Annotated in this window: 48 protein-coding genes, 1 tRNA gene and 4 pseudogenes (1 of these 53 running past the window's edge); 24 read left to right on the top strand and 29 right to left on the bottom strand. The window is 64.3% G+C overall.

Annotation, left to right across the window (positions count from 1 at the left end):
- The 6 genes and pseudogenes from XH98_RS20750 to XH98_RS20725 all read left to right on the top strand — a co-directional run.
- Positions 1-589, top strand: partial view of a LemA family protein gene (locus tag XH98_RS20750; RefSeq protein ID WP_220006177.1) — the 3' portion only. It extends 20 nt beyond the left edge of the window; the window shows 589 of its 609 coding nt (coding positions 21-609); its start codon lies beyond the left edge, outside the window; it ends in the stop codon at positions 587-589.
- Between the two features lie 200 nt (positions 590-789).
- A complete protein-coding gene (locus tag XH98_RS20745; RefSeq protein ID WP_271619728.1) occupies positions 790-1677 on the top strand; it encodes a TPM domain-containing protein in 888 nt (295 codons plus the stop codon).
- Between the two features lie 2 nt (positions 1678-1679).
- The gene (locus XH98_RS20740) at positions 1680-2177 is read left to right on the top strand and encodes a TPM domain-containing protein (RefSeq protein WP_220006179.1); all 498 of its coding nucleotides are present in this window, start codon (positions 1680-1682) and stop codon (positions 2175-2177) included.
- Positions 2178-2587: 410 nt separating this feature from the next.
- A pseudogene (locus XH98_RS20735) lies at positions 2588-3611 on the top strand (hypothetical protein).
- Positions 3612-3704: 93 nt separating this feature from the next.
- The gene (locus XH98_RS20730) at positions 3705-5243 is read left to right on the top strand and encodes a hypothetical protein (protein WP_271619727.1); all 1539 of its coding nucleotides are present in this window, start codon (positions 3705-3707) and stop codon (positions 5241-5243) included.
- A 26-nt stretch (positions 5244-5269) separates the two neighbouring features.
- The gene (locus XH98_RS20725) at positions 5270-5434 is read left to right on the top strand and encodes a hypothetical protein (RefSeq protein WP_271619726.1); all 165 of its coding nucleotides are present in this window, start codon (positions 5270-5272) and stop codon (positions 5432-5434) included.
- Between the two features lie 157 nt (positions 5435-5591).
- On the opposite strand, the pseudogene XH98_RS20720 reads toward XH98_RS20725, so the two are convergent.
- Positions 5592-6796, bottom strand: a pseudogene (locus XH98_RS20720) (CaiB/BaiF CoA transferase family protein).
- A 329-nt stretch (positions 6797-7125) separates the two neighbouring features.
- Positions 7126-10125 carry a bifunctional proline dehydrogenase/L-glutamate gamma-semialdehyde dehydrogenase PutA gene (putA, locus tag XH98_RS20715; protein WP_271619725.1) on the bottom strand — a complete coding sequence of 1000 codons (3000 nt, stop codon included), beginning with the start codon at positions 10123-10125 and terminating at the stop codon, positions 7126-7128.
- A 114-nt stretch (positions 10126-10239) separates the two neighbouring features.
- On the opposite strand from putA, the gene XH98_RS20710 reads away from it, so the two are divergent.
- The gene (locus XH98_RS20710) at positions 10240-10701 is read left to right on the top strand and encodes an Lrp/AsnC ligand binding domain-containing protein (RefSeq protein WP_057744667.1); all 462 of its coding nucleotides are present in this window, start codon (positions 10240-10242) and stop codon (positions 10699-10701) included.
- A 168-nt stretch (positions 10702-10869) separates the two neighbouring features.
- On the opposite strand, the gene XH98_RS20705 is transcribed toward XH98_RS20710, so the two are convergent.
- From XH98_RS20705 to XH98_RS20690, 4 genes are all read right to left on the bottom strand, one after another.
- A complete protein-coding gene (locus XH98_RS20705) occupies positions 10870-11070 on the bottom strand; it encodes a cold-shock protein (RefSeq protein ID WP_008134691.1) in 201 nt (66 codons plus the stop codon).
- 196 nt (positions 11071-11266) lie between these two features.
- Positions 11267-11575 (bottom strand): SorB family sulfite dehydrogenase c-type cytochrome subunit, encoded by a 309-nt coding sequence (sorB, locus tag XH98_RS20700; protein ID WP_271619724.1) that lies wholly within the window; start codon positions 11573-11575, stop codon positions 11267-11269.
- Between the two features lie 12 nt (positions 11576-11587).
- Entirely contained in the window at positions 11588-12787 is a 1200-nt protein-coding gene (gene sorA / locus XH98_RS20695; RefSeq protein WP_271619723.1) for a SorA family sulfite dehydrogenase catalytic subunit, read from the bottom strand.
- A gap of 289 nt (positions 12788-13076) precedes the next feature.
- Positions 13077-14813 (bottom strand): adenylate/guanylate cyclase domain-containing protein, encoded by a 1737-nt coding sequence (locus tag XH98_RS20690; protein WP_271619722.1) that lies wholly within the window; start codon positions 14811-14813, stop codon positions 13077-13079.
- 352 nt (positions 14814-15165) lie between these two features.
- On the opposite strand from XH98_RS20690, the gene XH98_RS20685 reads away from it, so the two are divergent.
- Positions 15166-16740, top strand: coding sequence for a glycosyltransferase family 39 protein (locus XH98_RS20685; protein WP_271619770.1), 1575 nt, complete (start codon positions 15166-15168; stop codon positions 16738-16740).
- Here the strand turns inward: XH98_RS20685 and XH98_RS20680 are convergent.
- Positions 16649-17677 carry a YcjF family protein gene (locus XH98_RS20680; RefSeq protein ID WP_271598418.1) on the bottom strand — a complete coding sequence of 343 codons (1029 nt, stop codon included), beginning with the start codon at positions 17675-17677 and terminating at the stop codon, positions 16649-16651. The genes XH98_RS20685 and XH98_RS20680 overlap by 92 nt on opposite strands.
- A complete protein-coding gene (locus tag XH98_RS20675; RefSeq protein WP_271619721.1) occupies positions 17674-19143 on the bottom strand; it encodes a YcjX family protein in 1470 nt (489 codons plus the stop codon). The genes XH98_RS20680 and XH98_RS20675 overlap by 4 nt, the downstream gene beginning before the upstream one ends.
- 197 nt (positions 19144-19340) lie before the next feature.
- Here XH98_RS20675 and trhA point away from each other — a divergent pair, with 197 nt between their 5' ends.
- Together trhA and XH98_RS20665 are read left to right on the top strand one after the other, a co-directional pair.
- Entirely contained in the window at positions 19341-20036 is a 696-nt protein-coding gene (gene trhA, locus XH98_RS20670; protein WP_271598419.1) for a PAQR family membrane homeostasis protein TrhA, read from the top strand.
- 51 nt (positions 20037-20087) lie between these two features.
- Positions 20088-20882, top strand: coding sequence for an SDR family oxidoreductase (locus tag XH98_RS20665; RefSeq protein ID WP_057744682.1), 795 nt, complete (start codon positions 20088-20090; stop codon positions 20880-20882).
- A 140-nt stretch (positions 20883-21022) separates the two neighbouring features.
- Here XH98_RS20665 and mdlC read toward each other — a convergent pair whose 3' ends face one another.
- The 4 genes from mdlC to XH98_RS20645 all read right to left on the bottom strand — a co-directional run bounded on the left by mdlC (position 21023) and on the right by XH98_RS20645 (position 25921).
- Positions 21023-22645, bottom strand: a complete 1623-nt coding sequence (gene mdlC, locus XH98_RS20660) for a benzoylformate decarboxylase (RefSeq protein ID WP_271619720.1) — start codon at positions 22643-22645, stop codon at positions 21023-21025.
- A 132-nt stretch (positions 22646-22777) separates the two neighbouring features.
- Positions 22778-23629 carry an FAS1-like dehydratase domain-containing protein gene (locus tag XH98_RS20655; RefSeq protein WP_271598421.1) on the bottom strand — a complete coding sequence of 284 codons (852 nt, stop codon included), beginning with the start codon at positions 23627-23629 and terminating at the stop codon, positions 22778-22780.
- 15 nt (positions 23630-23644) lie between these two features.
- Positions 23645-24742, bottom strand: coding sequence for a CaiB/BaiF CoA transferase family protein (locus XH98_RS20650; protein ID WP_271619719.1), 1098 nt, complete (start codon positions 24740-24742; stop codon positions 23645-23647).
- 9 nt (positions 24743-24751) lie between these two features.
- On the bottom strand, positions 24752-25921 hold the full coding sequence (locus tag XH98_RS20645; RefSeq protein WP_271598423.1) for an acyl-CoA dehydrogenase family protein: 1170 nt from the start codon (positions 25919-25921) through the stop codon (positions 24752-24754).
- Between the two features lie 125 nt (positions 25922-26046).
- On the opposite strand from XH98_RS20645, the gene XH98_RS20640 reads away from it, so the two are divergent.
- Complete coding sequence (locus XH98_RS20640) at positions 26047-26967, top strand: LysR substrate-binding domain-containing protein (protein WP_271619718.1); 921 nt, start codon at positions 26047-26049, stop codon at positions 26965-26967.
- Positions 26968-27328: 361 nt separating this feature from the next.
- On the opposite strand, the gene XH98_RS20635 is transcribed toward XH98_RS20640, so the two are convergent.
- The gene (locus XH98_RS20635) at positions 27329-28603 is read right to left on the bottom strand and encodes a cytochrome P450 (protein ID WP_271619717.1); all 1275 of its coding nucleotides are present in this window, start codon (positions 28601-28603) and stop codon (positions 27329-27331) included.
- Between the two features lie 68 nt (positions 28604-28671).
- Positions 28672-29936, bottom strand: a pseudogene (locus XH98_RS20630) (cytochrome P450).
- A 372-nt stretch (positions 29937-30308) separates the two neighbouring features.
- Between XH98_RS20630 and XH98_RS20625 the strand changes: the two are divergent.
- Together XH98_RS20625 and XH98_RS20620 are read left to right on the top strand one after the other, a co-directional pair.
- Entirely contained in the window at positions 30309-31457 is a 1149-nt protein-coding gene (locus XH98_RS20625; protein WP_271619769.1) for a YjgN family protein, read from the top strand.
- A gap of 3 nt (positions 31458-31460) precedes the next feature.
- A complete protein-coding gene (locus XH98_RS20620; RefSeq protein ID WP_271619716.1) occupies positions 31461-32594 on the top strand; it encodes a M48 family metallopeptidase in 1134 nt (377 codons plus the stop codon).
- Here XH98_RS20620 and XH98_RS20615 read toward each other — a convergent pair.
- Positions 32591-33268, bottom strand: a pseudogene (locus tag XH98_RS20615) (IS5 family transposase). The gene XH98_RS20620 and the pseudogene XH98_RS20615 overlap by 4 nt on opposite strands.
- Before the next feature lie 229 nt (positions 33269-33497).
- Entirely contained in the window at positions 33498-33776 is a 279-nt protein-coding gene (locus XH98_RS41170) for a cold-shock protein (protein WP_442868612.1), read from the bottom strand.
- 883 nt (positions 33777-34659) lie between these two features.
- On the opposite strand from XH98_RS41170, the gene XH98_RS20610 reads away from it, so the two are divergent.
- Positions 34660-34908, top strand: a complete 249-nt coding sequence (locus XH98_RS20610; protein ID WP_128968237.1) for a DUF6894 family protein — start codon at positions 34660-34662, stop codon at positions 34906-34908.
- An 823-nt stretch (positions 34909-35731) separates the two neighbouring features.
- On the opposite strand, the gene XH98_RS20605 is transcribed toward XH98_RS20610, so the two are convergent.
- From XH98_RS20605 to XH98_RS20580, 6 genes are all read right to left on the bottom strand, one after another.
- On the bottom strand, positions 35732-36448 hold the full coding sequence (locus XH98_RS20605; RefSeq protein ID WP_271619715.1) for a Crp/Fnr family transcriptional regulator: 717 nt from the start codon (positions 36446-36448) through the stop codon (positions 35732-35734).
- Between the two features lie 148 nt (positions 36449-36596).
- A complete protein-coding gene (locus XH98_RS20600) occupies positions 36597-36845 on the bottom strand; it encodes a DUF6894 family protein (RefSeq protein WP_220005119.1) in 249 nt (82 codons plus the stop codon).
- 185 nt (positions 36846-37030) lie between these two features.
- Positions 37031-37228 carry a hypothetical protein gene (locus tag XH98_RS20595; protein WP_271619714.1) on the bottom strand — a complete coding sequence of 66 codons (198 nt, stop codon included), beginning with the start codon at positions 37226-37228 and terminating at the stop codon, positions 37031-37033.
- A gap of 509 nt (positions 37229-37737) precedes the next feature.
- Positions 37738-38367 carry a uracil phosphoribosyltransferase gene (upp, locus tag XH98_RS20590; RefSeq protein ID WP_057744709.1) on the bottom strand — a complete coding sequence of 210 codons (630 nt, stop codon included), beginning with the start codon at positions 38365-38367 and terminating at the stop codon, positions 37738-37740.
- Between the two features lie 53 nt (positions 38368-38420).
- Positions 38421-39659 carry a URC4/urg3 family protein gene (locus tag XH98_RS20585; protein WP_271619713.1) on the bottom strand — a complete coding sequence of 413 codons (1239 nt, stop codon included), beginning with the start codon at positions 39657-39659 and terminating at the stop codon, positions 38421-38423.
- A gap of 7 nt (positions 39660-39666) precedes the next feature.
- Entirely contained in the window at positions 39667-40923 is a 1257-nt protein-coding gene (locus XH98_RS20580) for a GTP cyclohydrolase II (RefSeq protein ID WP_057744712.1), read from the bottom strand.
- A 302-nt stretch (positions 40924-41225) separates the two neighbouring features.
- Here XH98_RS20580 and XH98_RS20575 point away from each other — a divergent pair, with 302 nt between their 5' ends.
- Positions 41226-42353, top strand: a complete 1128-nt coding sequence (locus XH98_RS20575; protein WP_271619768.1) for a threonine synthase — start codon at positions 41226-41228, stop codon at positions 42351-42353.
- Positions 42354-42502: 149 nt separating this feature from the next.
- Here XH98_RS20575 and XH98_RS20570 read toward each other — a convergent pair whose 3' ends face one another.
- Together XH98_RS20570 and XH98_RS20565 are read right to left on the bottom strand one after the other, a co-directional pair.
- Entirely contained in the window at positions 42503-43312 is an 810-nt protein-coding gene (locus XH98_RS20570; RefSeq protein ID WP_271619712.1) for a DUF2927 domain-containing protein, read from the bottom strand.
- 341 nt (positions 43313-43653) lie between these two features.
- Positions 43654-44151: a L,D-transpeptidase gene (locus XH98_RS20565; protein ID WP_430648614.1), complete on the bottom strand. Its 498-nt coding sequence runs from the start codon at positions 44149-44151 to the stop codon at positions 43654-43656.
- Between the two features lie 327 nt (positions 44152-44478).
- Here XH98_RS20565 and XH98_RS20560 point away from each other — a divergent pair, with 327 nt between their 5' ends.
- Complete coding sequence (locus XH98_RS20560) at positions 44479-46026, top strand: acetolactate synthase large subunit (RefSeq protein WP_271619711.1); 1548 nt, start codon at positions 44479-44481, stop codon at positions 46024-46026.
- Between the two features lie 190 nt (positions 46027-46216).
- A complete protein-coding gene (locus XH98_RS20555; RefSeq protein WP_271619710.1) occupies positions 46217-46735 on the top strand; it encodes a hypothetical protein in 519 nt (172 codons plus the stop codon).
- Between the two features lie 132 nt (positions 46736-46867).
- Here XH98_RS20555 and XH98_RS20550 read toward each other — a convergent pair whose 3' ends face one another.
- Complete coding sequence (locus XH98_RS20550; protein ID WP_271619709.1) at positions 46868-48409, bottom strand: peroxidase family protein; 1542 nt, start codon at positions 48407-48409, stop codon at positions 46868-46870.
- Positions 48410-48902: 493 nt separating this feature from the next.
- On the opposite strand from XH98_RS20550, the gene XH98_RS20545 reads away from it, so the two are divergent.
- The 4 genes from XH98_RS20545 (at position 48903) to XH98_RS20530 (ending at position 51639) form a co-directional block, all read left to right on the top strand.
- Complete coding sequence (locus tag XH98_RS20545; RefSeq protein WP_057744729.1) at positions 48903-49274, top strand: hypothetical protein; 372 nt, start codon at positions 48903-48905, stop codon at positions 49272-49274.
- Between the two features lie 152 nt (positions 49275-49426).
- On the top strand, positions 49427-49933 hold the full coding sequence (locus tag XH98_RS20540; RefSeq protein ID WP_271598434.1) for a hypothetical protein: 507 nt from the start codon (positions 49427-49429) through the stop codon (positions 49931-49933).
- Between the two features lie 95 nt (positions 49934-50028).
- A complete protein-coding gene (gene greA, locus XH98_RS20535) occupies positions 50029-50511 on the top strand; it encodes a transcription elongation factor GreA (protein ID WP_271598435.1) in 483 nt (160 codons plus the stop codon).
- A gap of 90 nt (positions 50512-50601) precedes the next feature.
- The gene (locus XH98_RS20530) at positions 50602-51639 is read left to right on the top strand and encodes an alpha/beta hydrolase (protein WP_271598436.1); all 1038 of its coding nucleotides are present in this window, start codon (positions 50602-50604) and stop codon (positions 51637-51639) included.
- Between the two features lie 265 nt (positions 51640-51904).
- Here the strand turns inward: XH98_RS20530 and XH98_RS20525 are convergent.
- From XH98_RS20525 to XH98_RS20515, 3 genes are all read right to left on the bottom strand, one after another.
- Positions 51905-51979, bottom strand: a tRNA-Val gene (locus tag XH98_RS20525).
- A 160-nt stretch (positions 51980-52139) separates the two neighbouring features.
- The gene (locus XH98_RS20520) at positions 52140-53435 is read right to left on the bottom strand and encodes a hypothetical protein (protein WP_271598437.1); all 1296 of its coding nucleotides are present in this window, start codon (positions 53433-53435) and stop codon (positions 52140-52142) included.
- 120 nt (positions 53436-53555) lie between these two features.
- A complete protein-coding gene (locus XH98_RS20515; RefSeq protein WP_220006211.1) occupies positions 53556-54164 on the bottom strand; it encodes a DUF1134 domain-containing protein in 609 nt (202 codons plus the stop codon).
- A gap of 141 nt (positions 54165-54305) precedes the next feature.
- Between XH98_RS20515 and XH98_RS20510 the strand changes: the two genes are divergently transcribed.
- The gene (locus tag XH98_RS20510; protein ID WP_271598438.1) at positions 54306-54791 is read left to right on the top strand and encodes a YHS domain-containing (seleno)protein; all 486 of its coding nucleotides are present in this window, start codon (positions 54306-54308) and stop codon (positions 54789-54791) included.
- Here XH98_RS20510 and XH98_RS20505 read toward each other — a convergent pair.
- On the bottom strand, positions 54785-55612 hold the full coding sequence (locus XH98_RS20505; protein WP_271619708.1) for a 3'(2'),5'-bisphosphate nucleotidase CysQ family protein: 828 nt from the start codon (positions 55610-55612) through the stop codon (positions 54785-54787). The genes XH98_RS20510 and XH98_RS20505 overlap by 7 nt on opposite strands.
- Before the next feature lie 178 nt (positions 55613-55790).
- Here XH98_RS20505 and chpT point away from each other — a divergent pair, with 178 nt between their 5' ends.
- Positions 55791-56444, top strand: coding sequence for a histidine phosphotransferase ChpT (gene chpT, locus XH98_RS20500; RefSeq protein ID WP_271619707.1), 654 nt, complete (start codon positions 55791-55793; stop codon positions 56442-56444).
- A 193-nt stretch (positions 56445-56637) separates the two neighbouring features.
- The coding region (locus XH98_RS20495; RefSeq protein WP_271619706.1) for an Hpt domain-containing protein at positions 56638-57230 on the top strand (593 nt) is incomplete at its 3' end.

Here is a 57230-nt window from a genome sequence, read left to right as displayed (position 1 = left end):
GCTGGCGGCGCTGGCCTCGCTCAGCCTCACCAATTGCGGCTACAACGCGATCCAGAGCCAGGATGAGCAGATCAAGGCCAACTGGTCCGAGGTGGTGAACCAGTATCAGCGCCGCGCCGATCTCGTGCCCAACCTGGTGAACTCGGTGAAGGGGTTTGCGCAGCAGGAGAAGGACGTGCTGCTAGGCGTCACCAATGCCCGCGCCAAGGTCGGCAGCATCCAGGCGACGCCCGAGGTGCTGAACGATCCCGCCGCCTTGCAGAAATTCCAGGCCGCCCAGGGTGAGTTGTCCAGCGCGCTGTCGCGCCTCCTCGTGGTCACGGAAAACTATCCGCAGCTGAAGTCGGATGCGCTGTTCAAGGATCTGATGTCGCAGCTCGAGGGCACCGAAAACCGCATCACGGTCGCGCGCAACCGCTACATCAAGTCGGTGCAGGACTATAACGTCACCATTCGCTCATTCCCGAGCAACCTCACGGCGATGATGTTCGGCTACAAGGAAAAGCCGAACTTCACGGTCGAGAACGAGAAGGAAATCTCGACCGCGCCGAAGGTCGATTTCAACACCGCGCCCGCGCCGTCGAAGTAGGCGCGCTGTTACGCATGGGCTTCACCCCACCCACCGCCGTCATTCCCCGCGACCCGGCTACGCCAAGGCTTCGCCTAGGTTTCGGTCTTGGGCGCGCCGAAGCTTTAGTGCAGGCGGCAGGCGGGGAATCCAGTACGCCGCGGCTTCTCCGTATCTGCCCGGCGGATCTGGAATACTGGATCGCCCGGTCAAGCCGGGCGATGACAGCGAGGGTGTGGCAAACGATCATCGTAATCGCCCTGCTGCTTGGTTATTCATCCTCCGCCTTCGCCGACGTCGCTGTCCCCCAGCTCACCGGCCGCGTGGTCGACCGGACCGGCACGCTATCGAGCAGCGACATCGCCGCGCTGTCGCAGAGGCTGCGCGATTTCGAGACGCGCAAGGGCAGCCAGCTCGCGGTGCTGATCGTGCCGACGACGGACCCGGAGACGATCGAGCAGTTCTCGATCCGCGTCGCGGAGGCCTGGAAGATCGGCCGCAAGAAGGTCGACGACGGCGCGATCCTGGTGGTCGCCAAAAACGACCGGCACTTGCGCATCGAGGTCGGCTACGGCCTCGAAGGCGCGCTCACCGACGTCACGTCGCGTCGGATCATCGACGAGGTCATCACGCCGAAATTCCGGGAGGGCGATTTCGCCGGCGGCATCTCGGCCGGCGTCGACCGGATGATGCGTGTCGTCGACGGCGAGCCGCTGCCGGCTCCCTCGCGCAGCGTGAATTTTGCCAATCTGGACGACATCGGGCCGCTTGCTCCATTCGCCCTGTTTGCTTCACTCATCGTCGGCGGCATCCTGCGCTCGCTGCTGGGACGGCTGCTGGGCTCGGTCGCAACCGGCAGCGTGATCGGCCTCCTGGCACTGCTCATTCTGGGATCCGGTGCGCTGGCCCTGCTCGCCGGGATCATCGCCTTTGTGCTGTCCTTCATCGCCGATCTGTTTCCGGCATCGACAGGACCGTCGCGGGGCGGATCGTGGTCGAGCGGCTCCTCCTCCGGCGGCTGGAGCAGCGGGTCGTCGTCCAGCGACAGCGGCAGCTTCAGCGGGGGCGGCGGCAGCTTCGGTGGCGGCGGCGCCTCGGGGAGCTGGTAGTCATGGGCATCGGGCGTATCACCAGGCATCTGCTCCAGCACCATTGGCGCGCGAAGCGAGTGTTTCCGCAGGATGTGCTCGACCGTATCGAGCAGGCGATCAAGCAAAGCGAAACCACGCATTCCGGCCAGGTTCGTTTCGTCGTCGAAGGCGCGCTCGACGGCCGACCGCTATTCCGCAATCAGCACGCGCGCGAGCGCGCGCTCGATGTGTTCTCGCATTTGCGCGTCTGGGACACCGCGCATAACAACGGCGTGCTGATCTACCTGCTGCTCGCCGACCGCGACGTCGAGATCATCGCCGACCGCGGCATCGATGCGAAGGTGGGCGCCGCCGGCTGGGAAGCGATCTGCCGCGCGATGGAGGCCGAGTTCGCCGCGGGCCAGTTCGAGCGCGGCGTAATCGCCGGCATCGCGGCGGTGTCGCGCGAGCTGGCGAAGCATTTCCCGCCGGGAGGGGTGCATCCGAACGAGCTGCCGGATAAGCCGGTGGTGATGTGAGCTCCTAGGGAACGCGAACACTAACCCTTCACCGTCACCCTGAGGTGGCCGCCCCTTGGCGGCCCTCGAAGGGCGACAGCCCGGCTGTATCCTGGCCGTTCACCCTTCGAGGCTCGCCCCGCAATGCTTTGCATTGCAGGCCTCGCACCTCAGGATGACGGGTTGGCGGTTGCGCTCGGTGTTCCGCCTCAATCATCCAGCTTGTTCCAATCCCGCACCGCCTGCCGCGGGGCAGCATCGTCTGACGATTTGTTGCACGCCGCCACGCCGGTTCCATTTTCCCGACCCAATTCGGCCTCGGACGAGTTCCTAAAATTTCGGTAAGCGGGTCCCGAGGTAAGGAATTCGCAAGCAATGAAAGTTACCAAAAGGTCAACCTAGACTGGAGTATTTGAGCCGTGAGCGAACCTATGTCCGACCTGGCCGGCCAAGGGACCAATGACCGGGCGAACGACCGGACTGGCGCCGTTGACGCCGCCGCCGGCCTCGAGGCCCCCTCGATCGCCCCCGACCATGAGACGCCGCCCAAACCTGATCCGGTCAAGGCGGATGCCCCGAACGTCGAGCCGCCAATGATCGAGGTCCCGAAGTTCGAAGCTCAAGCCGAACCCAAGCCCGAGACCAGAACTGAGACCAAAGCAGAGGCAGATCCCGGCAGGCTGATCGTGATGGCGCCGGCGGCGCGGTCCTGGGACCGCGAAGAGTACGCCCCGCATGTCAAGGCCGAGGAGATCAGCGACACCGGCAGCAAGCGCCGCCTGTCGGCGATGGCCGCGGTCGTCGCGATTGCAGCTTGTGTCGGCGCCGTCAGCGGCGCGCTTGCAACCGTCGGCATGATGCATTTCGCAGCCAGCCCGGCGCCGGTCCAAGTTGCCGATACCAGCCCCCCCCGACGCCTCCGTCGCCCGGATCGATGCCGATATCGTGGCGCTCAAGGCCAATGTCGAGCACACCTCGAAGACCGGCCTCAGCCAGTTCAACCGCGCCAATGACCGTCTCGACAAGCTCGAGAAGGCGCAGGCCGAACCGCTGGCCAGGCTGGCGAAACTGTCGGAGACCGTCGACAAGCTCCGCGCCACGCCGCCGGCTGCCGCCCCCGTGCAGGCCGCCGCCGCGCCCGCGAAGGAGACCACTGGCACGATCGCGCCGACCCCGACCCAGGTCGCGACGGCCGCAGCTGCGCCGGCTCCCGTGCCGCCCGCGCCTGCCGCGCCCAAGACTGAGGTCAAGACGGAAGTCGGCCGCCTGCCGACGATCGACGGCTGGAGGCTCCGCGACGTCGCCAATGGCGGTGCGTTGATCGAAGGCCGAGGCGGCCTGTACGAGGTTTATGCCGGCGATCCCATCCCCGGTCTCGGCCGCGTCGATGCGATCCGGCGCCAGGACGGCCACTGGGTGGTGGTCACGCCCCGAGGTCTGATCGTCGCGCGCTAAACGTCCGATATGCGACTTTCGAAGAGGCGCTTCACCACCGTGTGAGGCGCCTTTTTGCTTGAATAGGCTGTCAGGCGCGGTGTTAGTGGAGGCATGAGCCGCGCGCTGCGAATTCTCCTAGCTGGCATATTGTTGTTGGGCAGCGTCATGTCGCTCTCGGCAGCGGAGAACGCGCCGCTCGTCCGCGGCACAGCCATCACCGATCCTGATGTGCTGAAGAGGCTCGATCAGGACGACGTGCTGACGATCTCGCGCCTGCTCTGGCCGGAACGCAATGCGAATTTTCCGCTGACGAACGATCAGCTGTTCGCCTGGCTGCCGCAGCTCAGGGACATTCCGCCGGCCATCGATGCCGAGTTCGATCGCTACATCGCGCGGCATAAGGCGGTTTCGCCGAGCGAGACCATCGGCGTCGGCGACGGCTTTGACGTCCAGCTGTTCGATCGCCTCAGTCTGAAATCCGCCGACACACGCTTCGTGCTGGCCGGCATTGTCAACCGCATGGACCGCGCCTACGTGTCTCAGGAGTCCTGCGGCGAGATCCGCCTGATCTATCGCCTGGCGCGGTTCGGGCCCGGGCCGGATGGTGGCAGCACCGCGACGCGCCTGCCGATGACGTTGAACCTGGTGATGAAGGCGCGCGATGCGCGCCAGACCGATGGAAGCGGCAAGCCCATCACCTGCGTCGAACTGGCGCGGCGCTGGCTCGAGAATGGCGACTGGCAGAGCCTGATCGGCAGCCGCACTGCGCCCTACGATGCGATGATCGATCGCATCGAGACCAATATCCAGATCTCGATCGCGCCAAAATCGGCGCTGCACGATTTCCGCTCCGACTATCTGCTCAAGGTGTTCAAATACGACGCCGCCACCAAGACCTTCGTGGAATCGACGCTGGAGAACCAGATCGACCGCGACCGTATCCTGGCCGATGATGCGCTCCGCCACGACTTCAAGGCCTGGCTGCTTGAGCTCGCGAATCTGCGCGAGTTCGATCGCGGCACGGTGCAGATCCCGGAGCAATATCTCGCCAAGGCGGCCGTGGCGCCGACGCCTGCCGGGCTCGATGGCTCAGCGTTGCAGCCGGAGTTCGGCTTGGTTGAAGGCGAGCGCAACAGCGATCCTGTCTTCACCGATGATGACATCGTCGGCGCGCTGAAACAGGCGGCCGCGCGCGGCATCAGCATGGAGAACATCCGCTCGGTCGCGGGCTTCCAGCGCCGTCTCAACGATGTCACCTGCTCCGGCTGCCATCAGACCCGCGGCATCGGCGGGTTTCACTTTCCGGGCGTGGATTGGCTGACGGAGGGGGCGTCGACCGCCACCATTGTGCCGGCCTCGCCGCATTTTGTCGGCGACCAGCTCCGCCGTCGCGACATCCTGACCGCCTTTGCGACCGGCAAACATCCTGATTTTTCACGCGGATTTGCCAGTCGTCCGCAGACACGCGGCAGCCGGGAGCTTGCCGGGACCGAATATCAGGACGGCTGGGGCGCGCATTGTTCCCTGCAAAATGCGGGATCGGGAACGGCCGACAAGAGTTTTACGTCATGGACCTGTGCCAAAGGTCTCACCTGTCAGGCTGCGGCGGCTTCAAACCGCATTGGCATGTGCTTCATCAAGACGCGTTAGGCCGCCCCAACCGATTTGGATGATCCATGACGGATACCAGCGACGCCAACAAGCAGCGCAATCGCCAGATCGCGCGCAATGAAGAAGCCAAGCAGGTGACCGGCAGCGTCCGCGTCAGCATCTGGGCCGTTGCGGTCTTCGTCATCGTCGGCGGCATCCTGTTCACGCTCGGCTGGCTGTCGCTGCGTTAGAGCTCTTTCGACTGAATCCCGGACCGAGCCGCAAGTTCGCCTCGCTCCGCTTGGGACCTCATGCGGCATTGGATTTTGTCGATGACCATACCGCGCGATTTCCACGTCGTCATTGCTGCGCTACGCTCGCAATGACGGGGTTAGAGAGGCCCGCCCCTTACCCCACAGCCCCCTTCGCTCGCAGCTGCTTGATCTCAGCCTCGTCGTATCCCGCGCCACGCAAGATTTCGTCACTGTGCTCGCCGACGCCGGGCGGCTTGCGCGGCTGCACCTTCTTGCTGCCGTCGATCCAGATCGGAGAGTTGATGGTGAGCATGGTGTCGTTCTCGAACGGCACCAGCACCTCGTTGTCGAGCATCTGCTTGTCATCGGGGATGTCGTCCAGGATGGCGACGATGCCGAACACCAGGCCATTGCCGTCGAGGATCTTGCGCCATTCGGCGAGATCCCTGGTCGCAAAGGTTTCGTCAAAGATCTTGATCAGCTCGACCGAGCGGGCGTGACGGTCGGGCTTGGTGGCAAAGCGCGGATCGTTGATCAGGTCCTCGCGTCCGAGGCATTGGCGAGCGTCGGCCACTGCTTCTCCTCGCTGAGCAGCGACAGGATCAGCCAGCGGCCGTCCTTGCACTGATAATGGTTGGCGACGGCATTGAGCGCGCGTTCGCGCGGGCGTCGCTCGCCGAACTTGGCGCCGCAGAGCTTTGCCTGCGCCAGCACGCTTGCCGCCCACACGCCGTTGGCCATCAGGTTGGAGGCGACATGCGAGCCCTTGCCGGTCTTCTCGCGCTGATAAAGCGCGGTGACGATGGCACTGTACAGTGCCATGGCGCAGGGATGATCGCCCATGCCGGCGACGGAGCGGGCCGGCGTCGTGTTGGGATCGGCGCGGACGAGGTCCATCAGGCCGGAACGCGCCCAATAGGCGTTGCTGTCGAAGCCGGGCTTGTTGGCTTCCTCGCCCTTTTCGCCATAGCCGGTGAAGGAGGCATAGATCAGCCGGTCGTTGAGATGGGCGAGATGGTCATAGGTGATGCCGAGCTTGGTCCGCACCGGCGGCGGCATGTTGGTGATGAAGACGTCGGCCTCTTCCACGAGTTTGTAGAGCACGGCCTGCGCCTCCGGCTTGGAGAGATCGAGCGCGAGGCTCTTCTTGTTGCGGGCCTCGAGCAGCCAGGCGAAATTGTGCTCGCCGGTGGGATAGCCGGGCAGATTGGGCAGATTGCGGTAGGGATCGCCAGCGCCGGGCGGCTCGATCTTGATGACATCGGCGCCGAAATCGGACAGCACGGTGGCCGCCGCGGGCGCCGCGATGAAGCTCGCGCAGTCGAGAACCTTGAGCCCTGCAAAAATGCCTTTTTCCATCGCGGCGCTGCTCCCTCGCTCTTGTTGTTTCCCGCCGGCTGGAATTTCTGCGGGTCGCTCGCGGAGGCATTAGACCGATGTTTCACGAGGATGCAACGGCACCAGGCGCAGGGCTTCGCTGCGGATGTGAGCGCGCCAAACCATCTCCCGTCACCCTGAGGTGCTCGTCCTGCGGTGTACGCAGGACGAGCCTCGAAGGGCGAGGGCCCGGCTGCATCTCGGCCGTTCATCCTTCGAGGCTCTCCATGGCGCGCTTCGCGCCCGATGGCTCGCACCTCAGGATGACGGGGCACGTGTTGCGCATGTTGTGAATCAATTCGAGGGCAGCCTCACTCCTCGCCTGCGAGCAGGGCGGCGTTGCCGCCGGCCGCGGCCGTGTTGATGGTCACGGTCTGCTCGGTAGCGAAGCGCGTCAGATAATGCGGGCCGCCGGCCTTCGGGCCGGTTCCGGACAGGCCATTGCCGCCGAACGGTTGCACCCCGACCACGGCGCCGATCATGTTGCGGTTGACGTAGATGTTGCCGATTTGGACGCGGTCGATGATGGCCTCGACCGTGTCGTCGATGCGGGAGTGGATGCCGAGCGTCAGCCCGTAGCCGGTGCGCTCAATCGCCTGCAGGACTAGCGCGAGGGTTTCGGCCCGGTAGCGCACCACATGCAGGATGGGGCCGAACACCTCCTCGGTGAGCTGGCTGGCATCGCGGAGCTCGAAGATGTGCGGCGCGACGAAGCAGCCTTCGGGCGCGATGCCCGCAAAGTGCAGCCGCGCCTCCGTCTTCATCCGCGCGATGTGGGCATCGAGGCGTTGCTTGGCTTCGGCATCGATGACAGGACCGACATGGGTCGCGACCTCCGCGGGATCGCCGATCCTGAGTTCGCGCGCTGCACCCGCGATCATCTCGATCATGCGGTCAGCAACGTCCTCCTGTACGAACAGCAGCCGCAGCGCCGAGCAGCGCTGGCCGGCGGAGCGAAACGCCGAGGTGACGACATCGTCGGCGACCTGCTCGGGCAGCGCGGTCGCATCGGCGATCATGGCATTGATGCCGCCGGTCTCGGCGATCAGCGGCACGATCGGTCCGTCCTTGGCGGCGAGCGTCCGGTTGATATGGCGCGCAACCTCGGTCGAGCCGGTGAAGACGACGCCGGCGATATCGGGGTGTGCAGTCAGCGCCGCGCCGATGCGGCCGTCGCCGGTGACGAGATGCAGCGCGGTTTTGGGAATGCCGGCCTCATGCAGCAGCGCGACAGCCTCGCGCGCGATGCGCGGCGTCTGTTCGGCGGGTTTTGCCACCACGCTGCTGCCGGCCATCAGCGCCGCCGTGACCTGTCCGAGAAAAATCGCCAGCGGAAAATTCCACGGCGAGATCGCGACGAACACGCCGCGGCCGCGCATGGCGAGCGCATTGCTCTCGCCGGTCGGGCCCGGCATCGCCGTCTCGCCGCCGAACAGTTTTCGCCCCTGCGCGGCGTAGTAGCGGCAGAAATCGGCGGCTTCGCGCAGCTCCGAGAGCGCGTCGTCGAGGGTCTTGCCGCCTTCCGCTTGCAGCAGCGCGATGAAATGCGCGCCGCGGCTCTCAAGCAGATGCGCGGCCTGCTCCAGCGCCGCCGCGCGGGTCCCTGCCGGCGTCCGGCTCCATCCGGCAAAGCCCGCGCTGGCCGCGGCGATCGCCGCCGCCGCCTGCTCGGGCGTTGCGTCAGCGATAGGCTTGAGATCAAGCTTCGCCGCCTTGACGTCCGCGAGCAGCCGATCGAGCGCTGCGCGTTCGCCGAATTCGATGCCGGCAGAATTATGCCGCTCCGGCGCGAACAGGTCGCCCGGCAGCGGGATTTTGGCGTGATGCGCGTGATCGGGCCGCACGATGAGATCGACCGGACGCTTCAACAGCGCCGTAACAGGCACGCGATAATCGGCTGCCTGCGCCACGAAGGAGGAATTGGCGCCGTTCTCCAAAAGACGCCGCACCAGATAGGCGAGCAAATCGCGGTGGCTTCCGACCGGCGCGTAGGTGCGGTAGGCGATCTCGGGGTGATCCTTGGCGAGCTGCTCGTAGAGCGCTTCGCCCATGCCGTGCAGGCGCTGGAACTCGAAGCCGCCGTTAGCGCCGGCGAGCTCCAGCACCGTTGCCACGGTGAGCGCGTTGTGGGTCGCAAATTGCGGAAAGATGCGCGGCCGCAAGGCGAGCAGCTTGGTGGCGCAGGCGACGTAGTTCAGATCCGTCATCGCCTTGCGCGTGAACACCGGATAGCCGTCGAGCCCGCGTTCCTGCGCGCGCTTGATCTCGGTGTCCCAATAGGCACCCTTGACCAGCCGCACCATCAGCTTGCGGTCATGCGCCCGCGCGAGGTCGTGAATGTAGTCGATCACCGCGCCGGCGCGCTTCTGATAGGCCTGGATCGCGAGCCCAAAGCCGTCCCAGCCCGCCAGCGAGGGATCGGCGAGCGTCGCCGCAATCACGTCGAGCGACAGCTCCAGCCGGTCAGCTTCCTCGGCATCGACGGTGAAGTTGAGGTCGTACGTCTTGGCGCGCCGGGCGAGATCCAGCAGTTGCGGCACGAGCTCAGCCATCACACGATCGCGGCTGATTGCCTCGAAGCGCGGATGCAGCGCCGAGAGTTTCACGGAGATGCCCGGCCGGTCGGGCAGGGCATGGTTGCCGGCGGCCTTGCCGATGGTCAGAATCGCGCTGGCATAAGCGTCGAAATAGCGCTTGGCGTCTTCAGCCGTGCGCGCGCCTTCGCCGAGCATGTCGAAGGAGTAGCGCGGCTTCTGGCCGGAGCGCGGCTTGCCCCGCTCCAGCGCCTGTTCGATGGTTTCGCCCAGCACGAAATGATTGCCCATCAGCCGCATCGCCTGGCGCGTCGCAGTGCGCACCGCCGGCGCGCCGAGCCGCTTCACCAAGCGGCCGATGGTGCCGTCGGGCGTCTCGCCGGGCTGGATCACCCGCGCCGACAGGCCGAGCGCCCAGGCCGAGGCGTTGACCAGGAACGCGGTGGACTTGGTCTCGTGATGGATGAAGTCACCCTCGCCGAGCTTGTCCTCGATGAACTGATCGGCGGTGCGGGCATCCGGCACGCGCAGCAGCGCTTCCGCCAGCACCATCAAAGCGAGGCCTTCCTTGGTCGAGAGCGCGAACTCGCGCAGCATGTCCTCGACGCCGCCGAGCCGGTCGTCGCGCTTGCGGATCGCCTCGATCAGCCCCCTCGCCGTGCGGTCGATCCGCGCTTCCTGCTGTGGGCTGAGATGCGCCGTCGGAAACAGCCGCGCCGCGATGTCGGCATCATCAGGGGCGTAGGGTGCGGAGAAGGGCGGCGGGATGGTCGGCATGGCGTGTCCTGTGGCTAAGATCCAGGATAAGGCCCGCGTGTCCGTAGTTCGATAGACAAGATAGCCATTTTGCCTTAAGAAATGAAGATGATAGGCACTCTGGCCAGATAAAATATGGAACTCGATCGTATCGACCGGAGAATCCTCTCGATTTTGCAGGAAGATGGGCGAATCGCCAATGTCGAACTCGCCGAGCGCATCGGCCTGTCGCCGACCTCGATCGGCGAGCGGCTGAAGCGCCTGCAGCGCGAGGGGTTTGTCGAAGGCTATGGGGCGCGGCTCAATCCGCACCGGCTTGGCCTCGGCCTGCTCGTGTTCGTCGAGGTGCTGCTCGACAAGACCACACCGGAGAATTTCGAGCGCTTTGCGCGCGCGGTCAAACTCGCGCCCGAAGTGCTGGAGTGTCACATGGTTGCAGGCGGCTTCGACTATCTGGTGAAGGCGCGGCTCGCCGACATGACCGCGTATCGGCGCTTCCTCGGCGAGACCTTGCTGTCGATGCCGGGCGTGCGCGAGACGCGCACTTATGCGGTGATGGAGGAGATCAAGCGCGACGCACCGTTGCCGGTGGGCTGACCACATGCGGTCGCGATTGTCGTTGCTGCGGCGTCGATCGGCGATCTCTCGAGGCCAATAGCCCTCTGCGCGCAATCGCAACGCCTGTCGTCGAATGCACGGATCGTCTTCTGAAATTTTCTTGGCCTCACTCCCGGACAGATCCGGGAGGCAGCAAAAGCTGGCGGCTTATACTTTGAGGTTCTCTGCGGAGGTCTTGCCCCGGTTTGCGATCTCTTCGTATTCCACCGTCTGTCCTTCGTTCAGGGACGACAGACCGGCTTTCTGCACTGCCGAGATATGCACGAACACATCTTTGCCGCCCGACGCAGGCTGGATAAATCCATAACCCTTGGTCGGGTTGAACCACTTGACCGTACCTTTAGCCATCACGACTTCTCCGCGGGTCTTCCTCCGAGATCACGAACCGCCAGTCCCCGCCAACCGGCCGGTTCGGTCCTACAGGATACGCGGAATGTGGCGGGCTTGGTAGATCAAACCACATCCGCATTTTGCCGAAATTCGCTCAACTTCGCGGCGTTTTTGCCTGATTTGCCCGTTTCGCGGTCAATTGAGCCCGAGGCCGTCAATAAGTCGCGGCCAGATAGTCCACGATCTTGCCGACGTCGGCATCGTCGATCGGCGCGCCATAGACCTTGATCATCTTGGTCACCTCGGCCTGCCAGAACGCTTTTTTGTCCTTCATCGGCGGCTGCGTGGCGATGTAGTCGGACGAGTGGCAGGCGGCGCAATTGCCCTGAACCACCTCGAGATTGGGCCCCGGCTTGAAGGTCGCGACCTCATCCGGCGTCTTGTAATTGACCGGCGCGGCAGGGGCCGAGCCCACCACAGTGACAAATGCAAGCATGGTGGCGAGGAGAACGGTGCGCTGCATGATCATTCTCCCTCAGGCGACGGTGACGCGGGTGGTTTCGACGACGTTGCGCAAATAACCCGCGGGGTTCCAGCGCGGTGTGTCCGGCTGCGTCTCGCCGGAATTGCTGGTGGCGCGCACCTTGAGCTCAAGCTGGCCGGCCGCGAGCTTCACCGGCAGCTTCCATTCGCGGAACGAGTAATTGCCGAGATCCTTGCCGAGCTTGGCGGAGGTCCATGTCTTGCCCCCATCGGTGGAGACCTGGACGTCCTTGATGCCCTTGCCGCTGTCGAAGGCGATGCCGCGCAGCGTTGTGCGTCCAGCCTTCAGCCTAGCGCCATCGGTCACGCTGGTGATGAAGGAGCGGATGGTGAAGCGGTTGATCGGGATCGTCGCCTTCGGTGTCGTGCCGGGCTCGACCGAATTGTCCGGGGTGTCGGGAATCCGGTAGGCCGACTTCATCCAGAAGCCGTCATAGACGCTGTCGATGACGGTGATCTCGTTGAGGTGCTTGACCCAATAGGTGCCGTAATAGCCGGGCACCACCAGGCGCAGCGGGAAGCCATTGAGGAACGGCAGATCCTCGCCATTCATGCCATAGGCCAGCATCACCTCGCCATCGGTGGCGTGCGCGAGATCGAGCGCCTTGACGAAATCAGGCGTCTTGTCGCTGACCGGGCCATCCATGCCGCCGAACACGACCTGCTTCGCACCGGCCTGCACGCCGGCCATGGCGAGCACGGTCTTGAGCGACACACCGCGCCAGCGCGCATTGCCCATTGCGCCATTGGCGAGCTGGCCGCCGGCGACGCGCGGCTCGGAGAAGCCGCGGCTGTTGCCGGAGCACTGGTTGACGGCGACGATCTCGGTCGCCTTCATCGTCCTGATGTCCTTCAGCGACAGTTTCAGCGGCTTGTCGACCTTGCCCTTGACCTCGAGCGTGAACTTGTCAGGGTCGAGATTGTAGGGCAGATCAGCCAGGTGATAACGCACGAAGAACGCGTTATTCGGCGTGATCGGGCCGTCATTGAAGATCGCAAACGGCGTCTCGAGCTGCGGCGGGCGGCCGGTGAGGCCGATCATCGGCCGCTTCTGCGGATATTTCACCAGCGGCCGCTCGCCATTGGCGAACGGCAGGGTGACGGTGTCGAGGGCCAGCGCCTTGGTGGAATTCAGTGTGGCCGCCATGGCGGCAAGGCCCGCTCCTTTGAGCAGGTCGCGTCGGTCGAACATTCAGGTCTCCTCCCGGAGCTTTCGTTGGCTCGCGGTCATCACCGCAACACCCGCGCCCATCTGTCGCAACCATCAGGTTGAAGTCAATTCGTGCTTTCGCAGCAAGCCCGTGCCGCTGCGCTGCAGCAGGGTGGTGTTGGGCGAGATGCTTCCTTCTTCACCTCTCCCGCTTGCGGGAGAGGCCGGGAGAGGGCTTTCTCCTCTGGGGGATTGCCCCGTCGCGGAGACACCCTCTCCCCAGCCCTCTCCCGCAAGCGGGAGAGGGAGCGCACCTTCCGCATGGCTCGCATCACGCCGCGACGCGTTCGCCGCCGGCGATGACCGCCGACAATGTCCTGCTGTCCACGACCACCCGCACCATCATCGGCTCGTCGCGACCGCGGATCGCAACCTCCTGGTTCGGCAGCGCATCCTCGTGAAGACCGGCGGTGCGGCGGACCTCGTCCGAGACGACCGCCTCGCACTGAAGCGTCTTCGTCATGTCCTGGAGCCGGGCGGCAACGTTCACGGCATCGCCGAGCGCGGTGAAGACGATGTGGTCGCGATAGCCGATGTCGCCGATGATGACCTCGCCGCCATGGACGCCGATGCCGAAGCGGATCGGCTGGCGCAGATCGTGGCTCAGGAGCTCGTTCAGCTCGTCCACATGGGTCGCAATGCCGGCGACGGCCTTGAGCGCCTGCCGGCAGGCGGTTTGCGGATCACAGGTCAAGCCGAACAGCGCCAGCATGCCGTCGCCGACGAACTGGTTCGGCTGGCCGCCATTCTCGATCACGGCCTGCGATACCGCGCCCAGGAAACGATTGACGATGAAGACGGTGTCGAATGGCAGCCGCTTCTCGGCCAGCTGCGTCGACCCGCGCATATCGACGAACAGGCTGACGAGATAGCGCTCCTGGCCAATTCGTGCGGGCGAGGACGCCTCGGCATTGGCCGCCAGCGTGTGCGGCATGAACAGCTGGAAGAAGGAGAGGTCGCAGTTCGGCCGCAGCTGGCAGGCAAGCCGGATCGAGGGATCGGCGGTGCCGACGCGGGCCAGCACGAAGGCCTCGCGCTGCGAGGGCTCGGGCAGCGCGCCGTGGTCGCCGATGATGCGGATGCGGCAGGTCGAGCAGCGGGCCCGGCCGCCACAGACGCTGGCATGCGGCACGTTGTGGCGCAGGCTCGCTTCCAGCACGGAGAGGCCCTTCGGGACTCGCACCGTCTTGCCGTTGCCGTAGGACAGCGAGATCATGCCGCCGCGCCGCTCGCGCCAGCCGCGCACCCCGCGTGCGAGCATCACCAGCCCGAGCAGGCCGAAATAACCGATCGTCAGTCCACCGGTGATGCGGTCGAGCGTATCGGCCTGTGCGAAAGTGCCGACCTCGCGCTGCGTGTAATTTTGCCGGCGCCAATCGCCGTCCTCGCTGTCGGCGGCGACACTACGGCCACCCTGGTAGATACCGAGCAGCGCCAGCGTCGGGATCAGCACGGCAGCCGCCAACAGGTACGGCGCCACACGAGCGAAGAACGGCTTCAGCCGCAGCCAGAAATAGATGCCGATACAGCCGTGGACCCAGGCGACGATCAGCAGGATCGTCATCGTCCAGAGCCGACCGGGCGCCGCGACGAAGAACAGATAGAGCTCCTGCGGATAGAGCTTCTCGTGGCCGTACAGCGCCTGGCCCAGCCGGATGCCGATCACATGCGCCATCACCAGCGCTGGGATGCTCAGTCCCAGCACCAGCTGCAGCGGCTCGATCGTCCGCCAGCGGAACTGGCGGCGCTGGTACAGCGCATAGACGCCGAGACCCATATGGGTGAGCGCCGCGCCATAGAACACGATCGTCACAGGGAGGAACTGCCAGAACGCGGTGTGGTAGTAGACCCCGAGCTGCATGGCATCGACCGAGATGTTGCCGAGCGCATGGTTGAGGAAATGGCTGACCACGTAAGCGAACAGGATGACGCCGCAGAGCAGCCGCACCTGCCGCGCGCTGGTCGAGCGGACGAGTTCGGGCAATCGTGAAAGCGCGGTCGTGGCCATGATTCGGTTGTACCAGTTCACCGATGAGAACAGCCAGCGGAGAGTTAAATTCCGGCTGCTACACGGCTTGTAGGATCACATAACCGACAAGGTTACGTAACGGTAAGTCTTGTAGGGTGGGCAAAGGCGCGCTTGCGCCGTGCCCACGCATCCTCGGGTGGTGGGCACGCTTCGCTTTGCCCACCCTACGAGACCGTCCGGAACGCTGACATCGAGCGCACCATCCCCCACATTGACTCCCCCTTCCAAGTCGGGGAAAAGCGCGGCCGTGACGCTTGCTTTCGACATCACCGCAAAACCCGATGGCGCATCGCGCCGGCCGCTCATCGTGGCCGCGCTAGTGATCGCTGCGATGACCGTGCTGCGCATGGTCTATGCCTCCGCCATCGAACTGCGCACCGACGAGGCCTATTACTGGACCTGGTCGAAGGAGGGAGCGCTGAGCTTCCTCGATCATCCGCCCGGCATCGCCTGGCTTATCCGTTTCGGGACCCTCATTTTCGGTGACACCGCGCTCGGCGTCCGCTTCGGTGGCATCGTCGCGATGCTGGTGACGCAATGCCTGCTTGCCGACATCGTCCGCCGCCTCACCCATGATGCGCGCGCGATCGCGATTGCGGTGCTGATGCCGGAGGCTGCGCTCTATTACGGCCTGCTGATGGCCAAGGTCGCGCCCGACGTCGCCATGATTCCGTTCGCGGTGGCGATGATGTGGTCGCTGGTGCGACTTGCACAAAGCGGCGACGGCCGCTGGTGGCTCGCGGCCGGCCTGTTCGCCGGCCTGGCGCTGCTGTCGAAATTCACCGTCGTCATGTTCGCGCCTGCGGTCGCCGCCTTTCTGCTCGTGCCGGAGTGGCGCTGGCGCTGGCTGCGCAGCCCGTATCCTTACCTTGCGCTGCTGATCGCAATCGCCGTGTTCTCGCCGGTCCTGATCTGGAACGCGCGGCACGACTGGGCCTCGTTCCGTTTCCAGGGCGTGCGCGCCACCGCCAATTACGGCATCTCGCTGCGCACCCTCGGCGATTATATCGGCCTGCAATTCGGCCTCGTCGGTTTCGTCATGCTGCCGGTGGTGCTGTCCGGTCTGGTGTTGACGGCGTGGCGCGGCTATCGCTCGCGCGAGCCGGTTGCGATCCTGCTGTCGACGGCGGTGCTGGTGCCGTTCGTCTATTTCTTCTTCAAGTCGCTGACGCTCAGGGTCGGCGACACCTGGCCGATGTTCATGTGGCCGGTTGGCTTCGCGGCCGCCGCGGTGAACCTTGCGATGATGCCTGGAGAAGGCTGGTCGACGCGGGCGATCCGCTTGGGCATGTTCTGGGTGAACACCGCGCTGGTGTCGGGGATCGCCTTCGTCGTGATCGTGTTCCTCTATTACGTCGCCGCGCCCTGGAATTTCATCGGCAGGATGGATCCGATCGGCGCCGAGGCCGGCTTTGAGCAGGTCGCCGCGCGTGCGCAGGCCGCGCTCGATGAGACCGGCGCGACCTGGATCGCGACCACGGACTACCGCACCTACGCCATGATGCGCTGGCTGTTCAGGGGGCGCGTTCCCGTGGTGGAAATCAACGAGCGCGGCCGCTTCCAGGATTTTCGCGATCCCGGGATGGACAGGATCGAAGGCCATACGGGACTCTATATCGGCCGCCAGCCCGATGATCGTTCATCGCTGTGGGCGACGATCCCCGCCAGGCGCGAGCCGCTTGGCCAGGTCGAGCGCCGCTGGCGCGGTGTCCTGACCGACGCCTATACCCTCGACAAGCTCACCGGATGGACGCCGGAGCTCAACCCGTCAAAGGACTCGCCGCTGTTTCAGTGGCGCGTGCTGGCTCTAAGAGCTAGTCCTCGTCCTCTTTCCTCCGCAACAAATCCGTCGCCAGATCCGACAGTTTCGGCGGCGGCAGCGCGGCGAACGGCAGCGGCCTCGTAACGTCGATCGCGGCCAAGCCCAGCCGCGCCGTCAGCAGGCCGTTGAGCATGCCTTCACCGAGCCGCTGCGACAGCTTTGCTGCGATCCCGTGGCCGAGCATCTGCTGCACCAGGCTGTCGCTGGCGGCGAGGCCGCCGGTGATGGCGAGATGGGCGATGACGTGGCGAAGCAGGCGGATCATGCCGAGCGCGCCGGGCCGGCCGCCATAGAGCCGGGCAAGCTGGCGGATCAGGCGCAGCGAGGCCACGAACACGAACAGCACGTCGAACAACGCGCGCGGCGACACCGCCGTGACGATCGACACGCGCTGCGCGGCCGACGATACCAGCCGCCGCGCCTCCGCATCGAGCGGCGACATCAATTCGCGCTCGGCGAGCCGGATCATGTCGGCGCCGTCGATGATCTCGCCGGCGTGGCTTTCCAGCGCGGCACGGGCGCGCGCGAGCTGCGGATTCTGGTGCGCGATCGCGATCAAATCCTTGACGATGGCGCGGCTCTCCTTGCGATCGTCGCTGATCAGCACTTCAGCGGCGCGTGCGTGCAGTTTTTCGATCGTCGCCAATCGCACCAGCCCAAACGCCTCGCGCCCGATGACAACAGCGAGTGCCAGCATGGTGACGAATGCGAGCGCAAGCCCGACAAAGCCGAGGCTCTCATTGCGCGCAAACAGATCCTCGATCAGACGCACCACGCCGAGCCCGGTGCCGAGCAGCGTCAGCCCTGCGACCCCGGACCAGAACAGCGCGCCCCAGCGGAAGCCGCGCCGCGCCGGAAGCGCGGTTTCGATCGGCACCGGCAGGGCCTGCGGATCGTGCTCCGGCGTGATCTGGATGGTGGCGCGGCCGAGCCGGCTGGTCTCGTCGGCTTCGGTGACGATGACATCGGGATCGTCGAGCCGGAACGTCGCCGGCCGCCGTGGCTTCGAGCGGTCGTTCATGCGAGCTTGTCTCCGATCAGGAACTGCAAGGCACGGTCGAGGCGGATGTGCGGCAGCGCCGGCTCGTCCGTCCCCTCGTGGTCGAGCTTGGGCGGGCGGAAGCGCAGGAAGCGGAAATCGCTCTTCTCGGCGGCTTCGGAGGCGAGGCCGCGGAACGCATCGGTGCCGTTGAACAGTGGTTCGGGATCATCAGGCAGATCGCCGGGAAAGGTCGCGACCTCGGTGTTGCCGTCGAAGAACTCGCCGTTGGCGCTCTCGCCAGCGGCCGGCGTGCCCAGGATCGAGGGCAATTTATCGCGGCCATGTGCAACCTGCGCCTCACGCGTGGCGCGGACGGCGGCGAGTGCCACCACATCGATCGCAGCGCCGGTGTCTTCGGCGCGCGCGACGGCGCGGGTGACCGCGCGGCGCAGCACGGCCTCGAGGCGGTCGTGGCTGGAATGATGCAGATGGTCCGCTTTCGTCGCCGCGAACAGGATGCGGTCGATGCGCGGCCTGAACAGGCTGGAGAGGAAGGTGCTGCGGCCGATATTGAAGCAATCGAGAATGCCTGCTAGCGCCGCTTCAAGGTCGTGCAGCGCTTCGGGCCCCGCGTTGAACGCGGCGAGCGCATCGGCCAGCACGATCTGGCGGTCGAGCCGGGCAAAATGATCGCGGAAGAACGGCCGCACCACGATGTCCTTGTAGGCTTCAAAGCGGCGCACCATCATCGCCCACAGCGATCCCTCGGGTGCTTGTCCGGCTGCGGGCACGTCGAGCGGCGCGAAGGTCAGCGCCGGCGTGTCGGCGAGACTGCCGGGCATCAAAAAACGGCCGGGCGGCAACAGGCTCATGGCGAAGCGCTCGTCGCGACAGGCACGCAGATATTTTGTGAAGAGCTTCGCAGCCGTGAGCGTTGCCTGCTCGTCCTCGCGGGCTTCGGGTTTCAGCGTCGCCAGATGCGCATGCCAATCGGCGGCGAGATGCGCGCGCGGCGTCTCGCGCGACAGCGCCAGGCTCTCCGACGACCATTGCTGGTAGCTTTTCTGCAGCAGTGGCAGGTCGAGCAGCCATTCACCGGGATAGTCGACAATGTCGAGCGTCAGCGTGCGATCCGCGCCGTTCTGGCGCTGGTAGTCGATGACGAGACGTAGCTCGCTGATGTCGACGGTCGAGCTCGGCCAGCGCCGCTCCTCGATCAGTGCGCGCAGATGGCTCTCGTAGGAGAAGCGCGGCACGGCATCATCAGGCTGCGGCGCCAGATGCGCCCGCGCGATCCGGCCCGATGAATAGGCCTCGAACACCGGAAACCGGCCGCCGCGCGTCAACCCGTGGATCAGCGCGGTGATGAATACGGTCTTACCGGCGCGCGACAGGCCGGTGACACCAAGACGCACCGTCGGATTGAAGAAGTGCTCGCCATAGTCGATCAGCGCCCGGGCCGACAGGCGCGCCTCCTCGACCATATCCTGGAAACTGAATGCCATCTTGACTTAACGCAGGGATATTGGAGGTGAGCGATCTCGGGCGGGCAGAACAGTGGAGCTGTTCACAAAAGTGGCAATTAAGTGGGGAAAATCAAGCTTCATACTTCCACCGCCTTTGTCGGCGATCAGCCTGTTGAACGACGCGCTGGTTCCGAAAGACCCATAGCACAGGGCACCACTTCACGTTGCGGATGGCCATGACCGTGTTCAGATTGAAACAGCTCGCATCCAGCTCCGTCCACGCCGCGGCCGACGTGATCGGCTGGAATTACGACCGCGCCGAGCTGATCGCCGACGGCATCATCCATGGAATCGGCGTGCTCGCAGGCATCATTGCTGCGACCGTGCTGGTGGTGCTGGCGGCGGTCTATGCCGATACCGCCGACATCGTCGGCGTCTCGATCTATGTCGCGGGTCTGCTCTCGATGCTGGTGCTGTCCGCGACCTATAATCTCTGGCCGGTCTCACCCGCCAAATGGCTGCTGCGCCGCCTCGATCATTCCGCGATCTATCTTCTGATCGCCGCGACCTACACGCCGTTCATTCTGGAGGTGAGGGACAGCGCGTTCGCGCTGGTGCTGCTCGCGGGCGTCTGGTGCGTCGCAATTCTCGGCATCGTGCTGAAACTGTTCTGCCCCGGGCGGTTTGATCGTGTCTCGGTCGGCATCTATCTCGTCATGGGCTGGAGCGGCGTGATGCTCTACAGACCCGTGGTGCAGGCGCTGCCCGCACTCGCGCTGGGCTTCATCCTAGCCGGCGGCCTGCTCTACAGTCTTGGCGTGATCTTCCACGCTTGGCGGCGGTTGCGTTTCCAGAACGCGATCTGGCATGGCTTTGTCTTGGCCGGCGCGGCATGCCATTATACGGCCGTGCTCGACCTCGTGCTGAACTGAGCACGTCCCGCGACGCGGGATAATACCAATAAAGACAAGAGGAGACGTCGCATGCAGGTGACCGGCAAGGTCGTGGTCGTCACGGGCGGCGCCAACGGCATCGGCAAGGCGCTGTGCGAGGCCTTTCACAAGGCGGGTGCTGCCAAGGTCGTGGTCGCGGACATGGATGCCGCCAACGCGCGCGCCGTCGCCGCTACGGTCGACGGCGCGGCGTTCAGATGCGACGTCGCGCAGGAAAAGGAGATCGCCCACGTCATCGAGGAGAGCGAGCGGCAGTTCGGGCCCATTGATCTCTTCTGCTCCAACGCCGGCATCGGCGGCGGCTTCGATCCGATGTCGGTCAACGCCGGCGGCGCCTCCGACGAGCCGTGGCAGCGCAGCTGGGCGATCCACGTCATGGCGCATGTCTATGCTGCCAGGCATCTGATCCCCCGCATGAAGGCGCGCGGCGGCGGCTATTTCCTCAACACCATCTCGGCCGCGGGCCTGCTGTCGCAGGTCGGCAGTCCGGCTTACTCGACGACCAAGCACGCCGCGGTGGGCTTTGCCGAGAACCTCGCGATCTCGCACAAGGCCGACAACATCAAGGTCTCGATCCTCTGCCCGCAAGGCGTCGACACCAACATGCTGCGCTCGATCCCGAAGGGCCCGCAATCCGGCGACGGCGACCTCACGCCCGAGCAGGTGGCGAAGGACGTGCTCGCCGGCCTCGAGCAGGAGACCTTCCTGATCCTGCCGCACCCGCAAGTGCTCGGCTACATGCGCAAGAAGACCGAGAATTACGACCGCTGGATCGGCGGCATGGCCAAGATCCAGGCCAAGATGCGGGAGGAGTTCGGGAAGTAGGCGTTCCTGTCGCCGCGTTTGACCCTGTCATGCCCCGCGCAGGCGGGGCATCCAGTGCGCATCTCGTCACCGTCTCTGGAATACTGGATCGCCCGGTGAAGGCCGGGCGATGACAGCTGAATGTCTGGCGGCGTGCGCCTCTAATGCTTCTGCCCGTACAGCACGGGCACCGCCGAATCCACGACGACCTCCACAAGGTTCGTGCCTTCAAACGTCATCCCGCGCTTCAGCGCCGCGCCGAGTTCCGCGGCCTTGCTCACCCGCACCGCATGGCAACCCATCCCCTCCGCGAGCCGGACGAAGTCGATGCCCGGCAGCTCCAGCCCCGGCACGTTGCGCACCTGCATCACCTGGCTGAACGAGCGCATTGCGCCGTAGCCGGAATTGTTGATGACGACGACGGTGAGCGGCAGCTTGCGCTGAGCGGCGGTCCACAGCGCCTGGATCGAATACATCGCCGAGCCATCGCCGATCAGGCAAACGGTGCGCAGCTTCGGCTTGCCGAGCGCCATGCCGACGGCGGCGGGCAGCGAATAGCCGAGGCCGCCGCTCGACATCGTGTAAAAACTATCCTGGCCGGGCATCGGCAGAAACTTTTGCATCGCCGGGCGGTGTGAGGGCACTTCCTCGACGAGTGACGCGCCCTCCGGCATCGCCTGGGACAGCGCGTGCAGCAGGAACTCGACCGGCAGCGGATCGGCGGCCTGTGGCGCCGGCGGCAGCGTGCGTCCCTTTGGCGCCGCGCGTTGGCTTTCGGGCAGCAGGTCGAGCAGCGCGGTGAGGGCGGGCTTCATCGTGGCGATGATGCTGGTGCCTGATGGTGTCACCGCGGCCGCATCCGGATCATCGGTGATCTGGAAGATGGTGGCGCCGCCATCGAAGATCGCGGCATGGCCCTCGACGTGAAAGGTGAAAACGGGCGCGCCGATCACGACGACGAGATCGTGCTCGCGCAGCGCATCGGAGAGCTGCGCCGGCGAGGCGTGCAGGAAGCCCGCGAATTGCGGATGCCGCTCGGGGAACGAGCAGCGCGCCGAGAACGGGCTGACCCAGACGCTCGCCTTGGCCTTCTCGGCAACCCGCACCATCAGGTCCACAGCGCCGGCGCGATCGACACCGGGGCCGACGACGAGGGCAGGGTGCTTTGCGATAGCTAGCGCGGCGACCAGCGCCTTCATCGCCCCGGGCTCCGGACCGATTTCGCGGCTGACCCTGCGCGCCTCGACCGGTGCGGTTGCGTGCGTCCAGTCGTCGATCGGGATCGACACGAAGGTCGGCCCGCAGGGCGGCTGCATCGCGGTGTAATAGGCCCGCGCGATCGCGGCCGGCACGTCCTCGGGCCGCGCCGGCTCGACGCTGTACTTCACATAGGGCCGCGGAAACTCCGAGGCGCGCTCGGCATAGAGGAAGGCCTGCAGCGGCAGGATCGAACGCGCCTGCTGGCCGGCGGTGATCACCAGCGGCGTCTGGTTGCGATGCGAGGTGTAGATGTTGCCGAGCGCGTTGCCGACGCCGGCAGCCGAATGCAGATTGACGAAGCCCGCATTGCGGGTTGCCTGCGCATAACCGTCGGCCATGCCCACGGCGGAGGCCTCCTGCAGCGCCAGCACATAGTCGATGTCGTCGGGCCAGTCGGAGAGGAACGGCAGCTCTGTCGAGCCGGGATTGCCGAACACTTTTGTGATGCCGAAGGCGCGCAGCAGGTCGAGCGTCGCCTGCTTGACGGTGACGGACTTGCTGCCGGTCTTGCCGTTTTTGGCCATTGGTTTCCCTGCTTATTCTTGGCCGTCATTCCGGGGCGATGCAAAGCATCGAACCCGGAATCTCGAGATTCCCCGGTGCGCAATTGCGCACCTGAGGTCCGGTCCTGCGGACCGTCCCGGAATGACGGAGCGTTACCACACCGCCGTCCCCTTCATCGTCGGCTGTCCCTCCGCATTCGCCGTCCACAACTCCATGCCCGCCTCGGTCTCGTTGGCGTTGATCGAGAATTCGCTGCCCTCGAACAGCGGCTGCACGCCGCGATAGGTGAATTTCTTCGGCGCCGTGCCGCCTCGAAGTTTCGCCGCCATCTCGATGATCAGCGCCGCCTGCAACGGTCCGTGGAAGATCAGGCCCGGATAGCCCTCGACCTTGGTGACGTAGTCGCGGTCGTAATGGATGCGATGGCCGTTGAAGGTCAGCGCCGAATAGCGAAACAGCAACACGGGATCGGAAACGTGCGTCTTCCGATGCTGCGCCTTCGGCGGCGGAGGCGGCGCCTTCGCAGCCGTCGGCGCGCTGCCCGTCACCTCGCGATAGACGATGTCCTGCCGCTCGCGAATGGCAATGCCGCGCGGGGACGTGACGATATGCTCGACCGAGACGAAGCAGAGCGTGCCGGTCGATCCTGTCTTCACCTGCACGTCGGCAATGCGTGAGGTCCGGGTCGATTCATCGCCGACGCGCAGCGGTTGCAGGAACTCGATCTCGCCGCCGGCCCACATCCGGCGCGGCAACGGCACCGGGGGCAGAAAGCCACCGCGGGTCGGGTGGCCGTCGGGCCCGAGCATCGACATTGGAAAGACCGGCTGCGCCAGGCACCAATGCACCGTGAACGGCGCCGCATCCCCCGCCTTTGGCTCGCCGATCTCCTGGAACAGCGTCGCGCGCAGCCCTTTGACGAGCTGCGCGGTGACGATGTCTGTGGCCTCGGAGCTGCGTCCGATCCATTGCCTGAGGTGATCGATGTCGAGCTTCTCGGTCATGATGCCTCGCTCTTGTTACTTCCTGGGATTTTCACCGATCGCGGGCACCGGGCCATAGTAGCGCGTCTCGCCGACGATAACAGGCGCCGGCGCGGGATAGCTGACGCGGCCGTTCGGCGTCTCCACCTCGATGCGGCGCAGATGCGGGTGGTTGGTGAGGTCGGCCATGGTGTTGACCTCGGCGAAGGCGATGTCGGCGTCCGACAATCGCTTCAACAACTCGTCGCGCGTCATCTTGCCGAAAATCTCCGCAACTTTTGCGTCGGTGAAATCGCGGTTGCGCACGCGCTCCACCATGTTGGCGACGCGGGGATCCGCAGGGAGATCAGGCTGATCCAGCACCTCGGCGCAGAGCGTCTTCCACTCGCGCTCGCTCTGGATCGAGATCAAAATGTCCTTGCCGTCCTTCGACGTGAACACGCCATAAGGCGCGATCGAGGGATGGCGCAGCCCCATGCGCTTCGGCGGATTGCCGGCCTCGGCATTGAGCAGCGGCACGGTGCACCAGTCCGCCATTACGTCGAACATGGAGATGCGAATGTCGCAGCCCTTGCCCGTGCGCCCGCGCGCGATCAGTGCCTCCAGGATCGCGGCGTGCGCGGTGGCGCCGGTCGCGACATCGACGATCGACATGCCGACGCGTGAAGCGCCATCAGGATTGCCGGTGATCGAGGCAAGGCCGCTCTCGGCCTGGATCAGGAGGTCATAGGCCTTGCGATGGGCGTAGGGGCCCTCGTCGCCATAGCCGGTGATGGTGCACGAGATCAGCTTCGGATAGTCCTTCAGCAGCCGCTCGCGCGAGAAGCCGAGCTTGTCCATCGAGCCTGGCTTGAGGTTCTGCACCAGCACGTCGGCGCTGGCGATCAGCTTTTCCAGTTCAGTGCGGCCCTCCTTGGTGGCAAGATCGACCACGACCGATTGCTTGCCGCGGTTGAGCCAGACGAAATAGCTGCTCTGGCCCTTGGCCGCCGCATCGTAGCCGCGGGCGAAATCGCCCTCCGGCCGTTCGATCTTGATCACTTCCGCGCCCGCATCCGCAAGGCGCGACGAACAGAACGGCGCCGCCACCGCCTGCTCGACCGCAATCACCCTGATCCCGTCCAATGCTCCCATGGTGCGACCTCAGTAGGAGCGGGGCATGCCGAGCACATGCTCGGCGACATAGGACAGCACGAGGTTGGTCGAGATCGGCGCGACCTGATAGAGCCGCGTCTCGCGGAATTTGCGCTCGACGTCATATTCCTCGGCAAAGCCAAAACCGCCATGGGTCTGGATGCAGGCATTCGCCGCTTCCCAGGACGCATCCGCCGCCAGCATTTTTGCCATGTTGGCCTCCGCGCCACAGTCGAGCCCTGCCTCGTATTTGCGCGTCGCGTCCTTCACCATCAGTTCGGCCGCGCGCATCGAGGCGTAGGCCTTGGCGATCGGAAACTGGATGCCCTGGTTCTGCCCGATCGGCCGGCCGAACACCGCGCGCTCCTTGGCGTAAGCAGTCGCCTTGGCGATGAACCACTTGGCGTCGCCGACGCATTCGGCGGCGATCAGGATGCGCTCGGCATTCATGCCGGAGAGGATGTAGCGAAAGCCCTTGCCTTCCTCGCCGATCAGATTCTCCGCCGGCACCTTCATGTCGGTAAAGAACACCTCGGTGGTGGCGTGATTCATCATGGTGCGGATCGGGCGGATCTCGAGGCCGTTGTTCTTGGCCTCGCGCATGTCGACGATGAACACGGACAGACCATCGGTGCGCTTCTTGACCTGCTCCTTCGGCGTGGTGCGCGCCAGCAGCACCATCAGGTCGGAGTGCTCGGCGCGGCTGGTCCAGATCTTCTGGCCGTTGACGATGTAGCTGTCGTTGCCTTCCTTGCGCGCGAAGGTCTTCAGCGACGAGGTGTCGGTGCCGCTGGTCGGCTCGGTGACGCCGAAAGCCTGCAGGCGCAGTTCGCCGCTGGCGATCTTCGGCAGGTATTTTGCCTTCTGCTCGGCATTGCCGTGCCGGAGCACGGTGCCCATCGTGTACATCTGGGCATGACAGCCGCCGCCGTTGCAGCCCGCGCGCTGGATCTCTTCGAGGATCGCCGCAGCCGCGGACAGCTTCAGGCCGGCACCGCCATACTCTTCCGGGATCAGCACCGAGAGATAGCCGGCCTCGGTCAGCGCGTCGACGAAGGCCTTCGGGTAGGCCATCTCGCGATCGAGCTTGCGCCAGTATTCGCCGGGAAACTGCGCACAGAGCTTTCCGACGGCTTCGCGGATGTCGGCGTAATCTTCGCTGTGGTGTTGTTCGCTCATGGCGTTTCCTGTTTGGTGCGGCAGTCAAGATAACGCCGGCCGATCCTCTGGCGTTGTGAAAACATCGCCAGCCCCCTATGCTCATTTGCTATAGCGTATGGAGCAGCCTTCCAGGATTGGCAAGTATGGATTTCCGGCAGCTCAGGACCTTCAGTTGCGTGGCGGAGCTCGGCAGCCTCTCCAAGGCCTCCGACACGTTGCGCGTGGCGCAGCCGGCGCTGTCGAGGCAAATCAAGCTCCTGGAGCACGAGCTGCGCGCGGAACTGTTCACCCGCAACGGCCGCGGCATGGTGCTGACCGAGGCCGGCCGGCTTCTGCTGGCGCGCACCTCCGGCATCGTGCGGCAGATCGACCAGATCCGCGACGACATCCAGTCGGCCAAGGGACCGCCCTCGGGACAGGTCGTGCTCGGGCTGGTTCCGACCGTGAGTTGCGTGCTGTCGGCCCGCTTTGCGCGGCGCTGCGTCGAGACGTTTCCCGGCATCTCGCTGCGCATCGTCGAGAGCTACAGCGGCCATCTGGTCGAATGGCTGCATCGCGGCGAGATGGATCTCGCCATCCTGTACGGCCGCTCCGCCGATCTGCATCTCAACGTGCAGAGCCTGGGACGCGACAACATCGTCGCGGTCGGCCCGCGCGGCTGCGGCCTTGCGCGCAAGAAGAGCGTCGATATCGGCTGGGTGCTGCGGCAGCGCCTGGTGCTGCCCAGTCACTCCCACGGCCTCCGCGCGCTGATCGAGCACGCCGCCGCGCAACGCAAGATCAAGCTCAACGTCCAGCTCGAGGCGGATTCGTTCCGCGTGCTGACGAGCCTCGTCGCGGAAGGCCTCGGCTTCGCGCTGCTGCCGCCCTCGTCGGTCCATGCCGAGGTCGCCGACGGGCGGCTGGAAACCGCCATCGTCTCCAAGCCGATGACACGCGAGCTCATTTTCGCCTCTCCGATCGAGCGCCCGGCCTCCACGGCGTCCCTCGCCATCACCGCACTCCTGCGCGACGAGGTCGCCGCCTGCCGCAAGGATGGCGTGTGGGACATCAAGCTGAGTTGACCCTGCGGTGAATGCTTAGGACACAAGCCTGCGGCCGGCCCATCGCATGTTGTGCGAGCTGTCATGCCGGAATTTTATAACGCGGGGTCCGCGAGCCGCCGCTGTGGGTGCATGCCGGACGCACAGCTATCGTAGGGTGGGCAAAGCGTAAGCGTGCCCACCACCTGTCGCGATTGGCGAGAGATCGTGGGCACGGCGCAAGGGCGCCTTAGCCCACCCTACGAGATTGCCCTTGTTGCGACCGCAACTGCATCAACATCGTCATTGCGAGCGCAGCGAAGCAATCCAGGAATCCCTCCGCGGAGATGGTCTGGATTGCTTCGCTGCGCTCGCAATGACGGAGTATGCCGCGACAGCGAGCTCAGCCCGGAATCCTCACCGGCAGCGTCTCATATCCCTTGATGAAGCTGGAATAGATCCGCTTGGGCTCACCGACCACCTCGATGCGGTCGAACCGCTTCAGCATCTCTTCCCAGACGATGCGCAGCTGCAGCTCGGCGAGCCGCATGCCGACGCAGCGGTGGATGCCGAACCCGAAGGAGAGATGGGTGCGCGGGCGGGCGCGGTCGATGATGAAATCGTTCGGCCGCTCGATCATCTCCTCGTCGCGGTTGCCCGAGACGTACCACATCACGACGCGGTCGCCCTTCTTGATCTGCTTGCCGCCGATCTCGGTGTCCTGCAGCGCCGTGCGGCGCATATGTGCCAGCGGCGTCTGCCAGCGGATCACCTCGGGCACCATGGTGTCGATCAGCGCGGGGTTGGCGCGCAGCTTGTCGTATTGCTCGGGATTCTCGTTCAGCGCCAGCACCGAGCCCGTCATGGTATTGCGCGTGGTGTCGTTGCCGCCGACGATGAGCAGGATGATGTTGCCCATCAGATTGTCGGGGTCCATGTAGCGTGTCGCCGGGTTGTGCGCCATCAGCGACAGCAAATCGTTGCGCGGCTCGGAATTGACGCGCTCGTTCCACAGCTTGGACATGTAGGCGTAGCACTCGTCCATCTCGCGGCGGCGCTCCTCGGCCGAGGCGACGATGCCGCTCTTGGGCAGCGCGGTCGAGACGTCGGACCAGCGCGTCAGCTTGCGCCGTTCCTCCCAGGGGAAGTCGAACAGGGTCGCCAGCATCTGCGTCGTCAGCTCGATCGAGACGCGCTCGACGAAATTGAAGGTCTCGTTGCGCGGCAGATTGTCCAGCACGGTCTGCGAACGCTGGCGGATCAGCTTGGCCAGCTCGTCCAGATGCTGAGGGGTGAACATCGGCGACACGGTCTTGCGCTGCGCCGAGTGCTTCGGCTGGTCCATCGCGATGAAGCTCGGATAGTCGTAGCCCTCAGGCACGTCGCGGATCGCGATGCCGCCGAGCGTCGAGTCCGAGGAGAAGATGCCGTGATTGGTGTCGACATGCATGATGTCGTTGTATTTCACCACCGACCAGTACGGCTCGATCGGCGCGTTGGTGCAGTAATGCACCGGCTCTTCCTTGCGCAGCCGCTCGAACCACGGCCACAGCGTGTCGTCCTGGAACAGCCTGGGAGCACCGGGGTGGAATTGCGAAAGCGGCGTCGTATAGGCCTCCTCACGCGCGCGCCGCATGCGTTCGGCTTTGTGCACTTTAACCGGCGCTTGGATGTTCATTGTGGTGCTCCAGGTTGGTTCCTTCTTCGCCTCTCCCCGTGGGAACGGGGAAAGGGAGACTTCTTCGTTCACGCCGCAATCTTGACCGGCAGCGTTTCCAAACCCTTCACGAAGCTCGAATACACCCGCTTCGGCTCGCCGACCACGTCGATATGGTCGAACCGCTTCAGGATCTCCTCCCAGATAATCTTGAGCTGGAGCTCGGCAAGCCGCAGGCCGACGCAGCGGTGGATGCCGAAGCCGAAGGACAGATGCGTGCGCGGGCGGGCGCGGTCGATGATGAAGTCGTAGGGCTTCTCGATCACCTCTTCGTCACGGTTGCCCGAGACGTACCACATCACGACCTTGTCGCCTTTCTTGATCTGCTTGCCGCGGAATTCAAAATCGGTGAGCGCGGTGCGGCGCATATGCGCGAGCGGCGTCTGCCAGCGGATCACCTCGGGCACGAAGCTGTCGAGCAGATCGGGGTTTTCGCGCAGCTTGCGGTATTGCTCCGGATGCTGGCTCAGCGCGAGAAGCGAGCCCGACATGGTGTTTCGCGTGGTGTCGTTGCCGCCGACGATCAAGAGGATGAGATTGCCGAGGAAGTTCTTCGCGTCCATATGGCGCGTCGCGTCGCTGTGCGCCATCATCGACAAGAGGTCGCTCTTCGGCGGCTGCTCGATGCGCTCTTTCCACAGCCGCGCGAAATACTGCGCGCATTCCGTCAGCTCGACCTGCCGTTCGTCCTCGGTCGCGACCAGTCCGTCAGGACCGGGGATCGTGGTGGCGATGTCAGACCAGCGCGTCAGCTTGCGGCGGTCCTCCCAGGGAAAATCGAACAACACGGCGAGCATCTGGGTGGTCAGCTCGATCGAGACCTGGTCGACCCAGTCGAACACTTCGCCCACAGGCAGATTGTCCAGGCACTCGGCCGAGCGCTGGCGGATGTTGATCGCGAGATTGTCCAGATGCGTCGGCGTGAACATCGGCGCCACGGTCTTGCGCTGCGCGGCGTGACGCGGCGGGTCCATCGAGATGAAGCTTTCGCGCCGGAGGTCCGGATCGATGTCGCGGATGGTGATGCCGCCCAGTGCCGACGCCGAGGAGAACACCGCATGATTGGTCTCGATCTCCATGATGTCGTTGTAGCGCGTCACCGACCAGTACGGTCCGAACATGGAGTCCTTGCAATAGTGCACGGGATCTTCGCGGCGCAGCCGGTCGAAATAGGGCCAGAACGTATCGGTCCTGAACAGCTCGGGGTCACCGGGATCGAATGCTCCAGCGGAAGCGATGACGCGCGCTCGCGCAATGCGTCGAGCTTTGCCGCGCTTTCCATGGTCCCGTGCATGACCGTTCTCCCTGACGTCGACCGCGATTTTTGTGAATTCTGCTCTGCGGTATTTGAACCACAATTACAACGCGTTACGTGCGTCGGAGCAAGGGACAGTTTTGCCGCAAGATGAGGTGCGTAGCCTGGATGGAGCGCAGGCGTTATCCGGGATTCGCGCGGTCATTGACACTGCCCCGGATTGCGCTTCGCTCCATCCCGGCTACGGGACATTCACGAACGTGATCTCCAGCACGCTCAGTCAGCGAAATCCTATCAGAAATCGCTCGAAACCGGGGTAAATCGAACCCGCCCATGTTGGGGATCGACTAATCTCTGATCTATAGATTGAGCGAGAACGCTCCGCATCCCGAGGTTGCCGCCGTGAACGACATGCAATGGGCCCCCATCGGCCCTTCCGAACCGGTCCCGCCGCCGTTGCCGCCCACACGGGTCGATTTCACCGGCAGTCGCACCGAGTTCCGCAAGATGGTGACCAAGGGTGCCATGCTGGAGCTCGTGACCTTCGGCTTCTATCGGTTCTGGCTCGTTACCGACATCCGCCGCCATTTGTGGTCGAACACGTCCATCGACGGCGACGCTGCCGAATACACCGGCCGCGCCAAGGAGCTGCTGGTCGGCTTTCTGTTCGCGCTCGCGATCCTGATGCCGATCTATCTCGCCTATTTCCTCGTCGGCATCGAGTTCGAGCGCTGGCAGGGCTTTGCCTCGACGCCGCTGTTCATCTCCTTCTACGCCTTCGGCCAGTTCGCGATCTTTCGCGCGCGCCGGTATCGGCTGACGCGCACGGTCTGGCGCGGGGTGCGCTTCTGGATGGACGGCTCCGGCTGGGCCTATTCGTTCCGCGCGATGCTGTGGGGCGTCCTGGTGTTCCTGACGCTCGGCCTGGCGCTGCCATGGCGCGAGGCGTCGCTGGAGCGCTACAAGATGCAGCACACGCATTTCGGCGACCTGCAAGGCGACTTCGAAGGTAGCGGCTGGGAGTTCTTCAAGCGCGGCTGGTGGATCTGGCTGCTCACTCCGATCGCGGTCTTGATCCTTCCGCTTGCGCCGTTCCTCTATGCCGAGTTCAAGGCGCGCGAATGGCGCTGGTGGCTGAACGGCATCCGCATCGGCGGCGTCAGCCTGTCCTCGGACCTGCCGCACAACGCCTTCTACGGCCTCTACTGGAAGATGGTCGGCTGGTGGGTGCTGCTCTCGATCCTGTTCGGTGCCTATCTCGGCGGAGCCACCGTGCTCACCGTCAAGCTGACCGGCGTGCCGGCCGAGCAGTTGTTCGGACCCGGCCATGCCGCCAAGAGCATTCCGATGCTGGTGGTGATGGTGATCGGCTATTTCGCGCTCGCGCTTGCGATGAACATCATCATGCGGGTCTATCTTCAGCGCGATCTCTGGGCCAAGGTGCTGGAGACCGTCGAGGTGCACGATATCGGAGCCGTGGCCGACGTCCGCGCCAGCGGCGAGCTCGCCAGCGCGCTCGGCGAGGGTTTTGCCGATGGTCTCGATGTCGCAGGATTTTGAGCCGTGAGCGATGTGACCGCTGGGCCCGGCGCCGAGTCCAGGCCTGGACAGAAGGCGATCTTCTTCGACGGCTTGTCGAGCCGCCGGCGCCAGGTCGTGCTGACGCTCGGTGACGCGCTCGAGATCGGCGAGCCCGGCGACGTCCAGGCAGGCCCGGCCGTCACGCGCTGGGCCTATGACGAGATCCGTCGCGCCGACAGTCCGGCCGGCATCCTGCGCCTGACCTCGACATCTGCGCCGCCGCTGGCGCGGCTCGAGATTCGCGACGCGGCGCTCGGTGCCGATCTCGTCGCACGCTGCCCTCGCATCGACGAGCACCAGACCACCGCGCGCGGTGTTGCAAAAATCGTGGGCTGGTCGGTTGCCGCCGCCGTGTCCATCGTCTGCGTCGTGCTGTTCGGCGTGCCGCTGGCCGCGGACCGCCTCGCGCCGCTGGTGCCGAAACCGATCGAGCGGCGCATCGGCGATGCCTCCGAGGTGCAGGTGAAAACGATCTTTCGCGGCGAGGCTTGCGGCGACGCAGCCGGTCAGGCGGCGTTCCGCAAGCTCGTCAACCGCCTGCGCGATGCCGCCGGCCTCGACGACGATGCCATGACGGCAGGTGTGCTGCGAACCTCGGTGCCGAATGCGTTCGCGCTGCCGGGCGGCAAGGTCTACGTGCTGAGTGCCTTGCTCGACAAGGCCGAAACTCCCGACGAGCTCGCCGGCATCCTCGCCCACGAGCTCGGCCATCTCAAGCATCACGACAACATGCGCGGCCTGATCTACAACGGCGGCACCTCGTTCCTGATCGGCCTGTTGTTCGGCGACGTCACCGGCTCCTCCGCCGTGATCTTCGCCTCGCGCAGCGTGGTCGAGGCCTCCTATTCGCGTGAGGCCGAGACCGGCGCCGATACCTTCGCGATCGAGCTCATGCACAAGCTCGGCCGCTCGCCGAAGCCCGCGGCCGAGCTGATGTTCCGCATCACCGGCAAGGAAGGCGGCTCGGGCCTTGCGAATATCCTGGCGAGCCATCCGCTCACCGAGGACCGCCTCGCCCGCATGACCAAGGAAGACCGTCCCGCCAGCGGCCCGCCGCTGCTGACGGACAAGGAATGGCAGGCGCTGAAGGGCATCTGCGGCAGCGGGAAGATCTAGGACGCGGACTCATTAAGGCGCAGCCATAGCCGGATTGACGCGAGTTGAACGAATGCGAGGTAGTTGGCGGCGAGCCTATCGTAGCGCGTCGCCACCCGACGACATTGTTTGATCCTGTTGAAGAACCGCTAGCCCTTCTTCATGGCAAGCTCCCTGATCCAGTCCGCATCATACCCACGGTCAGCAAGCAGCATCGACCCGGATTTCAGACGAGACAGCAGTTTTCCGACGAGTCGAACGTCATGGGCCTCACCCGGGCTCAGCGCCAGCCGTACCGGCAGACCATTGCCATCGACCACCGCATGGATTTTGCTCGTCAAGCCGCCGCGGGACCTTCCCATCGATTGGCGCTGGTTCCTTGTGATGTAGGCTCCATGCTGATGCACGCGGACAATGGAGGTGTCGATCATTTGGACAGCGGCATCATGGGCAGTGGCAAGCGCTTCTATGATGCGGCCCCAAACATTGGCCCGCCGCCACCTAACGAAACGGTTGTAGCAAGTGGTGTATGGGCCAAACGCCGTCGGCAGATCACGCCAAGGTGCTCCTGATCGGAGGACCCAGAAGATGCCATTCAGGACCCGTCTGTCGTTCACCCGAGGAACGCCACGCGGCTTGTTCGGCAGCATCGGCTTGATGGCGGTCCATTCATGGTCGGCGAGTTCGTAGCGCATGATTCGAGTCCCCAGTTCGGGAGCTTGAATCACGGCAGTCCGGCCAAACGCAACTCTCCTGGCCCGCTCTTGGTACGGCGCTTACGGACAGGAGCGGACATCAACCAGTCCTCAATCCCTGCCAAATGCATCGAAAATGACCCGCAGCGGACTCAGCGCGGATGTAGACTCGTACCAAAAGGTAGATCGCGTAAAGCCGCCAGCAGGAGCTAGGTGGTTGCGTTGACGTCTATCCCTCAGCGGTGGGCTCCCTTCCACGCTTTCGCATCACAGGCTGCGGCTCACCGCCATCAGCAGTGCTGGTATCCACCGATACAAGCTCGGCAATCCGGAGCTTAGACCCGTCCCTAGCGACCCTAACTTGCACAGTGGTCCCCGCCGGAAGCGTCACATACCCTGCGGTCTTTAGGACAGCTATATGCAGAAAGGCGTCTTCCCCCGAGTCCAGAGTTACAAAACCAAACTTCTTCTCCAATTTGAACCAAGTCACACGACCGGTCGCAATCATTTCCGACACCTCAATAGGCCCATGCTTTCGACCTATCCCGCAGTTACGATCTCAGGACACTTTATGCTGTCGGACCTCTCCTGGTCATCTTCAACGCTGCCGCGTCGTCGGCGCCCAGCTCCCGCTGAACTAAGGAGGCGGTCCAGCCTTCGGGAATGGCATCGAGCACACGGTCAACGGCTTCGTTGCGCCCCGTGGGCGCAAGCCATATCTGGCGCTCGCCGCTGATCACACAAATCGACGCGAATGACCATGCCTGCGGCTAACGGAGGGTGGTTTTCGCGGCTTCTGCAAAGTAGATAATGAGGTACATCATCAGGTCCGACAGCCTTCCAAGGGTGTCTAGCGGGAGAGAATCCTGAGCAGTCGGAGGCGACCAAAAAAGCGGAACCTTCCAAATGGTTCCGCAAATTAAAACAATGCGTGGCTATCTATCCGAAAAGGGCGCACTCTCTCGCCACCAGCGAGCGGCCCTTAGCATCTATCGGTGATGTGAACGCATTGTATTGCGCTCCCGCTCAACCCGCAGCGGAGCATAAGTATGTCGACTCAACGATCCCCGGCACACTCATCGACCTTCGAGTATCGTCTCGCGCAAGAGGCAAACAGTCTGCGCGCACAGGCCAAGGGAATGCCCCTTGGAGTCCGGCGGACGGAACTTTTACGGAAGGCCAAGCAGATCGACGTTGCTGGAGAGATGAACAAATGGCTGACCTCACCGGGACTGCAGCCGCCATCGTAAAGTCTGACCTCTGTGCACCTATATTCAGTTAGCTAGCAACCAACCGAGGCTCCCTGAATTGCATTCGCATCACCGACCGAGTCCGAGGCGTCGGTGGCTGAGAGACCGCGTGTGCTCCCGCCTAAAATTGGGAGCGCCAAGATGACAATTTACTTCTTCGACATGCGCGATGGCGCAGACCTCTATCCCGATGAGGAGGGGCTGGAACTATCCAATCTCAAAGCAGTGCAGATCGAGGCCGCACGGGCATTGGGAAGTATGACTAAGCAAACGATATGGACGAAAGCGAAATCTCAGCTAGGCCATCAGATGGCAGTAGAAGTCCGCGACGCGGTCGGACCAGTGCTAACAGCCGGTTTCTCGTTTGAGACCGAACGATACAAGCAATAAAGCCACCTATCGGCGAGACTTTCCACATCTATGCGGAGGAGCGCAAATGCCATCCATTGAACAATGCAGAGCGTATGCGGCTGACTTTAAAATCCAAGGAGCCGATCCGAAAAATTCAGCAAGGCGCTCTGCGGTACTCATGAGCATTTCAAGGAGCTGGGTAGCACTGGGGCACCAGCTTGAAAACCTTGCAGATATCGTGAAATCTGAAGGAAAGTAAAATCTGCATCGTTGGTCGGGCTGCTTGTACCTCCACGCGAATCCAGAGCTTAGCAACCAACTAGGATCGGCTCGGGTTAGGTACCACATCACCGGCCGAGGTTGCCCAGGCGTCGGTGACGAGAGAGACACGAGTGCTCCCGCCGCCTTCAGACTGGGAGAAGATCGTGGCTCCGATTCAACAGCCTCTGCGAGAACCACCCAGCCATTGTCCCCGCTGTGATGGGGTTCCGCGACTTTACCTGACGCTTCCCAACACTGCCAAAGGCACCATGACTTACGTCTATCGCTGCCAAGCATGCCACCAGCTGATATGGGACGAGTAATGCTCCTTCAGTTGGGGTCTCTCAACGCTGGCTTCCGCTTATGGCCCATCGCTGCCGCGATCCACGGCCGAGGATATGTCGGCTATCGACCTAACTTAACGGGGCTAAAGCATCGCGATTGACCCAGACTGACTCGTTATGCTGTTAGCGTTCGGGGGCCTGTAGGGGCCGAACGCCGTGTCGTCCAGACGTGTCTCGCGTCGAGCCGCATAGTACGCATGTGCTCGGAAGGGTTTCAGTTCAAGGTTCAATACCCCTAATTGCGCAGGTTTGGGCTGTCAAAGTTTTTCATCCCTGAGATGGAGATACTCTGGCGTGAAGTCCGCCAGCTCCTCCAGCTCCTTCCGTCGGAGCAGCTTCAACGTGCGTCTCTCCCACTCAATGAGTCGGAGTTGTCTTAGCTCCTGTATAGTCCGATTGATGTGCACGACGGACAAACCGCAGGCATCCGCGATGTTCTGCTGGGTGAATGGAAGATAAAAGCTGGCGTCCTCCAGCAATCCGACAACTTCGAGTCGCGCCGCAAGCTCGCAGATGAGGTGCCCTACTCGTGAGCGCGCGTCGCGGGCAAGGCTTGCAATCCATTCGCGGTATATCGCGGCATCGACAAGGGTCTCGCGCCAGAGCGCGTGAACCAGTCCGGGAGAGCCACTCAGGATATCATTGAGATAGGTGTGCGGCACAAAGCCAACGGTCGATGGACCCGCACTGCAAATATTGTGGTCCATGACGGGTAGCTGCAAAGTGTGCAGGTCGGGCATATCGCCAGCCAGGTAGATCGACAGGATCTGGGCTCGGGTGCCGACGACCTTCTGACGAAACACAAACCCCCTCATCACGATGGCGCACCGGGACGCTCTGTCTCCTTCACGCACGATGTACTCGCCGTCAGTGAATTCCTTCACCGTATGGGGCATGTTCGCGAGCTTGGTCCGGTCCTCGTCGGAGAGTCCAACAACGGCTTGCAGCCGTTTGATCAATATTTTGCTTGGCATTGCAGCACCCGAGTTCTGGGGCGGGAGCACAACGCTCTCAGTTGCCAGCTACCCTGCATTAACGCCAGCAATGCCGATACGCTAACACAAAACTCCGGGGGGAACATGACCTCGGAGCTGTTAGCATTCTCGGCAGCAAACCACGCCCTTAGGAGGGAGGCTCAGATTGAAGTGCGGTAAACCGCAGAACGAAGAGCGTCCGGCCGTGTGGTAATGGACCGTCGGTTACCTTCATCTCCCACGGAATGTTCTTCCACAGATTTCCCATTGAGCCTTGTTTGATGATTTGGCCACTCATTTGCACGGCTTCAGCTTGTGCGGCTGCAATGTCGGGGAGCTCAGTGCCGGCATCATCCCGCGAAGAGCTATCAGAGATATGGAAGAAGTAGCGCGGCATGCTGGCTCCGTCGCAGATTGGATCGGCCTCTAACGATGGTCCCAAGGTTCCAAAATCAGCACAGCTATTCTGTCACCGCTTTGGCTGGTCTGCATTAGCGCAAGTAAATTTCCAGCCTACCCCGCTTCATGAAACACGCAATCTCGGTGTCCGTCGCGCCGGCAGCAACTCAAACAGAGCGGACCTCAGCCGCGTTGTTGCCCATCCTCGTCAGCGGGAACAATTGCTGGTGACCGTTCCTCCAATTCCCGCAGCCGTTCGATTTGGCCTCTAAAGCTTTCCGGTTGTTCCGGCTCAAGCTTCAACGACGCACGCAGTTGCTGGCCGATCACTTTCATAATTGCTCGACTGTGGCTGCGGTCTATGTCCTTGGGTTGGGGCATAGCGAAGCCTCCTTCGGCCAATGCGGCGCCGAGATTCAGAAATAGCGCCTGCTCCTCCGCAGCTTTCCGTGTGCGGGCACGGCTGCCCAATCTATGGAACTGGAGACCGCCACTGTTGGCTGTCTGCGCGAGCGCTCGGAGAACGGCAGGCCCGGTGGTGGACCTTTGGCTATCCGCGACATGCGCCGTTTGGTTGGCGGCGAGCGACGGTCTCACCGAGCCAAGTCGCCCCGAGGCACTTCGTTCCGAAATCACTTGGCGGAGATACGTCCAGCTTGCGGCCCAGAGCCAGCAGCGGCGCACAGTTCGCCGAGCCGGGGGTCTCTCTACCCGACCCTTGCTCGGACTTCGTGTGCACGTGCGCTGGAGTTGTGGGCCGGTCACGTAGGTCCAGTTGGCCCATCGCGACATATGCGCTGCCGCCCGAAGTCGGTCGTTATAGGGACAAAGCAGACATTGCTTAGTCACCTCACGTCGCCGGGTTTATGGGTACACGGCCTAGCTTCGCGCTACCGCGTCCCGTAGGCGCGGTCGCCGGCGTCGCCGAGGCCCGGCAGGATAAAACCGTTCTCGTCGAGGCCTTCATCCACCGCCGCGGTCCAGATATGCACGTCGGGATGCAGGCCGCGCAGGCGCTCTAACCCTTCCGGCGCGGCGATCAGGCAGGCGAGGCGAATGTCCTTGGCGCCGCGCTCCTTCAGCCGGTCCACCGCGGCCACCGCCGTGTTGGCGGTCGCGACCACAGGCGTCACCACGATGGCGAGGCGCTCGCTGAGATCGGACGGCGATTTGAAGAAGTATTCGACCGCGGCAAAGCTCTCGGGTTCGCGATAGAGCCCGATATGGGCGACGCGCGCGGTCGGCACCAGATCCATCATGCCGTCGACGAAGGTGGTGCCGGCGCGCAGCATCGGCACGAATACCAGCTTCTTGCCGGCGATCTTGGCCGAATGCATCGTCGCCAGCGGCGTCTCGATCACAGTATCGGTGAGCGGCAGGTCGCGCGTCACCTCGTAGCAGAGCAGCATGCCGATCTCCTTGATCAGCTCGCGGAACGACTTTGTCGAGATCGATTTGTCCCGCACCAGGGTCAGCTTGTGCTGCACCAGCGGATGATCGACGATCGTGACGCCTTCCATGATCGGATGCTCCTGAAATTCATCAAGTCAGTGCGGCAGGCAACAATGGCGGGTTAGAAAACAGTACCGTCGCTGATCACCTTGAGCGGCGGCGAGCCGTCGGGGCGGCGCGCAAAGGCAATGGCGCGGCCCGCGGCCCAGGTGCCGCCTTCCAGGATGCTGGCGAGCGGCAGCGACTGCGGCGTACGGCCGAGCTTGGCGCGAACAAGATCGGCAACACGATCCAGCAGCGCCACCGTCAGCGCGCGCCACTCGACGACAACAAGCGAATCCACCCCATGCGCGCGATCGGCCTCGGTGGCATCGCGCAGGCGCAGCACCCCGTGATCGACGAACAGTCCGCCATTGCGGTATTCGGCAAGCCCGGTCAGGCCGTCGATGTCGGTGACGTCGAAGCCGGCGCGCTGCAGCGGCTCGATCAGCGAATAGCTCAGCCATTGCGACAGCTTGTGCAGCGGCACGAGGCCGGCGGTCGCATCACCAGTCTTGATCGCGGGATGGCGCCAGCAATCGCCGAGCGGGACGCCGGCAAGCTCGAGCCGCGACGGCCAGATCGGTCCGAGCTGGTTCAGCACTGCGGACAGGATCACGGGCGCGGGGATGGCGCCATCAGTGGCTTGTGCTGCGATGTGGTCGAACAGGCCGCCCGGCCGCGGCGTGTCCTGCATGCCGAAAATGTCGGCGCGTGCAGACACCAGCCGGCCCAGTCGCTGCAGCAGATCGGTGCGTCCCTCCAGGCCAAGCAGCGGATTGGCATCGCTTGCCTGGAAGGCCGACGTCAAAGCTGAAAGCGGCAGCTTTGCAAGCACATCGGCATCGACCCTGAACGGGGTGCGCGCATCGCGCGAAAACAGCCCGCCGGCAAACATCTCGAGGCTTGCGAGCGCCAGTCCCTCGGAGCGCCCGATGCCTTGTCCCGTCACCGCGTCACGATAGCGCCATGTCGCACCCGCGCCGGCGTCGAGCAGCACGCTGACGATGGCGAGGTCGAACTCCGCGCGCGCCCGTGCCGTGCGATCGGGCCACGGGGTCGCATCGGCCAATTGCGCCCAGCGGTCGACGCCGCCGAACACAAAATGCCGCCAGCGCGCGTGGAAGGGAATGTCGAGCGTCGGATAGGCTTTTCGCGTCACCGCGAGCACGGCCTCCGCAACGCCATCCATGCGATCGAGATCGATGGTGAAATGCGTGAGCCCGCCCTTCAGGCCGATCTCGAGCATCCGCTCGGCACGCGCGCGAACCGCCTTCGCGGTCAGCAGCGCGCGTGCCTCTTGTTCTGAAGCGTCCGCCATTACCAGATCAGTATTTTTCCAGCGAGCGCCCGACCACGCCACCCACGTCCTTCTCCGGCGCGATGTCGGTGGAGTAATAGCCGGCCGCCTTCTTGGCGGCGATCTCGACATAGGCGTCGGCCGGGATCAGCTCCGGCGGGATCGGCACGCGCTCGACGATGTCGATGCCCTGCGAGGTCAGCGCGTCGTATTTCATGTCGCTCATCGACAGGAAGCGGTCGATGCGCTTCAGGCCCAGCCAATGGATCGTATCCGGCATCAGCTGCTGGAAGCGCGCGTCCTGGACACCCGCGACGCATTCGGTGCGCTCGAAATAGGCGGCAGCCGCATCGCCGTCTTCCTGGCGCTTGCGCGCATTGTAGACCAGGAACTTTGTCACTTCGCCAAGCGCGCGGCCTTCCTTGCGGTTGTAGACGACGAGCCCGAGCCCGCCCTCCTGCGCGCCGCGCGCGGATTCCTCGATGCCGTGGATCAAATACGGCCGGCAGGTGCAGATGTCGGAGCCGAACACGTCGGAGCCGTTGCACTCATCGTGCACGCGGCAGGTGATCTTGGTGCGATGGTCCGGCAGCTTGGTCACATCGCCGAACATGTAGACCGTGGTGCCGCCGATCGGCGGCAGGAACACTTTCAGGTCGGGGCGCGTCACCAGCTCGGGGAACATGCCGGCGGTCTGTTCGAACAGCGTGCGGCGCAGCTCGGTCTCGTTGGTCTTGAAGCGCTCGGCAAGGCCGGGCAGGTACCAGACCGGATCGATCGCGATCTTCACCACCGAGACGCTGCCATTGGCATGCACGACCTCGCCATCGGCGCGCAGGCGCTTGGCCGCCAGCGCCTCGCGGATCTCGGGCAGGTCGAGCCGCGCCCGCGTCACCGCGATGCTCGGCCTGATATCGACGCCCTCGGCGATGTCCTTGCCGAAATTCTCGGCGACCAGATGACCCCAGGGATCGAGCGCAACGATCTTGGCGGGATCGCGCCATTGCTCGAACGGCCCGATGGTCGCGGCCGGGAAGGTGTTGGTGAGATCGGGCCTGCGAATCGGATCAAGCGCGCCGGCGGAGACCGCGAGCGCGCGGTACATCGCATAGGAGCCGCCATGGCTGCCGATCACGTTGCGATCCCCGGTGCGCGACACCGTGCCGATGATCGGCCCGCGGGCGCGCGCATCGGCGGCGCCCCAATGAATCGGGTAGGCGGCTTTCTTGCCCGGCTCCGGATGAGAGGTGAGGCGGATATGCTCAGTACGGTTCGCGCGGCTCATGGCCAAACTCCCAAAAAGCCAACGGCCCGCCGCTCGGACGGGCCTGGCTTATCAGCGTTGCCGGAGCGGAGCCCGGCGACGCAATCCACCATATTGTAACGGCCCTTGGCGACAGACAAGTTAATCGTGCGGGGCGGCCCGCCGCGCCGCCCGGTCCGGATCGGCGAAGGCGGCGGAATGTGCCCTATATCTATGTAATTGTTAAATTTTTTGAAGAGGCGCGTCGGCCGACTGGATAAAGCCGGCGTATTCGGACATACCGGGCGGATTGCCCCCGGAGTGCGCCAATGCCTTCAACCAACATGTCCACCGCCAGCTACATCGATCCCCGCAATGGAAAGCTCTATTCCCTGCATGAGCCGCGCTGGTGCTCCGACGAGCGCACACCGCTGCTGGTGACGCCGGGGTCGGGAATCTCGCGCGACGACATCGATCGCGGCACGCGCTCGCTGTGGCGCTACCGCGCGGCGCTGCCGGTCGAGATCAAGGATCCGATTTCGCTCGGCACCGGCTGCACGCCACTGGTAGCGCAGGATTGGGGCGATCTACGGCCGTTCTTCAAGCTCGAATGGTTCAATCCGACCGGCAGCTTCAAGGACCGCGGCTCCGCGGTGATGCTGTCGTTTCTCCGGCAGATCGGCGTCAACGCCATTCTGGAGGATTCCTCCGGCAATGGCGGCTCGTCGATGGCAGGCCTTGGCGCCGCCGGCGGCATCCGCGTGAAGATTTTGGCGCCGGCCTCGACCTCTCCCGCAAAAATCGCGCAGGTGCGCGCCTATGGCGCCGAAGTGCAGCTCGTCGAAGGGCCGCGCGAGGAATCGGAGGCCGAAGCCATCAGGCAATCGCGCCAGACCTTCTACGCCAGCCATAACTGGCAGCCGTTCTTTCTCGAGGGCACCAAATCGCTCGCCTATGAGATCTGGGAAGATCTCGGCTTTCGCGCGCCCGACAATGTCATCGTCCCGGTCGGCGCCGGCTCGAGCCTGCTCGGCTGCGCCTTCGGCTTCCGCGAGCTCTTGAAGGCGGGGCAGATTGCAAAGCTGCCGCGCCTGTTCGCGGCACAGCCGCTCAACTGCTCGCCGATCGACGCCAGCTTCAAGGCCGGCGTCGATACGCCTGTCGCGCGCGAGGTGAGCAAGACCATCGCCGAAGGCACCGCGATCAAGCATCCGCTGCGCCTGCGCGAGATCATAGGCGCCTTGCGCGAGAGCGGCGGCGGCACGGTGGCGCTCTCCGAGGACGAGATCGTCGCCGCCCTGCGCCGCCTTTCGCGGCAGGGCCTGTTCGCCGAGCCCACCAGCGCCAGCGCGGCCGCGGCGCTGGAGAAGCTCGCCGCCAGCGGTGCCATCAAGGCGAATGAGACCACAGTCGCAGTCCTCACCGGCACAGGGCTGAAGGCCGCGACCACGGTGGCCGATTTGGTGGGGTAGGGCCAATTCCTCACCGTCACCCTGAGGTGCTCGCCTCTTCGGCGAGCCTCGAAGGGCGACGGCCCGGCTGCATCTCGGCCGTACATCCTTCGAGGCTCCCGGCGCGATGCTTTGCATCCCGCCGCTCGCACCTCAGGATGACGGATCACCTAATCTCCGAGACCATTCACCTGCCTCACCCAGGCGCGCACATCCACGAGCACCTCGGGCAGCACCGCTCTCACCTCCGGCACGGTCATGCCGGCCTTGATGCGGGGATCGTAGAGCAGGTTGAGGATGTACTGGTCGTAGACGTCAAAATAGCCCATCGACACATTGTCGTTGAACATGGTCCACGGCACGCTCGCGGTGTCGTTGATCGGCCCGAGCGATTGCAGCACTTCTTCGTAGGCGCAGTCGAGGAAGGTGAAGTCGCTGACGTCGACAGTGAGGATGACGTCGGAATGCTCGATCTCGAATTGCTCGTTCTTGCGGAATCCTGAAAGGCACTGCGGATCGAGCGAGGTGCGGATCTCGCGCGCCTTCTCCGCGCCGTAGAAGCTAGTGATGGTGCGGTAGAGGTCGCGGTCGCGCACCAGCTTCACCCGCACATTGGCCGCTTCGCTCGTGTCGGTCATGGCGATGTCGAGATGCTGCACGCGCGTGGCAATGTCGGCCACGACTTTCCCGAGCTGCGCCTTGCGGTCGGCGCGGTCGGTCTCGGCGAACACGCGCACCGGGGCGTCGAACTTGCGGATGCGATCGACGCGGCCGGCGAGATGGTATTCGGCGCCGAACGCGGTCTTCAAAAAGCCGTCGACGATCTCGGCGTCGGTAAAGCTTTTTTTCTCAGTGCGCTGGCGCGAGGCGATCGCGGGCAATTCGCCGGCGGCGGCCGTGGTAGCGGTATCAGGCACAGATGTGAGCGCTGCAAACGCCAGCAGGGCGAAGCGTAGGGCAGGTGGGACCAATGCGCTCATCGTCGTGCAACGCTGCCGTATTCGCTGCGTGCACACAAGTCCGCAAATGCGCGCGTCGAGCAGATTCCGTCCGCTTCAGGCACGGTGCCGTAGGGTGGGTAAAGGCGCCCTTGCGCCGTGCCCACGATCTCAAAATGGTGGGCACGCCTGCGGACCGCGCATTCGCGCGATCCCCAGGCTTTGCCCACCCTACGAGAGCTTGCGTTTGGCTAGTGCCGTAGGGTGGGCAAAGCGAAGCGTGCCCACGCATTTTTCGCGATCGAGAGAGATGGTGGGCACGGCGCAAGTGCGCCTTTGCCCACCCTACGGCAGCTAACCCACCCGACGCACCGTCGATGCGGCTAGTTGTTCAGCACCACCACCGTCGTGCCGACATTGACGCGGCTGTAGAGGTCGGTGACGTCGTCATTGGTCATGCGGAAGCAGCCCGAGGAGACGGCCTGGCCGATCGTCTCCGGCTCGTTGGAGCCGTGAATGCGATAGAGCGTCGAGCCCAGATACATGGCGCGCGCGCCGAGCGGATTCTCGATGCCGCCCTTCATGTGGCGCGGCAGGTCCGGCCGCCGCGCCAGCATTTGCGACGGCGGCGTCCATTCCGGCCATTCCTTCTTGGCGGTGATCTTGTGCACCCCGCCCCAGCGGAAGCCGTCGCGGCCGACGCCGATGCCGTAGCGCAAAGCCTGGCCGTTCCCGAGCACCAGATAGAGCCGGCGCTCGGCCGTGTTCACCACGACCGTGCCGGGGGCATAATTGCCGTTATACATGACGGTGGCACGTGGGATCGGGCTCGCGCCGCCACCGAGATAGCCGGTGGAACTGGTGCCCGTGAAGTCGACCATCCCCGCGGCGGATGCGCTGCTCGCTCCGATCGTCGCGGCCACCATGGTGGCGACAGTTGCGGCAAGAAACCGGATCATTCATTCCCCCAGCAAAAAAATCGATTCAATGGCAAAACACAGGCCATATTTGCCGGCGTTTCGCAAGCCACGGCCGCGTGAGGCGTGGTGGTTGCCGTTACCAAATCGGAAACCGCCTCAAAACATGATTAGCCAAGCAAGCGCATCGCGGCGCGGGACAGGGCCGCAATGCCCGCACTTGCTTTGACGGGCCGCGCGAACAATGATTGATCCGATGGAACGTCGGAAATGGCCTTGCGGGAGTATGGGATGAACGGTGCGGAAAGCCTGGTGCGGACGATGGTCAAGGGCGGGGTGGACGTCTGCTTCACCAACCCGGGCACCTCAGAGATGCATTTTGTCGCGGCGCTCGACCGCGTGCCCGGCATGCGCTGCGTGCTCGGCCTGTTCGAAGGCGTGGTGACGGGTGCGGCCGATGGCTATTTCCGCATGAAGGGCACGCCTGCCTCCACCCTGCTGCATCTCGGCCCCGGTCTCGCCAATGGCCTTGCCAATCTGCACAACGCCAAGAAGGCCAATTCCGGCATCGTCAACATCGTCGGCCAGCATGCCGTCTACCACATCGACTACAATGCGCCGCTGACCTCCGACATCGAGGGCCTGGCCCGGCCGATGTCGTCCTGGGTCCGCACCTCGCCGAATTCCAAGGCGGTCGCCGCCGACGGCGCCGCCGCGATCGCCGCCGCCAAAAGCGCGCCGCCGCAGATCGCGACCCTGATCCTCCCCGCAGACACCGCCTGGAACGAGGCTGACGGCATTGCCGAGGTCCCGGCCGAGCAGCAGCGCGCCAGCTATTCGCCGCAGGCGGTCGAGAAGGCTGCAAGGATCCTGCACGGGGACGGCGAGGGGACATTGTTGCTGATGACCGGCAGCGCCTTGAGCGAGCACGGCCTGGCGCTGGCCGAGCGCATCGCCGGCAAGACCGGCTGCACCGTGATGGGCCCGACCTTCCGCCCGAAGATGGCGCGCGGCCGCGGCCGTTACTCGATCGACCGCATCCATTATGTGATCGAGAACGCGCTGCCGATGCTGGCAAGATTCCGTCACATCGTGCTGGTCGAGTCCGACGATCCCGTGGCGTTCTTCGCCTATCCGAACAAGCCGAGCATGCTCAAGCCCGAGGGTTGCGAGGTCCATCGCATGACCTCCTGGGGCGAGAATTCGGTGGCGGCGCTGGAAGCGCTCGCCGGCGCCGTCAAGGCCAGCGCCAGGGACGTCAAGCCGCAAGCTTTGCAGGAACTGGTCAAGCCGACCGGTGCGCTCAGCTTCGCCTCGATCGCGCAGGCGATCGCCTGTGCGATCCCCGAGAACGCCATCATGGTCGACGAGTCCCTCACCACCGGCCGCGGCTTCTTCCCGCCGACGGCCGCTGCCGCACCGCATGACTGGCTGCAGAACATGGGCGGCTCGATCGGCTTCTCGACGCCGCTGTCGATCGGCGCCGCGATCGCCTGTCCGGATCGCAAGGTCATCACCATGGTCGGCGACGGCAGCGCGATGTACACGATCCAGTCGCTGTGGACGCAGGCCCGCGAGAACCTCAACATCGTCACCATCGTGTTCGCCAACCGCATCTACCAGATCCTGCGCGGCGAGTTCGACAATGTCGGCGCCGGCGAGCCCGGCCAGCGCGCCAACGACATGCTGAGGCTCGACCGCCCGACGCTCGATTTCGTCGCGCTGGCCAAGGGCATGGGCGTCCCCGGCCGCGCGGTGACAAATGCCGACGAGTTCAACAAGGCGCTGGCCGAAGCCGTCGCCGAGCCGGGCCCGCGGCTGATCGAGGTGCAGATGTAAGTCTGGTGATCATGCTGCGAACTCCGGCCCTCCTGTAGCCCGGATGGAGCCAGCGGGTCGGCGCAAAGCGCCACCCGATGACAGGCTCCGCGTAATCCGGGACTTCGTGCGCCTTGCGAGAACCCCGGATTGCGCTACGCTCCATCCGGGCTACCAACTCCCTCGCGCGCGTGGTGAGCCCGGAGGCACGATGCAGACCGAGCTGAACAAGGTGATCGCGGCGCTCAGGGAGCTCTATGCCCACGAATCATTCCTGTTCGAGAAGGACGTCGGCGAACGCGCCATCACGCACCGCTTTGCCGTCTATCTCGAGCAGCAATTTTCGGGCTGGGCCGTCGACTGCAACTACGACCGCCTCGGCGAGCGCACGCTGCATCTGCCGCGCGGCAGCATCATCTCGACCGACGATCATCTCGGCAAGTCGATCTATCCTGACGTCGTCGTGCACCAGCGCGAGATCCCGAACAATCTGCTCACCGTCGAGATCCGCAAGGCCAGCAATCACACGCCGCTCGAGCACGACCAGCACAAGCTGATGGCGCTGACCGATCCGCATATCTGGTTCGCCTATTGGATCGGCGTGCTGCTGGTGCTGGACAAGCACGGCGTGACGATGTCGGAAGTCTATCTCAGCGGCGGCGTCGATCAGGCGCAGTCGCTCTGGCTCGCGGCGCGGCTTGCGGAGAGCGGCCTCGGGGCGGGGCGTTAAAAGCCAATTTCGTGCGCATCGCTTCAATCGCGTATGGTGTGTACGATGCTGCGGCATCGACAGCGGGCTCCCTCCCCCGCTTGCGGGGGAGGGTAGGGGAGAGGGTGTCTCCGCGTTGGGGCTGTCAGAACATCAATGCAGCGGAGCGCCCCCACCCAGCGCGTAGGTCACCAGATCCTTCAGCTTGAAATCGGGACCGGTCACCGGCGCCCAGTTCGGGTCGAGCGACAGCACGGAGGAGGCGTCGCCGAACATCATGCCGAGGAAGACTTCGGCGACGATGCGGCCGCCGACGGGCCCGAGCTGCGGCGTCGTGATTCCGGTCGCCGGCGCGCCGGTGGCGGCGACCGTGACCTTTGTCGCGTACTGACGCGCTTCCGCCAGGATGTAGGTCCAGAGCGGGCAATTGCCTTTGAACGCGCCGTTCGCGATCGACGCGATCGGCACCTGCGGGTCGCTGGCACCGGGATTGTCGACGGCCCGGCCGATTTTGATCTGCTCGTCGGTCAACGGCGTCTGGTGCATCGCCCTTGCGACCGCCTGGCCCGAGGGCAGGCCAAGCCGCCAGCCGCGCTCGAGATTGCGCAGCGCCAGCGACGACGGGTTGGAGGCGACTTCCGGCGGCAGCTGGCGTAGCGGATCGACCAGCGAGGTGTCGATGCGATAGGCGTACTGGAGCCGCCGCTTGTTGGCGGGATTGGTGCTGTCGTCCTCGACGCCATAGGCGCGTGTGTCGACGTCGATGAAGCGACCCCAATCGATGGCGCGGCCAGGACCCATAGATCGGAAGCCGGTCAGCGCGTTGGTGTCGGGATTGTTGGGGTCGGGGAAGATCTGCAGCAGCATGTTGTCGGCGTCGTTGAGCCGATAGCCGGGCCGGATCATGGAATGACCGAGCCGGTAGGCCGCGACCGAAAACTCGACCGGCATGTAGGGATAGGTCCTCCAGTGATAATAGGCGAGCTTGCTGCGATCGTAGCGGCCGCCGGTCTTGAGATCGTTCAGCACGGTGGCGTTGACGATGCGCGGCAGGAAATCGTTCAGCACGACATATTGGTAGTGGAAGCGGACACGCTGTTGCACGTCCTGGAACGAGAGGCCACCGTTGTCGTCGACCATGCGGTTGTGGAAGCGCAGCATCAGGCCCTGGAACTGCGAGACGATGCTGTTCTCGTCGTTGCGGGGATCGCCGATCAGGGCGCGACCCCTGAAGCGCGGCAGGTCATTGGCGTTGGCGACGCCGGTGCCGGTGAGGGGGTCGCCGAGCAGAAACTTGCCGTTGCCGTCGTACATGTAGGGCTGATCGTTCGGCCCGCGACCGTAGACATTGTCCAGATCGAAGGACGGCGTGCGGAAATCGATGAGCCCGTCGGGATCCTGCTGCTTGGCCAGCGAGCTCACCGGATCGAAGGTGATGTCGTGATCGACGAACTGGCCGAAATAAGTGTAGAGCGCGGGAATTCCGCTCTCCTCGGCATCGGGGCCGTCCTTGGGCGGATCGAAATCGCCGACCATGTTATCGGCGAGGGCGGAGAGGTTGGCAATGTTGTCGGCTTCGTTCGGACCGAACGTCGCCGGCGTCAGCGTGCGAAACATGCGGCCGAAGCGGCCTTGTGACAGTGGGGAACGGGTGGCGTTGAGGCCGCGCGGCGTAGTGGCGTGACGACTGCTCATAAAGTACCTCCTTGAAAAGTTACGACGGCAAGCAACTAAAGCTGAAGTTGTTCGTGATGAAATATGCAGGTGAGGCTAGACGCAGCAGTTCGGCGTCTCAATGCGCTGCTTCACACATGGCGCGGTGTCGATGCGGTTCCAGCAGCAAGTGCTGCGAGCAAGCTGCGGATGCGCATCGCAAATTTCTCCAGCGCAGATGCCGGATAACATTCTCGTCATCGCCATCAGCGCTTCGAGAACGCTTGACGAGGCGAATTTGCTGTTCGCGTAAAAATTGTATTTGTGTGTGCTGGCACGGCGACGGTCGCGGCTCCCCGGACTGCTCCGACACATTGTCGTTCGTGTCCTGGTGCTGGAGCGTGCGCTGCGTTCGGCAATGTGATCCCGGCCACAGTTTGCAGCCGCGGTCCCGCCTATCTTCGGAGCACTTGCACGCGTCGATCCTGCGGGACTACGCTTCCCCTATTGGGGATCAGACATTTTGGAGGTTGTGATGCAAAGATCATATCTGCTGGCTGCGACTGCGGCGCTGGCGCTCATCATGCAGACACCGCTTGCATTGGCGCAGAGCGCGCCCGCCGCGGGGACCACGCCGCCGGCCGCTGCCGCCACCACGCCGCCTGCCGCTAACACGGCGCCTGCTGCGACCACTGCACCGGCTGCGACCTCAACGCCGGCAGCAAGTACCGACACCTCCACCGCGCCGGCCGGCGCGAAGAAGAGTGCCGAGAAGAAGCCGGCGAAGAAGAAGATGACGCGGCAGCAGGAGATCGATCATTCGATCGACAGCGGCACCGTTCCGGCGCGGTATCGCAGCTCGGTACCGAAGGAGTACCAGCAATACATTCCGTTCGAGAAAAAGTGACTGATTGCACTGCGGTGCGATGTGCACCCGCCTCGCGCCGCGGTGGAACCTGACGGGAGCCATGCAGGCGTGATGGCATGATCTGATCTGCGTCCCCAGTGGCGGGCTCCGGAGCCGGTGTTACAGTAGGTCAGGGCGAGGGGGATAATCAGATGGGCGACGATGCGAAGGATGCTGGCCTTGTGGCGATGATCAGCAGCATCCTGGGCGGCAACAAGCGTGCAGACGCGGCCAGCCCGCCGCCGCTTGCCGACTTCCTTCCGGCCGCGTCGGCGCCGGGGCCCGCCGCAGTGATCCCCGAAATTCCCGAAGCGGAGTCGCCAAAGCTCCAGACCCCGCCCGGTGACCTCTCCAACGGCGCATCCGATGCAGCGGCGGCGGCTGCGAAGCCGGTCGTGCCTGCCGGTCAGCCCCTGACCCCGGACGGCAAGCGGCTCTTGCCGGCGCAAGCGATCGCCGATCTCGTGCTTGGCGAGCTCAGAAAGATCGAGGGGTTTCCCGCCTCCGGCGTCTCGGTCACGGTCTACGGTTACAGGCACTGGAATGCGATGATCACCTTCGCGCCGTTCTCGACCAATTTCCAGAATGCGACGCGGTTCCGCCAGGCCCTGCCAGACCTCGTCTTCAAGCTCCGTCGTTTCGTCGAACTTGAGATATAAGGATCGATGGATTGGGTTAGATCGATGCGAGCCCAGGAACTCGTCCACCTCTCCCCGATTGGCAGAGGTGTTCACCGTTCGACAGGATTTTCGAATTGAGCGTTGCCTTTACCAAGGAAGAGAGCGCCGAGACCGCCTCCGAGACGTTGCTGCCGGATCGCCCGATCTCGCCGCATCCGAACCTCGTGACGGAAGCAGGCCTGCAGGCCTTGCAGTCGCAGCTCCATCTAGCGCGCGAAGCCTATGAAGCCGCGCAAGCCGTCGACGACGTCAACGAAAAACGCCGGCAGTCGGCGGCGCCATTGCGCGATATCAGGTATTTCGGCGAACGGCTGCGCACCGCGCAACTCGTTCCCAATCCGGCCTCGAACGATGTCGTCGCCTTCGGCAGCACCGTGACCTTCAGCCGTGCCGACGGCCGCGTGCAGACCTACCGCATCGTCGGCGAGGATGAAGCCGACCCGAAGGCGGGCTCGATCTCGTTCGTATCGCCGGTCGCGAAGTCGCTGATGGGGAAGGCGGTCGGTGACGTCGTGGGCACGGGCGCGCAGGAGATCGAGGTGCTGGCGATTGCGTAGGCCCTCCCGCTTGAACCGTGACCGTTCAACGCTAAGCTTCGGCCAACGATCGCGCTGTATCGGTCGGGTAAAAACGAGGAGGGATAGGACATGCAGGTATGGCCGCTGTTTGGTATTCTCGCGGCTGTCATGTTCGGCAGCTCCGCCCTCGCTCAATCGAACGAGCTTGTGACCGAAGAGGCCATGGTCAAGGCGAGTGATCCCGGCATCGAGATCTACGTCCGCAACAAGCGGCCTGCCAACATGACGACCTTCAGGCCCGAGCAAACGATCATCTATGTCCATGGGGCCACCTATCCGTCCGAGACGGCCTTTGATCTCAAGCTCGATGGTCTGTCCTGGATGGAGTACATCGCATCGCGCGGCTATGACGTCTGGCTGCTGGATCTTCGCGGCTACGGTAGATCGACGCGTCCTGCGGAGATGGCGGACAAGCCTGAAGGCAACTCGCCGATCGTGACGGGAGAGACCGCGGTCAAGGACATCGGTTCGGTGGTGGATTACGTCTTGCAGCGTCGCAACATTGCGCGCGTCAACCTGTTGGGCTGGTCGTGGGGCACCACGCTGATGGCCACCTATACGACCCAAAATGCCTCGAAGGTCGAACGCCTGGTGCTGTATGCGCCTGCTTGGATACGGCAAACCCCCTCGCTGGTGCAGGCGGCCTCGGGCAAGCTCGGCGCCTACCGCACGGTGACACGAGATCAGGCCAAGGAGAGGTGGTACACGGGCGTTCCCGAAGACAAGAAGGCCGACCTCATTCCGGCAGGGTGGTTCGAGGCATGGGCGGACGCGACCTTCGCCACCGATCCAGTCGGCGCCGCGATGACGCCTCCGGTCCTGCGTGCGCCGAACGGCGTCGTTCAGGATGGCCAGCAATATTCTGGCGCGGGCAAACCTTACTATGATCCTGCGAAGATCACCGTGCCGACGCTATTGGTCCATGCTGAATGGGACAAGGACACGCCGCCCTATATGGCGCAAACATTGTTTCCGCTGCTGGTGAACTCGCCCGGCAAGCGATACGTCCAGCTTGCCGAGGGAACGCACACCATCATCATGGAAAAGAACCGCCTCAAATTGTTCGAGGCCGTTCAGGCTTTTTTCGATGAAGGCCGCAAGGATTAGGCCTCGGCTTCCAACGTCGAATTGAGAGGACGGCGGTCGGGTCCCGATCACCCGGCAGTTCAACATGCGGCCGGCATGGTGCCATCATGCTCCTGTTTTGCCCGACGGAGCAAGTTGATTTCGGAAAAATCGCAGAGGAAGGGTCCGGCCGAGGCCGGCTACTGTGCATGGGGTTGTTTTCGACATTTCAACGGAGCGGGAGCAAGACGCCCCGCTTCGCCATCATGGGGCCTGGCTGCGCCACGCAAAGCCTCTTGGCGAAGCGTGGTGGGCGCACAAGGGATCGAACCTTGGACCTCTCCCGTGTGAAGGGAACGCTCTCCCGCTGAGCTATGCGCCCGGGACCATCATGCAGACGGCCGGACTTTTCGGCCGGCCGGCGCATCGGAGCCCGCGATTTAGAAGTGCGGGCTATCAGTGTCAAGTTTTCAGGCGGCCCCGGGGACGGAAAACCTTCCAATGGTGCCACAATTCGGCGGCGAGGTGGGATTTTGGGCCGCTTACGCGCCCTGCTGACGGGCGCGGGAGGCATGGGCCTGGAGCGCACGGATGCGCTCGGCCAGCGTTCCACCGCCCTCGGGCAGCGGGCTTGCCGCGCCATTGGTGGCGACGCCATTGGCCGGGCGCGGCGCAGGCTTCGGCGGCTGGCCGGCTTCGGCGGCCAGCAGCGCCTCGATCGGCGAGTTCGGGCCCTCGAGCTGCATCGCGAGTTTTGCCACCTCGGCGGCGATGTCGTTGATGCGCTCGCGCAGAAGCGCGTTCTCCATGCGCTCGGTCGCCCAGGAGCTCTCGGCCTGCTGCTGGATCGCATTGACGTCGCGCTGCAGTTTCGCGCGCTCGTCGCGGGCGGTGCGCAGCTGCTCTTCCAGCGCGGCCTTCTCGGCGCGCAGCGTCTCCATCGCGGCCGACGATTTGCCGCCGCTCAGTGCGGCGATCTCGACCCGCAGCTCCTTGATGGTGCGCTCGGCGCCCTCGTTGGTCTGGCGCAGCTGGTTGTTCTCGTATTCGCGCTCGGCCAGCAGCTTGCCCTGCGTGGCGAGGCGGCCTTCGAGGTCGGCAACGCGGCCCGAGAGCATCTCGGCTTCCTTGACCTGCACGATCAGCTGGCGATCGAGCTCGGTGACGCGCTGGCTCAGATTCTCGACACGGCCGCGGGCCTCGCCAAGCTCGCGCGAGACGGTTTCGGATTCGCTGCGCTCCTGCGCCAGGCGCGCCTGCGTCGCGGCAAATTCCTTCTCGGCATCGCCGACGCGGTTCTTCAATTCCTCGATCTGCGCGCGCACCGCGACCAGCTCGACCTGGCGGGTTTCCGCCATCATCGAGCGGTCCGACAGTTCGGAGTTGATCTTGGCGAGCTCGCCCTGCTTGTTGCTCAGCGCGATCTCGGCCTCGCGCAGCGCTTCGGTCTTGGCGTTGAATTCCTCCTCGGTCGCGCGCAGCTGCTCCTTCACCGCCTTCTCGCGCGCCTCGAGCGCGAAGATCGTGGCGTTCTTCTCGCCGAGCTCGATTTTCATGCGATTGATGGCGTCGGTCTTCTTGCCGAGCTCGGCGAGCTGGCTGGTGGTCTTGTTCTTGAGCTGCTCGACGCTCATCTCGAGCCGCCGCGCCGACATGGCGAACTCGGCGCGGAGCTGGTCCTTGTCGGCCTGGATCTCCGCCATCGACAGCGGCGTTGCGGCCTCGAGCCGGCGCGTGGTCAGGCGCACCGCGCGGTTATGCACCAGCGGCACGATGGCGAGCCCGCACAGCATCGACAGCAGGAAACCGATCGCCAGGTACATGATCGGTTCGACCATGGGTCAGAGCTCCAACAGACAAGGGAAAATTTACCAAGGACAATGCATGGCGGGCCGGCAAAAAGCCAGCCCTGCCCTGTTGTTAACGTGAATCCGGAAGCTGGATCGGGGGAAAGAACCCTAGAACGGGTTCCAGGTCGCCCGCGGCGTGTATTTGAGGTAGCCGATATTGGCGCCGAGGCGCAAGCCGAGGCCCGAGCGGATCGGCACCAGCACGATGTTGTTGGCGGTGAGCGCCGTCATGCCGAAGCCGCCGATGATATAGGCCGAGCCGTCGATGCCGGCGAAGCGCTGGTAGATCGCGTTGGTGGCGGGCAGGTTATAGACCAGCGTCATGGTGCGCGCGCCGTCGCCGCCCCAGTCGAAGCCGAGCGAGGGGCCCTGCCAGTAGACGCGCAAATCGCCGGCGTTCTTGGTGTAGAGCGTGCCTTCGCCGTAGCGCAGCCCAGCGACGAAGGCGCCGGAGCCTTCTTCGCCGAGGATGTAGCCGTTCGGCAGGCCCCATTGACTGACCGCCTTCTCGATGATCGAGGCGAGCCCACGCGAGACATTGCCGAAGAAGCGATGGCCGGCGGTGACGAGCTCGTCCGGTCCATAGGTATTGGGAGTCGGGGTCCGCTGCGGTGGTGGCAGGTCCGGTGGCGGCGCGGCCGTCTGGGCGGAAGCCGGCACGGTCCAGCCCGCCAGCGCGATGAGCGCCACTGCGGCAAGGCGTGATGCGAAAGTCATAAAAGAACCCCTGATATCGATCCCGGTCCGCTTCCCTTAACCTGATGCTATTAGGCACGGCTCTAGGTTGGTCCGGATGACCCCTCGACTCGAATGTTATCCGCAGCAACTATGACGGCACAACGGCAGGAAGATAGCCCTTTGCGCCCTGGAACTGCCTTGATCGGCCGTCTGGTCTGCCTGCTGGCGTGCATTTGGCTCGGCCTGTCCTGGTTACCTGCACAGGCTGCCACCACCGAGCGGATCGTCGTCAATCGCTTCTCCGGCGTTGCCATCGAGGGCTTCGACCCCGTGGCCTATTTCGTTGACGGCGGAGCCGAGCAGGGGACGGCGCAGTTCGAGGCCAATCTCTGGGGCGCGGTCTGGCGCTTCCGCAACGACGGCAACCGGGCGGAGTTCCTGTCCCATCCCGAGGTCTATGGCCCGCAATTCGGCGGCTACGATCCCGTCGACATCGCCCGCGGCGTCACGATCGCCGGCAATCCCCGCTTCTTCGTGATCGCGGCGCAGCGGCTTTATCTGTTCAGCCGGGAAGACAATCGGGACGCCTTCACCGCCGACCCCGAACGATTCCTGTATGAAGTCGGCAAGCGCTGGCCGGCGCTGCAGGACAAGCTCAGTCAGTAGGTCGTTACCGCTTCGGCATCGCCCCAGGCGACGAACTCGGGGATGATGAAGCCGGTGTCGCCGCGCTCGCCGAACCGGAGCTCGCCGCCTTTGCCGTCGGTCACCTTGCCGCCGGCGGCTGTTACCACCGCGCAGCCCGCCCCGACGTCCCATTCGCAGGTCGGCCCGAAGCGGGGGTAGATGTCGGCACTGCCCTCCGCTATCCGGCCGAACTTGACGGCCGAGCCGCAGGTCTTTCTGACGGCGTTGGGCCTGCTATCGATGAGAGCTTCGCTCTTGGGGTCGCCATGCGAACGGCTCACCGCCGCGATCCAGGGCTCGCCAGGCCCGGGCAGCTTGCGGGTCCGAATCGGCTGGGCGGCGCCGATGGTGGTGCCGTCGAACCTCACGCGCTCGGCGCCGCGCCCCACGATGCCGCGCCAGAGCACCCCGAGCGCGGGCGCGCTGACGATGCCGAGCAGCGGCACGCCCTCGGTGACCAGAGCGAGGTTGACGGTGAACTCGTCGCGGCCGGCGACGAATTCCTTGGTGCCGTCGAGCGGATCGATCAGGAAGAAGCTGCCGCGAAACGGCGGCGAGGCGAGATGGGTCCGCTCCTCCGACAGCGTCGGTACGTCGTTCGCAAGCCGGGCGAGGCCCTCGGCAATGATTCGGTCGGCGGCGAGGTCGGCCTCGGTGACAGGCGAGCCGTCCTGCTTGCCATCGACCCGCATCGCGGAGCGGTTGACGGCTAGGATCGCCTCGCCGGCCTGCACCACCAGCGCGGTCAGGGGCTCCATCAGCCTACAAGCGGCCTCGCCGTCGATGATCCTCACCTGCATGCCTCATTCATCGGCAAGTTTGCCTCTGTTCACGTGATTCGCCCTCGCGTCCCCTTATGGCCGCTTCGAACCTATCGCAAGCTTCCTGCCACGGGCTGGCGAATGATAGAACCCGCAGCGACAGTCCAGGCCATGCGTGATTCGCCGCGTCCGCGCCGTGCAATTCCAGGAACCCTCTATGTCTGACGCTCCGTCTTCGGCTACCGCTTCTGCTCCCGATATGCTCGAACTCGCGGCCCTTTTGTGCTCGCGGGTCTGTCACGATCTCATCAGCCCGGTCGGGGCCATCGTCAATGGGCTTGAGGTGCTCGATGACGATCCCAAGCCCGAGGACCGCGAATTCGCGCTCGACCTGATCCGCAAGAGTGCCAAGACCGCCTCCGCCCGCCTGCAGTTCTGCCGTCTCGCCTTCGGCGCGGCCGGCTCCTCCGGCGCGCAGATCGACCTCGGCGATGCCCAGACCATGGCAAAGGGCCACATCGAGGACGGCAAGTGCACGATCACATGGAATCTGCCGCGGCTGCTGCTGCCGAAGAACCGCGTCAAGCTGCTGCTCAATATGCTGGTCGTGTCGCAGCACACGATCCCGCGCGGCGGCTTGCTGACGGTCGATCCGATCGGCGAGGGCGAGGCGATGAGCTTCCGCATCACCGCGACCGGGCACAACGCGCGCCTGCCGCAGAACATCTCCGAGCTCTTGAGCGGCGAGCGCGGCCCGGCCGCCGACGCTCATGCGATCCAGCCTTATTACACGCGGCTGTTGGCGCAGGCCTGCGGGCTCAGCGTGACGCTCAAGCTGGAGGGCGAAGCCGTCATCGTTACCGCTTCGTAAACGCGCGCTGCGCCCTTAGTTAACCGATCCTTTACGAGGCGCTTCGGCTTGTCCGGAGCGCCTTATCTCTTTGTTGGTTCCGTTCTTTTGCACATACTCAACCAATATTAAACGCTTTGCGGTGAAGCTGGCCTCATTCCGATCTGGCGCATCACGTCTCGTGCGCGCCCTCCCTGTATGAAGGCCTGTTTTCATGGATGATCTGTTGCGGGAGTTTCTGACGGAGACCAGCGAGAGCCTGGACACCGTCGACAATCAGCTGGTGAAGTTCGAGCAGGAGCCGAACAACGCCAAGATCCTGGATAACATCTTCCGCCTGGTCCACACCATCAAGGGCACGTGCGGCTTCCTCGGGTTGCCGCGGCTCGAAGCGCTGGCGCATGCCGGCGAGACCTTGATGGGCAAATTCCGCGACGGCATGCCGGTGACCGGCCAGGCCGTGACGGTGATCCTGTCCTCGATCGACCGCATCAAGGAGATCCTGGCCGGCTTGGAGGCGACCGAAGCCGAGCCTGAAGGCAACGACCGCGATCTCATCGACAAGCTGGAAGCGATGGTCGAGCAGGGCATGGCCGCGATGTCAGGCTCGGCGCAGCCGATGGCGGCTGGCAGCTCCGCTCCCGTTGCCGATGCCCCCCCGCTGGTGCCGGAAGCGCCGGCTCCCGTTGAAGCCAAGGCCGCACCGGCCAAGGAGATGACCTCGGGCTCGCTGGTCGACCAGACGCTGGAGCGTCCGCTCCGTCCGGGCGAGGTCTCGCTCGACGAGCTCGAGCGCGCCTTCCGCGA

This window comes from Bradyrhizobium sp. CCBAU 51745 (assembly GCF_028128715.1).
GTDB lineage: Bacteria > Pseudomonadota > Alphaproteobacteria > Rhizobiales > Xanthobacteraceae > Bradyrhizobium > Bradyrhizobium manausense.
Note: the sequence above shows the minus strand (reverse complement) of the source record. Positions and strands in the feature narration are given on the sequence as shown.

Coding starts and splice junctions, on each gene's coding strand:
- XH98_RS20745 (WP_271619728.1), top strand. CDS start 790: ATGACAGCGAGGGTGTGGCAAACGATCATCGTAATCGCCCTGCTGCTT.
- XH98_RS20740 (WP_220006179.1), top strand. CDS start 1,680: ATGGGCATCGGGCGTATCACCAGGCATCTGCTCCAGCACCATTGGCGC.
- XH98_RS20730 (WP_271619727.1), top strand. CDS start 3,705: ATGAGCCGCGCGCTGCGAATTCTCCTAGCTGGCATATTGTTGTTGGGC.
- XH98_RS20725 (WP_271619726.1), top strand. CDS start 5,270: ATGACGGATACCAGCGACGCCAACAAGCAGCGCAATCGCCAGATCGCG.
- putA (WP_271619725.1), bottom strand. CDS start 10,125: ATGCCGACCATCCCGCCGCCCTTCTCCGCACCCTACGCCCCTGATGAT.
- XH98_RS20710 (WP_057744667.1), top strand. CDS start 10,240: ATGGAACTCGATCGTATCGACCGGAGAATCCTCTCGATTTTGCAGGAA.
- XH98_RS20705 (WP_008134691.1), bottom strand. CDS start 11,070: ATGGCTAAAGGTACGGTCAAGTGGTTCAACCCGACCAAGGGTTATGGA.
- sorB (WP_271619724.1), bottom strand. CDS start 11,575: ATGCAGCGCACCGTTCTCCTCGCCACCATGCTTGCATTTGTCACTGTG.
- sorA (WP_271619723.1), bottom strand. CDS start 12,787: ATGTTCGACCGACGCGACCTGCTCAAAGGAGCGGGCCTTGCCGCCATG.
- XH98_RS20690 (WP_271619722.1), bottom strand. CDS start 14,813: ATGGCCACGACCGCGCTTTCACGATTGCCCGAACTCGTCCGCTCGACC.
- XH98_RS20685 (WP_271619770.1), top strand. CDS start 15,166: ATGACCGTGCTGCGCATGGTCTATGCCTCCGCCATCGAACTGCGCACC.
- XH98_RS20680 (WP_271598418.1), bottom strand. CDS start 17,677: ATGAACGACCGCTCGAAGCCACGGCGGCCGGCGACGTTCCGGCTCGAC.
- XH98_RS20675 (WP_271619721.1), bottom strand. CDS start 19,143: ATGGCATTCAGTTTCCAGGATATGGTCGAGGAGGCGCGCCTGTCGGCC.
- trhA (WP_271598419.1), top strand. CDS start 19,341: ATGACCGTGTTCAGATTGAAACAGCTCGCATCCAGCTCCGTCCACGCC.
- XH98_RS20665 (WP_057744682.1), top strand. CDS start 20,088: ATGCAGGTGACCGGCAAGGTCGTGGTCGTCACGGGCGGCGCCAACGGC.
- mdlC (WP_271619720.1), bottom strand. CDS start 22,645: ATGGCCAAAAACGGCAAGACCGGCAGCAAGTCCGTCACCGTCAAGCAG.
- XH98_RS20655 (WP_271598421.1), bottom strand. CDS start 23,629: ATGACCGAGAAGCTCGACATCGATCACCTCAGGCAATGGATCGGACGC.
- XH98_RS20650 (WP_271619719.1), bottom strand. CDS start 24,742: ATGGGAGCATTGGACGGGATCAGGGTGATTGCGGTCGAGCAGGCGGTG.
- XH98_RS20645 (WP_271598423.1), bottom strand. CDS start 25,921: ATGAGCGAACAACACCACAGCGAAGATTACGCCGACATCCGCGAAGCC.
- XH98_RS20640 (WP_271619718.1), top strand. CDS start 26,047: ATGGATTTCCGGCAGCTCAGGACCTTCAGTTGCGTGGCGGAGCTCGGC.
- XH98_RS20635 (WP_271619717.1), bottom strand. CDS start 28,603: ATGAACATCCAAGCGCCGGTTAAAGTGCACAAAGCCGAACGCATGCGG.
- XH98_RS20625 (WP_271619769.1), top strand. CDS start 30,309: ATGCAATGGGCCCCCATCGGCCCTTCCGAACCGGTCCCGCCGCCGTTG.
- XH98_RS41170 (WP_442868612.1), bottom strand. CDS start 33,776: ATGATTGCGACCGGTCGTGTGACTTGGTTCAAATTGGAGAAGAAGTTT.
- XH98_RS20610 (WP_128968237.1), top strand. CDS start 34,660: ATGACAATTTACTTCTTCGACATGCGCGATGGCGCAGACCTCTATCCC.
- XH98_RS20605 (WP_271619715.1), bottom strand. CDS start 36,448: ATGCCAAGCAAAATATTGATCAAACGGCTGCAAGCCGTTGTTGGACTC.
- XH98_RS20600 (WP_220005119.1), bottom strand. CDS start 36,845: ATGCCGCGCTACTTCTTCCATATCTCTGATAGCTCTTCGCGGGATGAT.
- XH98_RS20595 (WP_271619714.1), bottom strand. CDS start 37,228: ATGCCCCAACCCAAGGACATAGACCGCAGCCACAGTCGAGCAATTATG.
- upp (WP_057744709.1), bottom strand. CDS start 38,367: ATGGAAGGCGTCACGATCGTCGATCATCCGCTGGTGCAGCACAAGCTG.
- XH98_RS20585 (WP_271619713.1), bottom strand. CDS start 39,659: ATGGCGGACGCTTCAGAACAAGAGGCACGCGCGCTGCTGACCGCGAAG.
- XH98_RS20580 (WP_057744712.1), bottom strand. CDS start 40,923: ATGAGCCGCGCGAACCGTACTGAGCATATCCGCCTCACCTCTCATCCG.
- XH98_RS20575 (WP_271619768.1), top strand. CDS start 41,226: ATGTCCACCGCCAGCTACATCGATCCCCGCAATGGAAAGCTCTATTCC.
- XH98_RS20570 (WP_271619712.1), bottom strand. CDS start 43,312: ATGAGCGCATTGGTCCCACCTGCCCTACGCTTCGCCCTGCTGGCGTTT.
- XH98_RS20565 (WP_430648614.1), bottom strand. CDS start 44,151: ATGGTCGACTTCACGGGCACCAGTTCCACCGGCTATCTCGGTGGCGGC.
- XH98_RS20560 (WP_271619711.1), top strand. CDS start 44,479: ATGAACGGTGCGGAAAGCCTGGTGCGGACGATGGTCAAGGGCGGGGTG.
- XH98_RS20555 (WP_271619710.1), top strand. CDS start 46,217: ATGCAGACCGAGCTGAACAAGGTGATCGCGGCGCTCAGGGAGCTCTAT.
- XH98_RS20550 (WP_271619709.1), bottom strand. CDS start 48,409: ATGAGCAGTCGTCACGCCACTACGCCGCGCGGCCTCAACGCCACCCGT.
- XH98_RS20545 (WP_057744729.1), top strand. CDS start 48,903: ATGCAAAGATCATATCTGCTGGCTGCGACTGCGGCGCTGGCGCTCATC.
- XH98_RS20540 (WP_271598434.1), top strand. CDS start 49,427: ATGGGCGACGATGCGAAGGATGCTGGCCTTGTGGCGATGATCAGCAGC.
- XH98_RS20530 (WP_271598436.1), top strand. CDS start 50,602: ATGCAGGTATGGCCGCTGTTTGGTATTCTCGCGGCTGTCATGTTCGGC.
- XH98_RS20520 (WP_271598437.1), bottom strand. CDS start 53,435: ATGGTCGAACCGATCATGTACCTGGCGATCGGTTTCCTGCTGTCGATG.
- XH98_RS20515 (WP_220006211.1), bottom strand. CDS start 54,164: ATGACTTTCGCATCACGCCTTGCCGCAGTGGCGCTCATCGCGCTGGCG.
- XH98_RS20505 (WP_271619708.1), bottom strand. CDS start 55,612: ATGCAGGTGAGGATCATCGACGGCGAGGCCGCTTGTAGGCTGATGGAG.
- chpT (WP_271619707.1), top strand. CDS start 55,791: ATGTCTGACGCTCCGTCTTCGGCTACCGCTTCTGCTCCCGATATGCTC.